Source organism: Dysgonomonas sp. ZJ709, from assembly GCF_011039195.1.
Lineage (GTDB): Bacteria > Bacteroidota > Bacteroidia > Bacteroidales > Dysgonomonadaceae > Dysgonomonas.
Window position 1 is genome coordinate 57,672 of sequence record NZ_JAAKEM010000016.1, and the last position, 45,864, is coordinate 103,535.

Below are 45,864 nucleotides of genomic sequence, written 5' to 3' on the forward strand. Positions count from 1 at the left end.
ATAGCGGCTGGTACGACCCCTCCATTTGCTATTGCAACTATTATATCAAAATCTTCATGAAAAGGAATAGTTCTGAATCGCTCCAGAACCTCCTCAAATGTTTTCCCTTGCATATTAATATTTTCAGAGTTTAGCGATAGCTTTCAACAGTGCAAATCCACCAAATAACTGAATCAACATTCCGGGTACTCCAATACGGAAGTCTTGTAATGCAACAAATAAATCTTTTACCATTACCCATTCAACGAGTGTACCTATTACCTGATAGCTTATCACAACTCCTAATATAGCCCAAAATGATACTTTTTCGAAATAACGTGCTGCAGATGCTGCTGCTATTGCCAGCAAGCTTGATTTAGTCAGAATGATATGTAGAACATCTACGGGAGGCATTCCGAATAAAAGATTATTGATTAACGGAGATAGGATAGCTGTAAGTAATCCAACACGTAAACCGTACTTGTAAGACGCGATTAAAGTAAAAAAATAAATAGGTAGCCACATTAATCCTCCACCGGGTATTAAATGGCTCAATTGTGGCAATACGATATTGCCGACAATAAATAATAGTGCAAAAAGATACGTTTTAGATTCCTTGTAAGTCAAAGAATAAAGTCTTGCTGTTGTTTCCATGTTAGATAGTTGTTAATTGAGAAACAATATTAGATATTTAATTTTAACATTCAAAATATCGTTAGTTAAAAACTAAAAAAAGAGCCAATATATTTTATTCAGCAATTTTACTGAACACTATTTATCAGATACTTAATTCTCGTGAAAATGGAATATTAACAAATAGCTCTATCTGCTTTTAAAATTGGTGATATAGTCGAAACACTTTGTATCATTCATTTGTTATTAATTTTAATCTAATCTTAAATAGTATAAATTTTTGTATTCGATTTACAATAACAGGTTTTTGTCTATGCGTTTTACTCTGAAATTCGGTATCGTACTTTTAATAATATACAATTTGTTTTATCTGAGTAGCTCAGCTAAAGACATTTCTGATAAAATTAAGGAAGATACAGTACCTATATACTCTGATAGTTTAATAAAAAAATCTATCTATCTACCCGATTCGCATAAACGGAGTGGAATTTATAATCGTATAGTCGGCAAACATTATAGAGAATTATATTCTACCCCTATCTCTGTGAAATCAACGAGGCTTTATGACCTTTATGGAGGACTCAAATTTGTAGGTCAACTTCCTCGATTGCATGCACTATTTCTCGAAGATAAAGAAGGGCACCAATACTTAGTGAGGCCCCTTGGTGGAGCTACAACATTTATAGAATCGGACTTTTTTAAAAACACATATAATAGAGAAGATTTCAAAGACACATATTTAGATAAATTTATAGGTGATGCTTATACAATTACCCATCCTTATGCTTTCCTTGTTGCTAATAAATTAGCCGAAGGAGTTGGTTTGAGTTCATTTGATTCAGAAATATTTTATATTCCGGAAAATGTAACTACCGATACCATTGCAGATGGTACAGGTATCGCCGATAGATTGGTAAGTATTTACGATCTGAAAACATTTACAACTCAATCTAAGGTGATAGAAACAGACGAATTATTAACCAAAATACAAGAATCAAAATCCTTTCATGTCAATCAGCACGAATACATTAGAGAGCGACTCTTAGACATATTAATCGGCGATTGGAATAAAACAAAAGAAAACTGGCAATGGTATGGAATTCCACAAAGCGACAGTATTGTATATATGCCTTTGGTTGCAGATCGCAGCCATACTTTTACACGAGTAGATGGAATATTATTCAAATTGATGCTGAATGTATTTGGTTTAAACAGTATAACCAATTATGACGGTAATTATAACAATCTTAAGAAAGCAAATGGTATTGGTATTCCTCTCGATGTAGCGTTGGTGGCAAGGAGCGGACGTGAAGTTTGGGAAGAGGAGGCTAAATATCTCGGGTATCTTTTAACAGATTCTGTTATTGATAGCGCTTTCAAAGAACTACCTGAAGAAATATATGAGACAAATAGCACCGAAACCATTAAAGCGAATCTCAAAAAACGCAGAGATGCTATTGAAGACATCGCTCACAAATATTATAACATATTGCAAGAAACTCCTGTGATAACCGGTACTAACGGTAATGACTTATTCGTAATAGAACAAAGTAACAGGAATACTACTAATATATGTATTTACGATCTAAACACCAATACCCTACTATTTGATAAGGAATACGACAAAAGTACAAAGGAGATTTGGCTATATGGACTAAGTGGGGATGATATTTTTAGAATATCGGGGAAATCAAGAAGTGGCACTCCACTTACTTTAGTTGGCGGAAAAGGTACTAATATATATAATATAGAGAGAAGCCGAAACACAACAATTTATGACTATAAGAATCATAATGTTGTCAACGACACGCTCGGCGATGCTAATATCATCAGGACTAATGTGGAAAAAGTGCATACTTATGATTACACCAAGCTAAAATATCACACTGTAAACTTTACACCTTGGGGTGTCTACGACTCCGATTTGGGCTTTTATTTGGGAGCATATTTAAGTAAAACAATGTATGGATTCAAAAGATCTCCTTATAGCTATCGACATAGAATTGGTTTTAGTTATCTGGACGGATTAATGTATCAGGGATTTTTTCCTTCGCTCGACGAGAAAAATGGCTTTAGTATAGAAGCTATATTTGGTGTTGCAAACGATTTTCATAACTTCTTTGGTTATGGAAACCAAACAAATGGCCATAGGGACGCCGAAATCGAATATAATCGGGTGGATATAGGTAGATATAGCATCCAACCCTCCTACTATTGGAGATTAAGTCCTATGTACAAAATAACAGCTCAATCAACATTAGAAGTATATACTCTGAGCGAACCTACAGACCGATTCATAAATCAGGTATATGGTGATAACAGCAAAGTATTCGATACTAAGGTTTTTGCAGACGTGAATCTGACTTACGATATACATAAAGAAATAGATGCAACCATATCTGCTATTGATTTATCGGTTACCTCTGGGCTAACTTGGAGTTTGAGCGATCTAAGACGTAATTTCCCTTATGTAAGATCTAAATTATCAGCGGAGATAAACTGCACCGATCGATTTTCGATAGCAACGGCGCTTATTGGAGAGGCATTATTTACTAATCGATACGAGTTTTATCAAGCAGCATCAGTGGAGCTTAGAGGCTTTCGGGATAATCGCTTTATTGGCAGACAATCATTTTATCAGCATACTGATTTTAGATATGATTTGGGGCGATTGAAAAATCCTTTTACCCCTATTAATTATGGTGTATTTACAGGCTTTGACCATGGTAGAGTCTGGCTTCCAAATGAGCATTCCCGAACATGGCATATATCCTATGGTGGCGGTTTTTGGCTGACATTACTTAAAAAATATACGGGTAAATTTTCTTATTTTTCATCAGACGATGGTAATCGTTTTTATATTGGAATAGGTTTAGGGCTTTGATTTTGAAAATAATGAAAATGCCCGAAATATGATCTATTATAGGTTTTCTCGTTACATATGTTTAAATACTAACGCTGCCGAACCTAGAAATCCCGCTTTGTTTCCTAACGAAGCCCGTTCTATTGTAGTAAAACAAGAAGTTTCTTTCATAACCAATTCTTTTACCAATTTTTGAATATTGTCTATATAGAAATCGCCCGATTCTGATATCCCCCCTCCTATTATTATTTTCTGCGGTGCGAAAATATTTATCAGGCTAACAACACCCATCGCTATATAATAGAAATGATTATTCATAGCAATAATGGCTGCCTCTTCGTTTGCTTCATATCGGGAAACAATATATTTGCCATCTATTTCTACATCCGTCTGGATGTCATCTATTAGCAACTTTTTATATTCTTCGATAAGGACAATTACAGCAGCGTGTGCTTCGAAGCACCCTCTTGCTCCGCACGAGCAAGGATTTCCATCGCAATTGACGATGATATGACCTAGTTCTGTACCACGGTTTCTGTATCCTCCATAAAGTTGCCCATTCAAAATCAAAGTTCCGCCAATACCTGTTCCTATGGTTAGAAAAACGGCATCTGATATCCCTTTGGCTCCACCATAGACCACTTCGCCTAACCCCATCAGATTAGCATCGTTATCGACAAATACGGGTAAGTCACTATAATCAGCTATTATCTGCTGTAAATTCTGATTATCTAACTCCGGTAGGTTATTTGCAAAGAGTACAACGCCATCATCAATAACCGAAGGGACACCGATACCAATCCCCACAATTGAAAAATTAAAAGAAGATGCGACAACCCGAATTTCAGTAACAATCGCTTTAAGAAGATCTATAAGACTAGTTTCATTATCATTCGATTTAGCTGATCTGAGCGATTCATATAATATATTCCCACCATTATCTACAAGAGCATATTTTATATTAGTACCACCAATATCTATTGCGATAGCATGTTTCATAGTATTATTATTTTAAATCTCCAATTGCTTCTTTATCCAAAAGACAAATAACATTAGGATGAAGCCATAAAAGAGAAGCCGGTAAACTAGTTGTTATTTTTGTAGATAGAAAAGATTGCGTGATTTCGCGTTTATTTACACCATTTATAAGAAGAATTATCAATTTAGACCCCATTATATCAGCCATGCCCAGTGTAAGTCCATATTGAGGTTTATTATCCTCTCCTGCTACCATAGAATGTTGAAGCGATTGAGGTGAAAGGCGTGCAATATGACAATTAGGCTGCAAAAAATCAGCAGGTTCATTAAATGCTATGTGACCATTCATACCCAATCCTAAAATGCAAATATCAATCGGCCCTCTCTTCTCTAATTCTGATTGAACCCTCTCACATTCTTTTTCCGGTTGTAACGCATTACTTTGAAACGAAACATAGCGATCTTCAGTTATCTTCAAGGGTTTAATAACATATTCTTGCAAATAAGTCTCACATGTCCCCGAATGGTTCTGTGGCAATCCTCCCCATTCATCCAATTTAATTACTTGGATTTGAGAAAATAATTCCGAACGATTTGAATACTCCTTACTTAGCATCTCATACATTCGTGTTGGAGAATTGCCTGTTGCAGCACAAAACAATAAAGATTTGTGCTGCAACAGATTTTCAATAATAATATCATTAGCCTTACGACTCAATTGATCATAAGAATCGCACAATTCTATTTTCATTAAGTTAGAGTTCTTTTATGCGAATATTACGGAAGCAAACACCATATCCATGATCCTGAAATCCGATATAGCCCGGTTTTTTGCCACAGTCTAACATTAGTTCATAAGCATCAACACAGCTTTCAGGATCTTTACTGAATTTACTGAACTTACTTTTATCGACTAATGCTTTCCAAACAGGTGTACCGAATTTAAAATCCAGAATAAGAGTATCATTCATATAGTGATAAACATGTCCTTTATGCAAAACAATTTTGGTCTTATTCCAGTTACCATAAGGTTTTACAGGTTGTGGAACAGGAGGAATCATATCATATACAGCTCCTGCCTGACGATTTCCACCAACACCTTCCCAAGCATCGGGCATATTTTCGTTATCAAGCAATTGATATTCAGGACTTGAGTAGTAAATAGGTTTCCCTTCAATTTCTTGTGCTGTATAAAAAATACCGCTATTTCCGGCTTTATCTATTTTCCATTCCACTTCAAATACGAAGTTTTCGAATTGTTTGTCATACATCAGATCACCACCTTCAGGATCAATTGTGTTTCCACTTCCTTTAAAAGTTATAAAGCCATCTTCTACAACCCATCCATCGGGTACATCTTTACGGCAATAGCCACGCCATCCGTCAAGTGTCTTTCCATCAAACATAGTTATCCATTCTCCGCCCTCGGGTATAGCTTCTTCAGCACAATCAGAGTCTTTTACAGCAAGTTCCTGATTACTCTCTTTTGGTGTGCATGAAACAACTAATAGTGTTGCCAGTACAATGAGAATGCCACAATATTTTATTTTCATATTTTTTGTTTTATAAGTTATTTACAATTTTAATTCTTCCCAACCTTTACGGTATTCTCTTTTCACAAATTGATTGGCAGCTTCGAAATTGGTAATTCTCATATTCGCTCCATCCCATTGATATGTGATATTACGACCGGGATAAAGAAAAGCTTCCATTTCACCATAAACCGAATCATTGCGTTTCACCTCTTCGCGAATATTATAACTTCTGAGAATCAGATTACCCATCAGTACAGCTTCTGTAAGTGGCCCTGCATAACCTTCGAATGGTGATTCGACATTCGCTTTATCATAACCGGCAATACACGAGTCGATCCAAGCCCAGTAATGTCCATTAGTACCGCCTTCTATCCTCTCATATTTCTGAGGAAGGTTTACATCTTTAGCAAAAAGTGGTTTTTTACTACCATCATTTACCCATAATCGGGGATCAGATCCACCCCAGCCACAAGATATCTTACCTTTAGTTCCTACGAACACTGTCGCTCCTTCAACATCAAGGGGATCTAGGTCTCCCATTGCAGTAGTCATATCTGCATTAGGATCTATTTCGTCGAAACGTTCGGGCATAATACCTCCGTCCATCCAATATAAATCGAGATTCTTACCATTTTGCTGTTTAAACTTAAAGCGAATAGAACTTGCAACCGGAGCACTTTCAGGATAATATGCTTCTTTAAAAATATCAGTAAACTGATTGGTTACACTGCAACTAACTTCACTTGGATATCCCAGACCGAGTAATTTGAACGGAGGTCCGATAATGTGACATCCCATATCACCTAGAGCACCTGTACCAAATTCCCACCAGCCACGCCAGTTGAAAGGGATCAGATTTTCAATATAGTCGACATGCCGAGCTGTACCAAGCCATAAATCCCAATTCAATTCTTTTGGCACAGAAGCTTTTGCGGTAGGCCATGGGATTCCCTGAGGCCATACAGGACGATTTGTCCAACAATAAACTTTTTGTATATCACCTATTAAATCTGCATCGAGCCATTCGCGCATAGTTTTCATTCCATCGCACGAATTACCCTGATCTCCCATTTGAGTAACAACCTTATATTTTTTTGCGGCATCGGTCAATATACGTGCCTCATAAATATCGTGCGACAATGGCTTTTGCAGATAAACATGTTTCCCCATCCGCATTGCTCCAAATGCCTGAATAGCATGATTATGATCCGGTGTAGAAATACATACAGCATCAAAATTCTTATGCTCCTTTTCATACAATTCGCGCCAGTCTTCATAGAGAGGAGCTTTAGGGAATTTCTTTTGCGCACCGGCAGCCATGCGTCCATCAACATCGCAGAGATAGGCTATTACCGCATTCTTTCTCGGTGTATTTACCAAACACTCGAGATCGGCTGCTCCCATACCACCACATCCCAATTTGGCAATGTATAGTTTATCGCTCGGAGCCATGTGTCCTAATCCTGAGACAGTAAAACTCGGAAGAATAGTTAAGCCTGCAACTCCAGTGGCCGCAACACTAAGAAACTTCCTGCGAGACATTTCTGCCGCTTTTAAGTTTTGTTTTTCATTTATTTCTTTCATTAATAATGTTTTACAAGTTAACAATATAATTGATTGATTAAATTTAATTTAAATACTGGAATAACCAATATTTTGTGAAAGTTTATTATTTAGCTTATCTTAAATGAAGGAATAAAATACGTATACATAGTTTAATCCTTGATCATAAAATCGAAATTCATCTCATTTGATCACCCTATTACCGGCCATTTAAAAGAGGATTGTAAATTAATTCTTTTGCCTTGCGCCTGAGACTGGCGTGCTGCTTCAATAATCTCCAGAACGTGCAAAGCATGCTCAGGATTAATAAGGGTTTCTTTGCCTGTTGCCAGATATTCACAGATAATGGAGGCACCCTCTTCCCAAAGAAAAGTACCCTGATCGGTGGCAAATCGCTGTGTTTTCTCGTTTGCGACTGTAGCCACATCCACACCCGATGGTTTCCAATCATATCCTATCATATGCATATTTCCAGTTGAGCCTGTAACGGAGATAGTCGGTCGTTCTTGTCCTGTCCCTTCATGTCCATAGGGATCGAAATAGTTGAATCCACATTGGATATGTGATAACACATTATTCTGATGTTCCATTATCACCATTGCATTGTCTTCCGCAACCACTTGTATATGACCTTTATCTCCTGTGTTTCTAGTCGGGTCTACAATATTTGTCATTGCTATAATCGATTTTGCAGGTCCAAATAGTCCTGTCAGGGTAGAGATATTATAGACACCTAAATCTGGTAAACTGCCACCTCCTTCTTCGAAGAAAAACGCAGACCAATTGGGCCCTTGATGTCCGTAATGAGCATGTGCAGCCGCAACACGTCCGAGATTTCCTTCATTTATTTGCTTAGCCATAAATGCGAATTGCGGACTATTTACAACTGCAGGAGCACCCCATATACGAACTCCCTGACTGTTGGCAAGATTATATAATTCACGCCCTTCGGCATAAGTATTTGCCATAGGTTTCTCGCTCCATACATTTACTTTAGCCATTAATGCCTGACGGTTCAACCTTCCATGCTCTTGCATATTGGTAAGATTCACTAATAAATCGAATGGAACTCCAGCCAGCATCTTATCAATATGGGGATACCAATTCTTTACACCATATTTTTGTGCGGCATTTTTCGCCCTATCAGGTAATATATCACAGACACTTACTATTTCGGCATAAGGACATTTTGACAAATGAGGTAAATACATACCCGATACACTTCCACAGCCAATGATACCTACACGGGTCTTTTTATTATTCGTAGCACCAAAAGCCGGCGAAGATAGTGAAGCTTCTAAAGAAGAGGTTCCGATTATAGGTGATGCAATTGCTGCGACTCCTATTGTTCCTAAGCGTTGAATAAACTGTTTTCGGTTCATATCTTATTAATTAGTTAATAAACAAATTTACGTAATAGCCATGATGAAAAAATAGATAAATCTTGCCCAAGCAATGGATTATTATTGCTAATTTTATTACAATTAAAATGCTAAACCTAAATGACACAGATTAAACATGGATTTCATGGACAATGGAGTATTATACTTCCATTTTTCATTGTAGAAGAAATGGATAAAAATTACATGATGAATGATTTATATTTCCATTCTTTAGGTTATTTTCCAAGTGCAAAATATCATTACATTAGTCGCCCGTCCGGTTGTCCTGAAAATATTCTTATTTACTGCACAAAAGGAAGCGGTTGGTTCGAATTTAATGGAAAAGTTCATGGGGTAAAAGAAAACCAATACATAATATTACCTGCATGTATTGCACATCGTTACGGAGCCAATAATTCTGACCCATGGACAATCTTTTGGATACATTTCAAAGGATACAAATCTGATTTATTTAAAAATGAATTCGGAAAAATAATTTCTATTGATCCGGAGAATAATTCACGGATTGATGAACGCTTGAAACTATTCGAAGAAATATACAATGTATTATCAGTATCGCATGATAATAATGCACTGCAATATGCAAATTTTGGACTTTCTTATTTTTTAGGTTCGCTATTATATGTTAAGACTCATAGAAGTTCAAAATCTGAAGACAAATATGGAACTTCATTAATTCATCTTGCAACGCATTATATGAACGAAAATATCGGAAACAAACTAAAATTAGCCGATATAGCAAACTATTTCGGGTATTCGACATCATATTTTTACAGACTATTTTATAAAAATATGGGAATACCACCAATGGAATATTTCAATCAACTCAAAATTCAGCGATCTTGCTACCATTTACTCAGTAGCACAATGAAAGTTAACCAAATATCTATGCGGGTTGGCTTTGAAGACCCATATTATTACTCTCGGTTATTCAAAAAGACAATGGGTATTTCTCCCGCAAGATATAGGGTATTAAATAAGCTTTCCGATAAGTTTACCGGAGAGTGAAAGTACTAAGTACAGCTCTGTGATCCGAAGGATAATTATCAAACATAATATCACTCTTTGAACTAGACTCCCCTACTATTTGGGTGTTTGCAAGTTTAAATCCATTTCCCGAAAAGAAAACAAAGTCGATACGATCTAAAACTTCTCTATATGTCTGGCTTTCCGGTAATGGAGTCCATGTATGTCCCGGCTTCTTAACTTCATCGGGATAAAAGAATCTGTACGAATCTGTCATTCCGCCTTTATCAATAAACGCTTTTGTTGATGGCCATTGAACAGAAATCTTACATAATCCGGCTTCTACTGCTCTGGCAGTCCAGTCTAGGCAAGAAGGTTCGTTAAAATCGCCGGTAAGAAAAATGGGGTAGCCTTCTTTACGAACTTCGAGTATATCAGCTATATTAGAATTAACATCGGCTTCTCTTGTGGCCAAAGCTGAACTAATAGCTTCTTCGGCAGTATTGAGTATAGGACCGCCGCAATACTCTATTCCATTTAACTGATATGGTTCGTAAGGGCAATAAATCAGATGAATATTAAACATCCACACAAAATGATTTTTATCTATCTGAATTTTCACACCATGCCTGTTGGCAGAAGTATCTACAATCGGGTATTTACTTATGATAGTCTGACTATCGGCATATATGTATGAGTGCCATCCCAGACTATCGGCAAGGTGAGCGGCAGTATTTTTACCATCGCGACTTGATTCTTGCACTCCGATTATATCAGCACCGCTATTAACGAAAACTTCTGCTGTAGCATCAATAGACTTCCCACCACCAAGCCAGATATTGAAGCTCATTACTTTCAGTTGCATCATAGAAACATCCTGTTTTTTATTGCAAGACGATAGCGTAATTATAAAAGAAATACCTAATAGATATTTTAAAATAGTATACATAACTTTTGTTTTTAATTGTGTAAGAATAAAGAGGCTATTCCCAATGTCTAGAATAGCCTCTCCTTTCATTTGGTTACTTAGTCAGCCAAATAGGCGTGTTTGTATTATCTTCTCCTTGCAGGCTTATAGCTTGTTTATAGTTATTTCCGTTATAATTTTGCTCTGTATCAGGATATTTCCAGCGTACAGGTATTTTCCCTCCATTCAGATTACCTGTCCCTGGGAAGAGATAAGGCATACCTGTACGGCGAATATCGAAAAAGACCTCATAACCTGTATTGAAATAGAATGATATCCATTTTTGAACAGCAATTTGTAATAAACCTTTACTTGGTTTGAAAACAACATTTTCTCCTATCAGATAATTATCTACTTTACCTGATAGTCCGTAATATTCGAATGATCCCCGTATTCCATTTTCATAATAGGTTTTAGCACTACCGCTTATCCAGTTTTTCTGTGCGGCCTCTGCTAATATAAACTGTAGCTCTGCATAAGACATGTAAATACCTTTTTCGCCAACAGGATCGTGGCTATATCGCTTGTTTATGAGCGATTGATTTTCACGTCCTCCATTATATGCCACAGCATCTTCTTTACTCATTGCACACGGTACGCCTACAAATTCGGGAGTGCCGTTATTTACAGAAGACAAAGTTGGTTGAGCCATTGCATCAATTCGCGGATCTTTATACATCAAAAGAGTATCAGCGAGGGCTTTACCTAGAACAACTTCTCCGGCGTCGAATCCAGGTGCATTATAACTTAGGAAACGATTTGGAGAATCTTGTAAATAAGTTAGAGCTGCCATGTCATCGTTACTCTCAAAAATAGGATATTTCGCAGGATTATCGACAATTGTTTTTATTTTAGTTTTGGCATCGGGCATTTTATCGGAAACTCTCATTAATAAACGTAAATGAAGAGAATTTGCAAATTTTTTCCATTTCAATATATCTCCATTATAAAGAATATCTCCCGAAATAGGCACTCCATCAACATCCAATAAATCATTTGCTTGCTCCAGAAATGCCAATAGACCAACATAAACATCTTCTTGTTTGTCGTAAGTTGCCATATACACCCCTTCTTTGCCTTTGAGCGCATCGCTAAAAGGAATGTCGCCTACACAATCAGTAGTTCTGGCAAATAAATAACATTTAAAAATAAGCCCTATACCTTTAAAATTATCATTACCTACATTTTCGGCTTCCAATATAAGATTGTTGGCATTGCGCAATATCGAATAATCCCAGTAAGGAGTACTATACCAGTCGTATCGTCCGAGAGAAACAACCCAGTCACGAGCTGCCAGATGTTGGGTAACCACACTACCTCCTACTCCGGCATCTACTACTGTATAAGTAAGATAGGGCAAGAGTAGATTAGGCACAATTGTTTCAGGTTTGTTTTTATTGGTATTTGTATCCTCAAAGTCTTTGGTACAAGAAGAGGATGCCAACAATATCAAAGCGAATATAAATATATATTTTTTCATGACGTTTTGTTTTTGAATAATGAATATTTATCAGAAAGAAACGCTTAAGTTGAACCCAATACTTTTAGGTGTAGGTATTTGAGCATCTTCGTTTCCATAACCACCCGACTCGGGATCTATATGCTTGGCCTTCGACCACATCCATAAGTTTCGTCCTGTTATTCCCACCGAAACATTACGTAATGAATAATTTTCAGATATTTTTATTTGTGGGAAAGTATAAAGAAAAGCTATTTCACGTAGTTTCAGATAAGAAGCGTCATAGCTGTTTGTTTCGAAAGAATCACGACTATGGTAGCGTCCGATCCAATCGCGCAAACTAACTTTTACATCATTCTTTTCATATCCTGTAACATTTCCTTTTGAATCTGTAATTTCCATGACGCCTTCACCGATCAGACCTTCTTCACGCTGGTTTCCTATGGCTGACTCCGCCAATACTCCACCTTCCATACCTTTTGCCAAAGTACCCGAGTATATACGGCCGCCTTTTCTATAATCAAGCAATGCCGATAATTTAAAGTTTTTGTATGTAAATGTATTTTTCAAGCCGGCCATCCAATCCGGATTATAGTTGCCATAACATTTCACTTCGTCCTCCCATACAGGTAAGCCGTCTCTGTAAATAATTTGTCCGTCCGGAGCATGTTTGAATCCCCAACCATACAAATCCCCCATACGTCCGTCTACTCGTGCTTGCGCATAGCCCGACATATTATAGTTAGTTATCCCCTCTGCCAACTCCCGAACATAAGCGCGATTAGTAGACCAGTTTAGTATTACTCCCCATTCAAAATCTTTTAATTTTAGAGGTATGGCATTTAATACAACTTCGAATCCTCGGCTTTCTATTTTACCCGCATTTGTCATTCTTGAAGTGTAACCTGATGTAGGTGCAACAGCCATTGATAATATCTGATTGGTTGCAACGGTATTATAATATGAAAAATCCACCCCCAATCTATCGCCTAAAAAGCGAATATCCAAACCAACCTCTGCACTGTTAATTTTTTCAGGTTTCAGTTCACTATTATATAATGCGCCATCTTCGCGGGCAGCACTCGTACTTCCCCATTTATCAGCAAACTGGTATACAGGAATTAGCTGATACGGATCTGTATCGTTACCGACCTGAGCCCATGATCCACGCACTTTGAAAAAAGAAATGGATTTTGGTAATTTAACCATTTCAGAGATCAAAGCACTCATCGATACTGAAGGATAAAAATAAGAGTTATTATCAACAGGCAAAGTACTAGACCAGTCGTTACGGGCTGTAATATCAAGATACAACATATTTTTGTACACGAGTTGCCCCATTCCATAGATACTGTTAACTGCTTTCTCCGTGTTTTCTTCCCTGACAACAGGAGCCGATCTTGCATTTTCGAGGTTATAAACCCCGGGTATTTCTAACTCTGAAGCTCTTGAACTGGTTTTTCGTATAGAACGGTGCATTCTATTACCACCTAAGGATACTTTATATTGGAAATCGGATCGGAGAGGTTTATCCCAAGAAAGTAAAAAATCAGAGTTGCGTTCCTCAAAAATAAAATCATTTACCGTATACATCCCATTCGGATAGTTTCTTGAACTATAAGCACGTTTGATGCGAATATTATCATCATACCAGTCTGTACCTGTTCGTCCCATAAGCGAAAGCCCATCTATAATATCAAGATTGAAAGACAGGTTGCCGTAAAGGTGATTTTTCAATTGAGATTGGGTATTTTCATATAATGTGAAATAAGGATTGTCCATCCATGAATTATTAAAGTTCGATTGTTCCAATCCTTCCCTATTGGGAGCCCAATAATTTTTTAAAGCTTTCACATCTTCATTCATTCCCCACCACGTGAAACTATACATTATGGGTTTATCCCAATAATTAATCTGTGGCATATTATCGCTTTTATTCTGCACATAGTTTACATTGGCATTTACACGTAAAAATTTAGTTAGCTTATAGCCTGCATTAAGAGAAACAGTATTACGCTTCAGGTCTGTGTTTGGGATAATTCCTTTCTGATTCATATTCGTATAAGAGAGTCTATAGTCTCCATGTTCATTACCATTGCTTATAGATACATTGTTGGTAAATACAGTTCCCGTATCAAAAAAATCTTCGAGGAAATTCGGATGAGCGACCCAAGGCGTAGCAATACGTTTTCCGGTAACCGGATCAATAGGACTTGCATATTGTGGTATCTCTACAAAACCACTGGCTGTAGTTGGATCCGGCTGATTTAACTTGGGCCCCCACGAATAACCTGCGCCATCATTTTTCCCTCCTCCTTTACCATCTACATATTCATACTCAAAGTTTTCTCCTCCTCCGTATTTGTACTGATAATCAGGTGTTCTCAACAACCATGGTTGGATAATCAAATTTGTATTGTAAGTAATACCCATACCCTTACTTTTCTTTCCACTCTTTGTTGTAATTACTACAGCACCATTTGCAGCACGACTTCCATACAAAGCTGCAGCTGTAGGTCCTTTCAATACACTTATTGATTCTACATCATCCGGATTAATATCACCGGCTCCACCACCAAAATCCATTCCATCAGTATTGAAGTTGCTAGGATTGTTATTAATGGGTATCCCATCCACAACAAAAAGAGGGCTATTATTAGTCAGTGAAGTTTCACCTCTAATAGATATTCTCGGTGATCCACCAATACCTCCCGACGATACATTTGTGATCTGAACTCCGGCTATTTGTCCGGCTAAGGAATTAAGCATGTTAGGATCCCGCACCTCTGTCAGCACATCTCCTTTGATATCCTGCACAGCATACCCTAAAGCTTTCTTCTCTCTTTTGATACCTAAGGCCGTCACAACAACTTCATCTAAAGTTCTGCTGGAATCTTGCAATGTAACATTTACAACTTTGTTTTTCTGAACGGTTATTTCCCTAGTGACAAATCCAATATAAGAGAATACTAGTACATCTCCTTCTTTTGTATTGATTTGATACTTACCATTATCATCAGATATGGTACCAATTCGAGTGTTTTTTACTACAACACTTACGCCTATCAACGGGTTTCCCTCAACATCTATCACATTTCCGGACACTTTATCAGCATCCTGATTTGGAGAGTTAGTTTGAGCAAAAACTGTAGCTGATAGGGAAAACATCACTATAAAGACAGTGAGCTTTTTAAATAAAAAAGTTTTCATAATAGTCAGTTTTAGATTAGGTTAACATGACGAATTTAGGGGATATTAAATCTAACTGAAATGGATAAAAACTGTTTAAAAAATGGATTATTATTGCTGATTTAGGTATTAAAAGCATTTTAATGAAAAGGATGAGTATAGTTGCTTTAAAAAGCATCTGCCTTCAATGATAATATGTGTTAAATTGTGTTTAATGTATTGAAATAAATTACCCTAAACCCCACCATTATGAGAAATATAATCTCATTAGATCGGATTTCTTTTTCCATTTCAAATATAGTGACTCGACAAACAAAATACTATATTTGTAAAAAAGATATGTTATGGATTTTGGACGCAACGAATCATTGACATTTAGTTATTCCGATGTCTTTTTCAGTTATTACTTCAATGATAACAGAACATGCACATCAATGGTTAAGAACCACATGCTTGTATATATCTATTCTGGGGAACTGCTTGTTGAACAAAAGAAAAAGAAAACAGTAATTAGCGCAGGAGAATGTATTTTCTTGCGTAGAGATAACCGGGTAGATTTAATAAAACAGGCTGAAAATGGAGAACAGTTCAAAGGTATTTTTATGATCTTTAAGCGCAATTTTTTACGTGAATTTTATCAGACAATTGATAAAAAACAACCGAAGATAGAATCTCATGAGGAATTCCCAAGCGTGTTAAAGCTGCCACAAACACCCGATATCACAAGCCTGTTTCAGTCTATGACGCCTTATTTCGATTCATCAATAGAGCCAGCTGACGAACTTATGAAGTTGAAATTGCATGAAGGTGTATATTCCTTATTAAATATAGATCAAATGTTTTATCCTGTTCTCTTTGATTTCACTGAACCATGGAAAATAGACATACTTGATTTCATGAGAGATAACTACATGTATGATCTATCTATTGAAGACATTGCACATTTTACAGGTCGGAGTCTTGCCACATTCAAGAGGGATTTCAAAAAAATAAGTGAATCCTCTCCTCAAAAATGGCTCATGGAAAAAAGACTGGAAATTGCTTATGATAAAATTCGCAATGAGAATAAAAAAGTGTCCGATGTATATCTCGAAGTCGGGTTTAAAAACCTCTCGCATTTTTCATCAGCATTCAAAAAACAATTTGGATATTCTCCGACAAAGTAGAATATTGAGCTGCATAACAAATAATGTTTGAGCCACAGGGAAAACAACCACTGTGGCTCTTTTGTTATCTTTGTATTACAACTAAAATATATATGATGAAAAAGCGCATATTAGGAAATACTAATCTGGAAGTTTCTGCTATTGGATTAGGGTGTATGGGAATGAGTTACGGTTATGGTCCGGCTTCCGATAAAAACGAAATGATCTCGCTGATTCGTAAAGCATTTGATCTTGGTGTTACACTCTTCGACACAGCCGAGATTTACGGACCATACGCCAATGAAGAACTAGTAGGAGAAGCCTTGTCTCCCATTCGCGACAAGGTAGTGATAGCAACCAAATTCGGCTTCAATATCGAGAACGGAAAAGAGACAGGGACCAATAGCCGCCCCGAACATATAAAACAAGTAATAGAAGGATCGCTTAAACGTCTTAAGACAGATATTATCGACTTATATTACCAGCATCGCGTAGATCCCAATGTGCCTATAGAGGATGTGGCCGGAGCAGTAAAAGACCTGATACAGGAAGGTAAAGTAAAACACTGGGGTCTATCGGAGGCAGGGGTAAAAACAATTTGTCGTGCTCATGCCATTCAGCCGGTTACCGCTGTACAAAGCGAATACTCTTTATGGTGGAGACGTCCCGAAGATGAATTATTACCTATGCTCGAAGAACTTGGTATCGGTTTTGTTCCGTTCAGCCCATTGGGTAAAGGTTATCTAACAGGGAGGTTTGATGCCAATACAAAATTTGCCGGAAATGATTTTCGCAGCATACTTCCACGTTTCACACAGGAAGCACTTGAGGCTAATCAGGCTATTGTTAATCTGGTAAAAAAAATAGCAGAAGAGAAAAATGCAACACCTGCTCAAATAGCATTGGGATGGCTGCTTGCACAAAAGCCCTGGATCGTACCGATACCAGGTACTACAAAAACCCATCGCCTGCAAGAAAATATCGGAGGAGCAGATGTGAAACTGACAGTGGAAGATATAAGCAACATGAATGAAGCCAGCTCAAAAATCGATTTGATGGGTGACCGCTATCCGGAAGAACTTGAAAAAAGGACAGGACTTTAAGGAGTGTAATTACACAATTAATCCCCTTATTTGGGATATCCAAGGGCATTGAATGCGATAAATTATTTAAATGAAATATTACCAAAAAAAAAGAATATGAAAACATTCTCACTATTAATTATGCTACTGGTATCCACAACTATTTTTGGACAGAAGCCAGATTCAGATATGCAACCATCTTCAATAAACAATAAAGTAAGACTTTCAAAAATCATTGTCGACCCTCTGCATTTGGATGAATACAATATTTACCTGAGAGAAGAAATTGAGGCGTCTATGCGATTGGAACCTGGAGTACTTACATTGTACGCTGTATCTGAAAAGGAACATCCTAATCGGATAACAATACTTGAAATTTATAGCAACGAAGAAGCTTATCAGAGCCATATCAAAACTTCGCATTTTCTTAAATACAAAGAGGGAACATTGGATATGGTGCAGTCTCTTGAACTGATCGATACTATTCCACTTATTCCAGAACTAAAGATAAAATAAATAGAACTTAAAAATTAAATAATTATGGGAGCAGAAAAAACGAAAGCATTTGGTACTATAGCAGCAGATGCACCTTTAAACGAAATGAATATTCAACGTCGGGAAGTAACATCAAAAGATATTGAAATTGAAATTTTGTACTGCGGTGTATGCCATTCAGACTTACATACAGCACGCAACGATTGGGGAGGTACTATTTATCCTGTGGTTCCGGGACACGAGATTGTAGGAAGAGTAACCAAGATAGGAAATGAAGTTACTAAGTTGAAAGTAGGCGATTTAGCTGGAGTTGGATGTCTTGTCGATTCGTGCAGGGAATGTAATAGTTGCGAACATGACTTGGAACAATACTGTCTAAATGGATTTACAGGAACATACAATGGTGCTGACAAACACTGGGGAATACAAACTTACGGCGGTTACTCAGAAAAAGTAGTTGTCGATGAACACTTTGTATTAAAGGTCCCTGCGAATCTTGACTTGTCTGCTGTTGCGCCATTGTTGTGCGCAGGAATTACAACATGGTCACCTCTTCGACACTGGAATGTAGGAAAAGACAGTAAGGTTGCTGTTGTAGGTTTAGGAGGTTTAGGACATATGGCTATTAAACTTGCTAAAGGTCTTGGTGCAGAAGTTACTTTGTTTTCAAGAACACCGGGAAAAACTAAGGATGCCAAAGAACTTGGTGCAGATGAAGTTGTAATCTCTACCGATGCAGAACAGATGAAATCTGTACAAGGCAAATTTGATTTGATTATAGATACCGTTCCTTACGTTCATGATATCAATCCTTATGTTTCGACATTAAATATCAGTGGAACGCTGGTTTTAGTCGGATATTTAGGCGAGTTAGACCCTATGTTAAACACTGTTCCAATGATTATGGGGAGAAAAACGGTAGCAGGTTCTGTAATCGGAGGTATTGCTGAAACACAGGAAATGCTTGATTTCTGTGGAAAACATAATATCGTTTCCGAAGTAGAAATCATCAAAATGCAGGATATTAATACAGCTTATGAAAGAATGCTTAAGAGTGATGTGCGATACCGCTTCGTTATTGATATGGCTTCTTTGAAAAAGTAATCACTATAATCGCTATATTAGTATTTCAAAGACTTAGTAAAGCCTTTGGTGGTATCAAAGAAATACAGAGGATATATAAATAAGAAAATTCCGTAAATTTTGACATTACAGCTGATGAAAGTAAGATTCTCATCAGCTGTAATTTTTAATAAATAATATTATTTCCCTTCAGGTTTAAATGAAAATGAAAGAGCAGGCTGATCTTGTGGTAAACCATTAGGAACAACAACTTCAATACTTCCATCCGAAAGTTGTTTCCAGTTAACAGCCTTTCCTGTTTCGACAAAAATAACCTTCGACCCTTTTATCGGATTATTGCCTTTCCATACAATCTTCTTTGGTAAAGGTTGCCCTTCCTCAAGACAGGTGATAGCATAAATAGTTTCAGCATCTTTACTTTGTGTGAACCATGTCTTATCTGAATTATAGTTCGGTGTTATTCGAGTTCCGTAAATAGCCTTTTTATTTTTACTAGTCCATGTACCTATTTTTTCTAAACGTTCCTTAATATCTTCAGGTAAAGTACCATCTGGATGTGGACCTATACCTAAGAGAAGATTACCTCCTTTTGCAACAATCTCTACCAAAATATGAATGACTTGGGACGGTGATTTATATTTATCGCGGGGAGTCCAAGACCAAGCGTATCCCAAAGTAATACAGCTTTCCCATGGATTAGACAATTGTGTATCGGGTATTCCTCTTTCGGGAGTTTGGTAGTTCTCATATTCACCCGGAACAGTACGATCTACAACTAATAGTCCCGGCTGATGGCTGCGGGCCATAGCGGCTATGCGAGGCATATCTATATCTTGTTCTCCCATATATGCTTCTCCATATTTCTCGGCATCACCTGGTCTGGCCGGACGTACCCAACCTCCATCAAGCCATAAAATATCCATCGAACCGTAATCGCCATTCATCAGTTCTTCTATCTGGTTATAGGTATACTGTTTAAACTTGTTCCATCTATCGGGATTAGTTTTTATATTATAATTATTATTTCTATTTGGAGTCGCATATTTGTCCCACCAATAGTTTTGTGAGTGCCAATCGGGTTTTGAATAATAAGCTCCAATCATATATCCTTCGTTTCTGAATGCATTAAATACCTCCTTTGCTATGTTTTTGCGAGGATGGTTTTTGAAGGCACCTTTTGTTATCGAAAAATCGGAATATTTGGTATCGAACATATTGAACCCATCATGATGTTTAGTTGTAAATACAACATATTTCATTCCCGCCTTTTTTCCCGATTCTGCCCACGATTCTGGATCTAGTTTTGTCGGATTAAACTCATCTATAGTCCCCCAATACTTTCTTTTATCTTGATCATAAGTTAAAATGGTATCGCGCGTAATCCAATCTTCGGAGCAAATAGACCATGATTCCACGATTCCTAACTGCGCATATAAACCATAGTGAATAAGCATCCCAAATTTTTGATCTTGCCACTGATCCAATTTTTCCAATACAGCCGGATCTTTCGGCAGTATATATGTTTCAGATCGTCCATGCGTATAGGTTTGTGCATAAATAATACTGGAGAAACACCAAATAAAAACGCTTCCTAAGATTAACAGTTTATTTTTCATAATATTACATTTATTTATTAAAGGAGTTAAGGTACTGATAATATTTTAATTGATTATCCTCATTAGTCAGAATTTTAACACATACAAGCAATAGAGTTATCCTAAGTTCCCTATTTACTTTATACACCCACTTTTCACAAAGTATCCCCTTATTTTGATACCAATCTAGTTTATTATAAATTTTGACAAAGGTAAGAATAGAACTTCTTTGACTATCTTTGAAAATAAATATATCATTATATAAAACTCTATGAAGTCTATAAAAACAAATATATCCATCAAAATATGTAGGCTGTTGAGAGTGAGTTTCAATGAAAATAATATGGAGTAATGAATGAATCTATTCAAATTAGATACCTGATTGCAAATGAACAGGATGCTACTTGGGGGTTAACCGTAAATACGGTTGGATATCAGCAGATTGAACCTAACTCTATCTATCCCCCTCAGATTCATCCCGAACAATATTTTTTCTCAACACAAAAAGGCAGAATACTTGATGAATGTATACTATTATATATAACTCAAGGGAAAGGTACATTTGTTTCATCAAGCCAAAAAGCAATAGAACTAAAATCTGGAGATATGGTACTTTTATTCCCAGGTGAATGGCATTCATACAGTCCCGATAAATCGACCGGATGGCGTGAATATTGGATAGGATTCAAAGGTATAGACATGGAATCCCGCATCGAAAATGGCTTCTTCTGTAAGCTAAAACCAATTTTCAATGTTGGATCTAGTGAAGAAATTGTCCAGCTTTACATGCGTGCTATCAGTAGTGCAAAAAAACAGGAAATCGGATTTCAGCAAATATTGGCAGGAATAGTCACTTATCTACTAGGAATTGCTTACTCCCGAAACAAGCTCTCTGGTTTTGAAGACGTGAAAGTAACCAATCAAATAGATAAGGCTAAAATGATTATGTTCGAGAATTCGCATACAAACATTACACCTGAAGATATAGCGAATCAAATATGTGTCAGCTACTCTTCATTCAGACGCATTTTCAAACAATATACAGGTCTGTCACCACTTCAATACATACAGGAGATACGAATTCAAAAAGGCAAAGAACTATTGGCTAATACACTCTTAACAAGTCAGGAAATAGCTTTTCAGATTGTATAATTGCAAAAACGATTTGCGCCCCCTAGAAAAACGATTTGCGCCAAAAATATACATTTTTACGTGAAAAGGGAGATAGTGCAGCAGGCGCAAAATAAAGTGCATTTTGGTGCAAATTAGAGGGTAATACGTTTGCGTATTTCGGCTTAATTTCGTATCTTTATTGTATGGGAATGATATCTAAAGGCACGAACTATTAATTAGTTAGCTTTTGGGGTGAACCATATATCAACAATTTATATGACAGATAATAATATTCTTTCAGATAAGGTATCTTTTGCGGTATTTAAAGAGTCATTAAAGGATAGAATTCTATCTATAGACGAATGTGCGTGCATCGTAGAGGAAGAATATGAGAATGCATTTAGGAAGTCTCAAGCGTCTGAACATCTAAAAGAGTGGGCTTATTATTATTTCCCATTGAAAAATCACCCAATTTAAACCTCATTTAAATACAGTTTAAAGCCCCTTTATTGGGGCTTTCTTTTTTTTAATTATTATTTGTTAGCTTTGTGTTAAATAAATAATCACATTATTATGAAAAATATAAATATTGATTCCGAAGAAAGTTTAATTTCATCAAATAAGTATATACTTATAGTGGGTATAGTATTATCTATCATATTGGGTTGTTCCATTTCATATATGGGAGGGGTCTATATCGCTTTAGGTATAGTATTATCGATTTGTATTTTTGTTTTTAGTTTATTTATTAGTAGATTAGCTTCTGTTTTAGTCGAAATATCGTTAACCCTAAAAAAAATAGAGTATAAAAATAATCAACAATAATGAAAAAAATAATGAAAAAACTATTAATACTATTATTAATACCTTTATTTGCTGCTTGCAGTTCGGATGATAAAGAAGGGGAATCAACTTTGGTAGATTCTACATTTGCCACATATCTTTATGAAGGTGGCGGGTCTGTTGGAGTACCTACATATAATGTATATTTGGTTTACAAGTTTATAACCATAAATACCGTTGAAATAACATTAAGAAGGGATAATGCACAAGGTTCTATAATAGGAAATACAATAAATGGCTCATATAATCTAAAATATCCTATTATTAATATTAAAATTGGGGATGATATAGAAACAAATGGAACTTTTAAAGACAAAAATACATTTATAGTCGAAACCAATTTAGGAGTTGAAGAATATACTAAACAATAGCAAATAAAAATTCCTTAATTGAGATTTATATCTTTAAATAATAATTTTCAAATCCTCACCATTTCTCCAAATTTCACCTAGTTGTAAGCCTGATGGACTTGTTGGTACATTTCCAAGTCTAATAATTAATTTTTCGCCAACTGTAGAAACTAAAAATCCATTACCATTTTCTTGATTGGTTAGATTTAACGCTACAGATGATAATAATGCTTGTGCTATGTTATTAAGTGTATTAGTGTAAATTGATCTAAGCATTAATTGAGAATCAAGAATATTGCTTGACCCTGATGAGTATAATGATATTAATTGTTGATTGCTTTTTACAATACTAAAACCTTTATTTGGGGATAAGCTAGAGCTTGACCCATCTGTATTATTAGCTGTAAATTTACCTGTTATTGAAAGTCCATTTATTGAATCATACAATAAATTCCCACTTGCCAAAGATAAAGAGCCATCAGGATTAAATACATGCGCACCCTTTCCAAACATCGCTTTACCCGTTGCACCGTCGAGGTCTATTACTTTTTCGCCTGCGGTGTTGTACATCGTTATAGAGGCATTGTATATAGAAAGCAGATTGTTTTTCGTCACATTCCAATCGATGCCGCTCGATTCATTACCGAATTTAAACTGGTTTAAAAGGAACTTTAAAAAGCTTTTACCGTCGGCACTTAGGAATGTATCAGCGGTGATCTGTCCGGGCAATATCTCGGTGAAGCCGTAAACGGTACGAAACGAACGGTCGCCATCCATATTTTCGGAGCTGAGCAAACCAACCCATAGCGTTGTGCGTCCGGCTACATCATTGATCTTTATCTTTTCGGTAGATACAAAGAAATTAGCTGTACCTACATTTCGACCGTTAACAAGGCTGAAAGTTGTGGAACAGTTCAAATACAAGTAATAGGGTTTATTTACTTCTGAGAAGTCATCGAAGGTAAATGCCGGGGCAGTCCAAAATTTAAACCCCAACAGATCACGATCGGGCTGAACATTATCTATACCCAGTGTCATGTGCTGAAATCGAACAGCATCACATCTAAATGTTTTAGTAGCGGGGTCAAAATACATGTACGGCTCTATAACCGTTGTCATATTTGTGGCAAGGAACTGATACTGCAAACTTTTCACCCCGGCACGGTATGTAAGCGATTCAAAGGCGGCGGCACTAATAAAATCGGTTTCGAAGTCGTCGACCATCCCTTTTACCGCCTCCGCAAATTCCAATACATCGCGATACCTACGGCGTGCGTATTCCCTAATCGCACCGTCCTTACGATCGACCGCTGTCTCTTGTGTCGGTATTTCATTCAGAACACTGCCTAGTGATTTGCCCGAAACGTTGTTAGCAATGGTGAGCTTTGGCGACTTTGGTTTATTTACATATTCCTCGACCGCAATAATGCGAATATTGACAGGCTCAACCTGATATTGTGGCGATGAGAACCGAATAAAATAGCCACAGTTCAAGAAACCGCCTATTGCTCCCCATTCGCGCTTTGCATAGATGCCATCGAGCGGCAGAACGTAAGTATATTGTGCCTGCTCGCCCTCCCATAGATACTTGACCACTTCGTTAAGTGCTTTTGTTTCGGCTTCTGTAATATAGGTAGCGGGCATTCGCATGTGGAAAACGGCATACTTGTCACCAATAGCCGGGATAATGTTTCCCTGCGGTAAAATTTGCCCGCTATCGGTGAAAGGGGCAAGCTCAAAGCGTCGGGATGCATGGATATAGTTTGAATCAAATTCCTTTCCGGCTAGTTGCCCAGTCTGAAATATAACGGTCATTGTTTCGCTTGCGATAATAGACTTAGAAAAGTCTAAAGAGTCAGGTATTGAACTATCTATGATATTATACAAGCCTTGTGCATCGTTTATCTTTTCAACCGCGGAAACCGTTCCGACTCGTTGTGGGAATATCTTTGTAATATCAAGGCTGTCCTCCGAGCCGGGCAAGGGTGTCACTCTTTCGACATAAGAGCCGGATGAATCGGTACGGTAACTGATACCCTCATAAACTATTGTTTTGTTTTTTGGTAACAATAGCGTGTTATTGCCGTATGTACTACGGTCAATGTTCTGATCGCTGCCCTCGATAAAGACGCGGTTTATAATTTTACTGTCGTCAAACTGTGTGCGGGTAATTCCTCCAAGTATGCCGTTATCATAACCGTATGAAAGATCGACGGCTGATTCTCTCATTTTTTCGACCCTTCGGAAATGCAGCTTGTAATTTTCGACTTCCCACTCAGTATTAAAGGCATCCGCGGTTTTGGAAAGCACGTTAAAACAAAGATCGTGATTATAATCGATGGTAATGGGTAAGCTGTCAATACATTCGCCAACCGTCCAATTATCACCCGGATACTTCAAATTGAGGTTATCCACTAATAGTTGTGCATGTGCTGCAGGAGTACCGTTTAGTGAAAACTTAAGATTGAAAGAACTGCCCGCCTTGATCGGTTGTCCGGGGTTCTTGATAGGTGTGAAGAATTTAAACTTTGTTGCCTTGAGTTTCATTATCGACGATTCCATCACAAGGGTATAGTCGAAATGCTCATCGTGTTGCTGTACAAAGTCCTGCGATTTTGGCAGAAAATAAAGTTCCGCCTTAAATTCGCACCACGAACCTTCGGGTATTTCGATGAAATTAGGCAACGAAAACATAAGCGTAAGTATGTTTTCGCCCATGATCTCTTTGTATCGCGAGCTGCTATCGTCGACATCGATGTCGATGAGTAGTATATTATTGGGAGAGTATATTTTCATAATTCTTTAAATCAAGTCATTAAAATCAGTATTTCCGGTAAATTGGCTAGGCGTGAAGGTCGTACCTTCCATAAAAATGTTTCCATCTACTATCATATCTATCTGATTGTTTGACGAAATTATTAACCCCTTTGGATTTCGTTTAGTAATATTGTCTTTTAAAGCTAAGCCCGTTGTAGGAATTTTAACGTTGATTCCCGAAACAGGATTATCATATATTGTGTTACCTTTAATTGTTACATCTGCAAAAGGTCTAATTTCACCACTTATTTCAATTCCGTTAGTCGTGTTGTTATATATCAAATTATTATCGAGATCAAGTTTTTTAATATCAGCCGTATATCCGTTATAGGTAGTAGTGTCTATCAGAATCCCCGAACCGACATTATCAGATATAATACAATTCGACAATTTAACACCGTCTATTTTCCATTTCAGTTCGACTCCATTGTTTAAATTTCCATAAACTACGCAACCATCAATAAGTACTTTTCGTCCCGTCCTGACTCCTATACCTGTGTTTTTGTTGTTCCGGCTGATACAATTATGTATTATCATACCTCTTGCATTTTTGTCCGCCACTGATTCAAATGGCCTTTGACTCTCTATAAAAATGCCATAATTGCCACATCCAATTGTGGTACAGTTGGATATTATGAAGTTTTCTTCATCGAAAAAATCTAGACCTATCCCAATACCAGACCCACCTAGCCTCCTTTCATCTGACAGTCGACCACCTTCTACTACTAATACATTATCTATTATAACATTAACTAAAAAATCAATTCCCACAGACGTGGATGGTGTACCTTTTATGATTAAGTCTCTGAATATTCCGTTAACTACATTTTGGAAATAAAAGGCTTTACCTACAGTAGTGTAAGTGGTGGTCGGGTGTACATCATAAGCGTCAACTGTGAAATTGCTAAATTTGCATCCTACTAAAGGGTTAACTTTCGTTTCGTCTTGTCGGTTAAACAGCGCATAATAACCCTGTGCTGTCATTTTCAAAACTGTGCCTGTTATACTTTCGCCTACAAAAGACACATTGCTGTGGGGTACAATTGCAGCACGTGAATTACCAGAACCCGATATAGCTCGAAAATTATAAGTACCAACTGGGAAAAATATAGTACCACCGCCATTAACTGCCACTAAATCAACTAACGCTTGTACAGCTGTGCTGTTATCATAGTTGAAAGTAGACACTCCATAGTCTAATACATTATATACATTCTCACGTGATAAATTAACCAACTTTTCACCTTTAGTTCTAGTATTAACCTTAAAACTAGTTACGTCTGAAGGTATTGTAGGTGCTTCTGGATTTCGGCGTATGATCGTTTGAATGTACACCGCTGATACTTGGCTGAAAGTTCCACCACCTGTCGTCCAGGCTGGATCGGAATAAATAACCGTACCAGATGCGTTAAAATACCTAGTTAAAAATTGAAAACCTTCTCCTAGCAATATATCAAAAGGGAGTTTATTTACATACACTTTTTCCGAGTAAACACGATTAAGGTCAGATACTTCTTCACCTGCTGTCCCAAGTGACCCCTGCAATAATATAGGGCTATATATATTAGGTAAGTAACTAGACGGAGTTACAATTATCAAATCGGATAGACTACTACTTACAAAGTCTGAATAGGGAGATAGTAAGATATTTTGTGATCGAATAATACTCAAACCTAAATCCTCTATTATCTGTTTACTGTCTGTTAAATTACGAATAACCAGACGCATATTAGACGCTCCTCGCGCATTAGAGTCTGTTGACCCACTATTACTCCAAGTTGATTGCTCGGGTAACATTGGTGTTCCTAAATCGTCAAAATATGATACTCTAAATTGATAGTTTGGACCTATATTCACCGTGAAAGGTTTCTTGGATACATTTAGATATGATGTACGTAAACGCGTGTCGTTTGCATTCTCTACACCGCTAGTTAACGTTCCCGATCTTAACATGCTTGTAGTTACGATAGTCGTTATAGTAGTTTCGGTGTTAGCGGGTAAAAGGTTTGAATCAATACCGCCAACAGATACCCAATTAGTATCAGCCGTCCACCCTGTTCCTGTTAAAATAGTTCCCTTGAATGCCTCAAATATCAATTCCCCTGTAGCTAATTTATAGCCGATTATTTGTCCTAACGCTCGATAAGTAGCTAAAACAGCAGTGCGAGCTGCAATTTTACTTGTAAACGCAAAATTATTTGTACCCTGCGAGACGTTATAGAAGTTCTTTTTATCGGTCTTTTCAGCAAGAGCCAGCCCAACGATGTAACTAGATGGGCTATTTGACACTGAAGAATCAATCACTTGAGATATATTAGCCTTGGCGGCTAGTGCATCGGTAACAGCCTTTTGACTCATTACCGATAATATGCTTGTGCCTGTTGTTTGAACAACACCAAATAAAGGCGTCATAGAAGCAAACGCAACTCTGCATGTTTGCTCTGCCCCGGCAGCACCACTATAGCCTATAAATGTAGCTCCCGACGGATTTGATATAATCGGTAAGGTTCTTGGGTCGACTGCTTCTAATTTTTGATTTTGTGCCATTGTCTTATATTTTTATTGCCTGTCCGGCTATTGTTAATAATATTCTGTTGTCGGTCGTACCTAAAACATACACCCTCATGCCCGGAGCGATAGCCGTTAATACAAGGCTGAACTCTACGATTATGCGAGAGCCGAAAGGGCGTAATTTCTTAAACCCCTGCATTGCCGTATAATAGCAATCTTCCGTGCCTTCGTAAGTACGTAGCGAAACGGCTGCCGTTGTCAAAGTCAAGTTATTGAACAGAGCCTCATAATTAGTGTAGAACTCGGCACGCGTATTGGCGGTCATTGTACAGTTTATTACGATCTGTTTAGTCTCATAGGCTATATCGGCAGGCGTATGTACCAATAAACCCGATCGTCTTTCAAAGCTTCGGATAAGCGGCGGTTTCACTGCCGGGAGATTAAGCACGGTATTGTAAGCCTCGTTTACTATAATGCCGAACGCGGCAAGATCATAGCCGTTTATCTGCACATGGGTAATCGAAGCACGACCGCCTACGGGCTGCAAGAGTGTAGGGCGGGTAAATAGTTGAATCGGTGCATCCATCGAAAACTCAACCGTTAGCTCACCACGCTTTCGCCCATACTTATATAAGCCGCCTTTATGTGAGTAGTCGGGGCATGAGACATAGCGTAATGAGAATGTTTTATCAAAGTCACGGCTGTATAACTGCCTGTATCCGGGCTTACTGATAAGGGTATAAAAGGCATTTAAATTGGATAAGAAATCCTGTGTCGTATCGTTAGCGATATAGAAGCGGACAATAACCCGCTTCTCCTTGAAGTAAATTTCCGAAAGATCGACATCGACCCCGTTATAGTCGTGCCAGTTGTTTTGTTCCGGCTCTTTACGATCGGGAAAAGGCAAGAAATCATAATCGCCACCTTTGAGAATAAACATCCCGAAAGTAGAAATATCAACACCGTCTATTGTTACACTTCCTGTCATACCATTTTTACATTTACGTATCGTTTCATTACCTTGAGGCTCTCGTCTATATCTTTCAGATAGCGGCAGAACTCGGTATTTTCAATCAGCCTTATCATTTGATTACTTATCGTTTGTTTGATCAGCAGCTCCTCCGCCTGCATATTACGGATATCGCCGAGCGTTTGGCGAACGGCATAAATACCGCCTGTGAGTTCGGATATAGATTCCTGTGAAGCAGTCGCCAATCCCGGAGCGGATGCACCTGTACGGTTACTGTTTGAAAACAAGTCTATACCTTCTTTTGCCGCAGCATCCTTAGCCGCTTGCAATGCTTCGTTAAACTTGCTCACATCAGTACCGTATGTTTTATAGAACCATGCGATGTCGTCGGTTAGGTCTTGATCGCCTCCCGGAGAATACGATTCTTTCATCCGATCTTCCAGTTCTTTAAGTTTCTCACCGAAAACAGCAGAGAACACCATTTGAGACACTAAGTCTTCTAATATTTTAGATACAGCCTTGCCAAATGTCTCGGCTTCGCTTGTTCCATTGCGGAAAGCATCGGTGAGAGCGTTGCGCAGATCGTCGCCGATAGAACCCGCCACACTTTCGAGCATCGAATTAACTTGCTCCATTGCCGCTTCGGCAGCATCGGCGGCTTTGATAATATTGTTTACAAGGTTGGTAGCCTCTTTTGAGAGGTTGCCACTTTGCAGTAATGTATCGGCTAGTTCGCGGTTCAGTTCGCCGTCGGCTTTGATCAGATCGGGATAAGTCTTCAGGAGCGAGGAATAAATATCTTTTGTCCCGGTAGTAATGCCTAAGAACTTTTTCTTTTTAACCCCGGTCTTAATGGTGACATTTCCGAGTTGGGACATTAGTTCGCCCTGCTTGGCAATAGCGGCATTATATCCTTCCATCCCCCGTGTTAGGGTATTGGATATATCCTTATTGAATAAGCTGTCGTTGACACCCTCAATATCCTTGAGCGCATTGATCAGTGTGATACTGTACTCAACCGCCATGTTCGCGAGGTTGTCGCGAAACTCTTTTATTTCTTTATTGGCTTGCTTGTTAGCCGCGATGACCGACTTAACAACATTAGCCGTTTTCAACACACCGCTAATAATACCTTGAGGAGTACCCGTTGCTATATCAGCGGCGGCACTTCCCAGATCGGATATCCATCCGGCGGCTTTACCAAGTGAGCTGTCTTCTCCGAACAGATCACCTAAACCGCCCGCAATGTTGGAAACCATCCCCGCTATTTCACCGAACTTCTGAGCGGGTAGTTTTTTCATGGCTGCCCCCATTTCGTCGACCTCGACAGTTGCCAGTTTTATCTCGTTGGCTAGTTCGTCAGTAGGTGTTTTTGCATACTGTTTTTTTAGGAGGTCGAGCCGTTTTTGCGCGGCTTCGCGTTGCATGGTTAATTGTTCCTTGAGCTTGTCAGCCTCGAACACATAAAATTTATTAGACATAGCCATTCGACGCTCGGCGATCTCAGCCTCAAACTGAATACTTTCTATTTTACTTTCATTCTTAGCCAGTTCTATTTCTTTGTCACGCGCAGCATTCAACTCATTTATATCGGCGATTGTCGCCCCGGCTTTACGTGCCTCTTTTATAGTCTGATCATAATAATTGTTGATCGTATCGAGGTTATTATCAAGTTCGCTTTTGAACTTGGAATTTACATCGGCGAAAATATCATCCAGTACTTTCTTTGCAACTGTATTTATTTTATCCGTGTCGGATTCAAACTGAGCCGTAGCGGCGGTATCTAACTCTATCAAGCGGGTACGCTCCACAGTTGCGGGCTTCCCGGTGATTGCTTCCAGTTCGGAAATATCTTTCAATTCCTGCTCAATATATGCCTTCGTCTGATCGTATTCGGCTTTCACGGCAGCGCGTTGTTGGTCTGCCCCATCTTGCATGGCGGCAACGCGGGCGGCATCGATACGCTTTTGGTAATCGTATGCTTTTTTCTCAAGTTTGTCGTTTGCCGCTTTTTCTTTCTTGGCTTTCTTTTGCGCCTCAGTTTCGGCTTTAGCGTCGGCTTTGTGCTGTCCTTTTATATCCCATGTTTTGAGTTTGGTAGTGGCAAGATCGTACGCATCTTGAGCAGTATTCCATTTCTTAGAGCCTTTATCTTCGGGAGTCATCAGGGACAATGCTGTAGATGCTTGTTGTTGTTTCAACTCCCAATAGGCTTTTGTATTTTCTACTATTTCATCAATATTATCTTTAGTAAATCCTTCTACTTTTTTAGCCCACAGTTTTACATCGGCTTCTTCTTTTTCAAGTTGAGAGTGGAAAAGTGCCCATAAGAAGCGGTCTTCATCCGTGAATTTCTTATTATTGAATATCTCTTCCCCCTTTATATCGTACAGTTTTAATTGATCAGGCGTCATTATTGAGGTTTTACGCTCCTCTAAAGTATTTTCCGCAGTTACAAGTTTATCCATAGCAGCTTTAGCCCTAGCTGTATTTTTTAATTGTTCCACGTAACGCGCCAATGCCCCTGTATTATCATTGATTAATACACCTTCCTTACTTAGCATAGCATTGTATTCAGGCATGATACTTTTAAGTTCATTGAGAGCCTTGTTACGTTGATCGTAAGTATTGTTTGAGTCTTTAAGTATTTTTTCAAGCATCTCAACCCTTGTAGCCTGTTCACGAGTAGTGGCATTTACCTCTGCTTGAAACTTCCTTTGTTCTTGCATTAACCTTGTAGCCTCCTCTTGCTTGGCATTCCATTCTTTATATACAAAGACAATGGCTGCAATGGCTGCCATTAGTAGCCCTATACCGCCCAGAGCAAGACCTTTACTTAGACCGATGGATAAGCCAAGTTGTGTATTGAGTATCCCTATGGCAGATGCCCATAGCTGTTTTGCTTTAGTAACACCGACCACATAAAAAGCCCCCTGCTTATTAGCTAAATTAGATACTTGCTGCAAACCGATCGTAATAGACATAAGCGATTGCAAACGAGTCTGTATTTTTTGTAAATCCTCCGACTTCTGATTAAATAAACCAAGAACACCCGACCCGGCAGTTAAAACGCCTGAAAGTCCTGTTATTCCTTCCAAAGTTCCTTTTATTCCGCTACCGATCTTGTTGTCAATCTTAACCGAATTTATATCTTGAGAGAGAGAAATATATGTATCTCTCAATTTGGTATAGTCCGCGCTTGTCTCCTTACCTTCGCTACGCAACCGAGCCATTTCCTCCTGTATCTTGCGCAGTTTTGTTACATAGGTATCAGAGCTATTAGATACGCCGCTTTGCGCTTTCTCTATTTCGGTAAGGGCTGCAAACTCTTGTTTGATCTCTTTATTTACGTCAGTAAGAAGTTGCTTAAGTGTCTTATAGCTAGCCTCAAATTGAGGGTCAATGGCAGCACTATTTTTGGTGAAATCGACAGACGACGATAACTCCTTATATAAATTACGAAGCTCATCTATGTATTTCTTATAAGCCTGTGTCTTATTTTCCAGACCGTCATCGCCCAGTGCCTGGCTGAATGTATTGGCGGCTGAACTATATTTACTCTTGAGGTCGTCGATAGTTTTTTCAACATCTTTGATAGATGTTTTTATAGCGTCACTGCCCAGACCCTTACTTAAAGAACTTTCGACCGATTGTACTGTTGATTGAGTACTATCGGCAATAGCCTTTAGAGTTCCTTCGTATTCAGTTTCGAGGCTCTTAAGTACGGCTCTCTGATCTTTTAAGGTTTGTGTAAGTGTATTAAATTCGTTCTCTAATTGGGGGCGGGATGCATCATTATCCGGCGCACTCTCAAGAGTATTGAATGCGCTTGTTTGTTCTTCTGCCAGTTCCCTAAGCTTTTGTTTTTGCAGATCGATCTCTGCCCGTAGGTCTTTAGACCGGGAGATAGATGCTTCGAATACCTTTTCTGTGGTATTGCCCGCCTCACTCATTTCATTCTGCATGGAGTCGATCGCCCCGGCTTGATCTTGTATGTCTTTTTTTGATTGGGTAAAAAACCCGTGAGTTACAGAACCGACTTCACCGACTTTAGAAATAGCCTTGTCACTTTCAATCCCGATTGAGCCTATTGAGTCAATAAGGAGGCTTTGTTCCATTTTAAGAGCGCGGATAGAATCAGCTCCCGATTTGCCGTCGGCTGCCATTTTCTGAATAGCTTCGCCTATACTTTCATATTGTCCGACTAACGTACTGACGGTAGAACTCAATGAGCCTGTGTCGGTCTGCATCTGCGATAATTCTTCGCGCGCTTCTGCAAGTAGCTTTTTGAGGTTTTGGATATGCCCTAATGTGGCATCCATCAGAGCAGGGTCAAGACTAGGAGAATCGATCGACGACTTTTTCTCAAGCTCCTCAAGGGATTTGCTCATTTTGTATATAACAGCCATTTGCTGCTCAATCTGAGCCTGTATCTCTTTTGTAGCTTTTGCCGCAGCTTCACCAATAGCCACAATGCCCTGCGAAGCCTTGTCGGACTCCTCAGATACATTCTGCCGCATGTTTATGTCAATTTCTATAGGGTCTAAATCTGCCATTGTCTTATAAAATTATCGCCTTGTTACCTAATACCTTAACCGCTTCGTCTGCCGATTCTATGACAGGGGCGGAGCGCCTGCCGGTTACATATCGCGGAGCGTCTGCCATTTCAATTAGAAATAATATCCAAGGCTGCCCCCACAAAACATAATCGTGCGTATATCCAAACTTTTCTTTTATCTGTCCTATTATCCCAAAGGGGCTATGCAGACCATCGGTATAGCCTTTTAACTCCCCTTTATTTATTGCCCCATATTCCTCGGACTCATCATCATCTGTGCCTGATGAGCGAAGTATATGGTAATACTCATAAAATCCGATACTCTATTTAGTCCGGCTATGAGTTGGTATATTTGAATGAGAATATGTGCCGGGACTTTCCAAAGGAAGAACGCGGCTTTTTTCTCTGCATATTTTTCTATTTTATATTTATCATTAAGCACTGCCACCGCAATAATCAAGGATATCGCTTCCAACTTCGCATGTATCTCTTTGGGTAATACTACGTCGGAAAGCTCATGGATTTCTATTAGCCGGGTGATCTCGGCAATAGTGCCTGCCCTTAAGGGGCGAATGAATATCTTATTTAGCCCAAACAATCGCCAAAAGAAAGGGGCGTCGGGTATGTTGAACCGCACGCCCCTGTCAAGCAATAAGTCTGCGGCTTGTAGTCGTGTTTTGACTTTAGCCATAATGTTATTTATTTACTCGCTTTTGCGGGTTCGGGAGCTGATGCTGCAGCAATACCTTGTACAACAGGGTCACCTTGCAGTTTTAAAATTATGTCAGCATCAAATCCTGTTTGAGCTAATGATTTGAAGCTAAAAGGATGTTTTAACACACCGTCAAAGCCTGCGTTCAGATTAAAAAGTACATATCCCTTTGCGTTTGGAATGATAGCATAACCACCATTCTTGAAACGAAAGCGAACCGCCTTGTTGATCACTAACTTTTTGGAGCTTCTTACAAACATTGCCGTATCGCCCGTTCCCGATACTTTACCGCCATAATGCGCAAGCATTTGCTCATACGTCGATTTGATAAACGAACCGACCGCCGTTAAGCCTGCGCCTGCTATGTCGTAGTCTTCGGGTGCATCGTTTTCGTGCGAATAGATTTCTTGCTCTTCGGGATCACCTTCTACGATCGACACTTCGTCATCACGAAGCGTAAGGGGTTGTGGTTCCCATTCGGCAGTAGCAAGAGCTGCCTCCGATGTTATAACGGGAGCGAAGTCAACGCCATCGACGCGGAACTTTGCAGATAAATTTTCTAGTGCCATTATTTTTTGATTTTTGATTTGATAAACTTTATTCCTATATAAATTGCGGAGACTGATAAGAGTATTCGTCCGCACCATATCTGAAACCACTGCCAACCGCTAAGCCGATTTACCTCGGTTATTTTTTGTTCGTTTAAATGCGTTTTAAGCTCCGTTTTTTCTTTGTTTAAACGGTTCACTTCTATGTACAAATCTGTAACTAGAAGCAGTAGGCTGTCGCAATTGGCTGTAATTTCATATCCTGTATCTGTTTTCTTGACAGTGGCGGTTGCCTGTCCGTCCTGTGCTTGATAAGTCGCCCCGATGGGGAGGGCTTCCAAGTCAGCGGGTGTAAGGCTCAACTTCGCTGTCGTCTGTGGTATCTTCGTCATCCGTGTCGTCTCTCGGACGATTTGGTTCACGCTGTCTGTTCGTTGCAGGCTTTCGCTTTGTTCCCTTAGCGTTAATTCCTTCTGACTTTTGCAGCTCGTGCTTAATAGGGCAATTACTAGCGGCAGGGCAATAATGCATTTTATTAATCGCATTTCGTAATATTATTATGGTTTTGCGTAACGATTCATAATCCTCAAGGAGTAACCTCTGATTTTCGCGCAACGGCAATACGACATCTTTGTTTATAACTTGTATAGCTTTTTCCAATACTTGCACTTCGATAAGCTTTGTATCGACTTTGTTCTTTTTTCGGTTCGGTAGCCACCCCAATACCGCACCAAGTATTAGCATGAGAGCCTCGTTTACGTATGGTTGCTCGAAAATCATAATGTTACTTTATATTATAGTCCGATAGATTTCAGCCATTTTTGAACATCGAAAGATGGACAGGCTTTTGCCGCTACTTCATTATGCCCGATGATCTTTACAGGTGGAAAGCGTTTATGAAAATCTTTTACATAATCTTCAAGTGCTTTTTTCTGTGCATCGGTGCGGGTGTCACCGCCTTTGCCTCCAACATATACAATGTGCCGGGATACGCTGTTAATCCCTTTTGCACCGTTAGTAATCTCCCACGGGTCGACGGTATTATCTTCATTATTATCGACAAGCCTTTCGACTTCGCCATCTAAATGAATCATATCGGTATAACCGACCTGCGACCAACCGTTCCCGATGGGTGCGGGTGAAGTGTGCCAACGCTTAATGTCGTCGGCTGATACTTTACGCCCCGCAGGGGTGTCGGTACAGTGAATAACTAAATATTGCAGATTCTTTGACATCGGTTAATTGATAATTGGGAGGTTGGTTGTAATTACTTGAGTATTTATATAAATAGGTATATCCCTGCCTGTACCGCTGTTTTCCTAAATAATGCACCGGGCATAAGGGTATTAGCCTATAACTATAAAAAAGGGTTGCATCTGCTTTGATAGCGGCTTCACGAAATGCCTGCTTAAAATGATACTTATCAGCCGGGTCGACCGCCTGTCGTACATCTATGGTATTGTCAGAGACTGCCCCATCGAAATAAACGACTTCGGTTATAGTTTGCTTAACCGTGACTTGTGCCTGTATATCTACGGTGACCGCCATAAGCAGAAAGCCGATACAGAATAAAAAACCTAGTATTTTTTTCATCTTAAAAGTGATTTATAGAAAGGGTGTAAGGTTTTACACCCTTTGGGTTATTGATTTAGTTTATTGTTCGGGAGCGTTGTTTTCGTCTCCTGTTAGAGCGGATTGATCTTCTATCGTTTCAGTTTTTTCGACCGCAGGCACCACTTTAGCTTTTGCAACTGTTTTTACAGGAGTAGCCTTTTTTGTTTGAGTAGCTACTTTCTCTGTTTGTTGCGTGGCGACAGGGGTTTCTTTTGACCCTTTCAAAAATTCAGCTAACATGTTCATCATAGACTCATTAGCGTACAGCCCCTCAAAGCCTTCTATCGGTTGCAATCCGTATAAAGAGTTATCGCTTTCGAGAACATCTGTAAGCATCGCATTCGCTGCCATAAACCCGGCAGGCTCAATAGCCGGAGCAGGAATACCGCGACCGTCCCAAAGAACGATATCTTCACCATACACGGTGTTAGTGTCGGCTTTCATCAACATTTTGAAGAAAAACAGCTCTCCATTAGGCGCAACGCGATCTATTTTAATTACGTTGGCGGAGTCTTCCGCGTAATCCACACCCACCCATAGATTAGAATCGATTCCCGATGTACCTTCCGCAACGAAAATCACATCTTTTGGCATATCGGCAAGGGCAACGATAGGGTAACCTTTGTATCTTCCCGAGTTCATATTTGCATAATCTACACCCTTGAAAGGTTTATCGGTAAGAATAGCATCGTATATGTCAAAATCTTCGATCGACATAAAGATTTTTAACTTCCTACTGTTACGCAAGGCTTTAGGAATACTGGTTTTGATAGTGCGCAATGCAGGGAGCATTGTTTCCATCGTAAGCTCAGTAGCTGCGGGTTTAATAACTGCGCTGTCAGCAACTATACGGGTAAGAATACCGTCGAAGAAATCTTTAGCACCTGCACCTTTCACACCATTTAAATAAAGGTCGCCAAGTTCAAACTGAATAACTTTAGCCATTTCAGCTAATAGCTGGTCTTGAACGTCAGAAGGCAGTTCACGGAATACCAATTCACCATCGGGTTGAAACGGTTTCCAAATATTTTCAAATACACGAGGGTTGAACTCGGTGTATGCCATTAGGTCTTGCGGCTCAAGGTACTTCTCGTCGTATTCAAAATTCCCTTTAGAGTCTGTCCTTCCGGGCATTTCAACTCTGCGCTGTAACATTTCACCTGTGCGCAAACGTGGAAGGGTGAACTTTTTCTTAATGCCCGGTTGTACGCGGACATGCCCGCCATCAACTAACTCGTTACCCGTGGTCGCCCTAACGAGTAATCGTTCCAGTACTTCGCCCGAATAGGCGGTATTGTTAACTATTAATGCCATATTGGTATAAATTATTTATGTTTGTTTTTTTCCTCGATCTCTTTTTGACGCTCCGCCCAAGCATCGCCACCGGTGCCTTTGTCCGACAGTTTTGTCGAAATAGATTCTTTCTTCGGTAAGCCCGCAAGCATATCACTTGCCGTCTTGAAATCGTTATCAAACAATTTTAGCCAAGCAGTGCTAACCGTTTTCTTTTCATCATCATTGAGTCTGCCATCTTTTAGGGCAACATCAATAATTTCTTTAGCTTCGGCTTGTTCAGCCTCTTTGTCCGCTTTCTCGCGCTTTTCCTTTGCATCTTTTAGGTCTGTATTTTCATCAATAACAGCCTTTACTGCCGCTGCAACCTGCGAGTCATCCGCTGTGTCAGACAGCTTTAAAATCTTTAGTAATTCGACATTCATATTCTTTTTAATATTTAGGGGTTTAATAAAATCGGATAGTTTCAATTCATCAGACAGGTCAACTAGATCACCATTACTGTCCGATAATCTTAATGCGTTATTACAGCCGCCTATCGGAACGATAGAAGCTTCACGGAATCTTGATTTTAAAATAGTGGGAAGTACTTGTCCCGGTAACATATCATCGGGTGAACTTGACAATTCAAGATCGACAAGATGAGCGGAAGCCATGCGGAGAAATTCGCGCTCAATTTTACCTATAACTCGTTGTACCTCCTCATTTGTATCTTGGTAATCTAAGTCGGCATCTGCTAAAATTTGATTATTCTCTTTTCGGATATTAACCCATTTACCCATAGGCAATGATTCATCTTCATGGATGTAGAACATTACCGGGTTACGCTTAAATTGCTCTAAGTCTACGCCACCTACCTTAACACGAAATCCATTTGTTAAAATGCTTTCGTCCAATAGTACAAATGTGATTGGTTGCTTCTCGTCTGCCATCTCTTTTTCGGTTGATTTTTGAACAAAGAAATGCACTGAATCGAGGCAAAGCAAGCGAAGTTATAAGCCTTGTAATCTTTATTATAACCCTTGTAATTATTCTTTTTTCGCCCTCTCTTATATGGTAGTTTCGCATAAAAAAGATATGGCAAAAGGCGGATTATCAATGGAGCAAAAAAAGGAATATGCAAAAATGCTGTTCCTCGACAGAAACCAAAATCTCTCACAAAAAGAGATAGCTGAAAAAGCCACGGTTAGTGCTGTTACTATGAATAAGTGGGCTAAAGAATGGGAACATTTAAAGCTCAACCTTTTGCAGACAAGAGAGGAGCGTATGTCTTCGACCCTTATACAACTATCTAACCTCGATGCCAAAATTGCCGAGATCGGATATCCCGACACGAAGCAGGCAGACATACGGCGAAAGCTAACGGCAGACCTTGAAGCCCTAGAACAGGAAGCATCGATAAGGGATGTAACCGAAGTGAGCAAAAGAGTACTTAGTTGGCTGCGCCTTACCAGTCCCGAATTAGCGGCGACAGTAGGCTCAGTGTTGAATGATTTTGTAAAATATCTGTTAAGCAAGAAATAAGATGGCATTGAAGGTTACAGATAGGCAGGCGGCTAGAGATTGGGATGCGTATTACAGCAACTTTGTGGCAGAGGTAAATGCCGACGAAAACGAAACGCTACAAGAACAAAAAGCCCGGATAAAAAGGTTAGAGTCAAATTTTGAGGAGTGGAAAAAATACTACTTCCCAAAATATTGCTTCGCTCCTCCTGCTCCCTTTCATATCAAATCTTCCAAAATAGTACTTGCTAAGCCCGAACTGGTACTGGTAAGAAGGTGGACGCGTGAAGCGGCTAAGGATGTTGTCACCATGATGGAAACACTTTATCAGACCCTTACAGGGGTAAAGAAATGTATAGTGCTGATATCAAACAGCAAGGATAAGGCGGATGACTTCTTAGAGCCTTACAAGATCAACCTCGAAAAAAACGAGCGTATCATTAACGATTACGGCGTACAGCAATTGCCCGGCAGTTGGAGTACAGGCGGATTTATTACTACTCAAGGTGTGGCGTTCTATGGTTTTGGTGCGGGACAGTCACCACGCGGACTCAGAAATGAAGAGGTACGCCCGGACAAAGTAATATTTACAGATATGGATACGGACGAAGATGTCCGTAACCCCGACATTATAGATAAGCGTTGGAAATGGTCGGAGAAGGCTGTATATGCGACACGCTCAATATCAAAAGACTTTCAAGTTATATGGCTCAACAATACCATCGCCACCGATTGCTGTGTAGTACGCGCCTCGGAAAAAGCGGACTATGTAGAAATTGTAAACATAGTCGATGAGAACGGCAATAGTACATGGGCGGAAAAGAATACACCCGAAAATATTCAACGTATCAGGGACACGCTAAGCACTGCGGCATTCGAGGCTGAGTATATGAATAACCCGCTAACCGAAGGCGCTGTGTTTAAGGAGTTGGTATGGGATAAAGTGCCGTCGCTAAGTAAGTTTAGGTTTATTGTGGTCTATGGTGACCCTTCGCCATCGAACAGCAAGAACAAAAAGGGTTCGATGAAGGCATTATTTGCCATTGGCTTTTGCGAGGGCAAATTTTATGTGTTAAAAGGTTTCTTAGGTCATGCAACAAATGACGAGTTTGTACAATGGTATTACGATCTCAAAAACTATGTAGGTGATAGGACTCAAGTGTATAGCTACGTCGAAAACAATTCGCTGCAAGACCCTTTTTACGAACAGGTTTTAATTCCTCTTTTTGCTGAACACGCCAAAACTAAAGGATTTATAGGGATAATTACCGATACAAGGTCGAAGCCCGACAAGTTCTCCCGGATAGAGGGAAACCTTGAGCCTCTTAACCGTATGGGTAACCTCGTATTGAATGTAGCCGAAAAGGAAAACCCCAATATGAAGCGGTTATCCGAACAATTTCTCCTAGTGAGTCCACAACTGAAAGCCCCGGCAGATGGTCCCGACGACATTGAGGGCGGTGTATGGATAATTAATCAAAAGATAAGTGAAACGGCAGCCGACGCAATGGTAGCCGGAAAACGACATACCAACTCAAAAAGACAATAAATTATGTTTGTAGAACCAAGCGAATTATATACTCACCTCTACCCGGAAAGCATTGCAGCTATATCGGGCGATGACGAACGGCTTCTTATCGATGCCCTGTCAGCAGGCACAAGTGAAGTTAAAGGCTATTTGCATGCCTTCGATTTAGATAAGCTATTCAGCGCACAGGGAACGGATAGGGATTCATTACTCGTTATGCGGGTGAAAGATGTGGCTATATGGCATTACATCAATATTGCCAATCCGAATATAAATTATGCCGACAGAGAAAAACGGTACAGGTATTCTATCGAGTGGCTTAAGGGTGTGCAAAAAGGAGATATAGTTCCCGACTTCCCCAAACAGCTAGACCCCAACGGTGACAAGATCAACACCTCTCAATTTGCGACAGGCAGTAACCCCAAACGAGATAACCACGTATAATCATGGCAAAGGAATTAATAAAGGGCAAGGAAGCCCGCGAAATGAAGAAAACGACAAGCGTTTCACAGAACATAGTTGTGCGTCCATCACGGATTGAGACTACCGATATATCGACATGGCGCAATGCCGTGAATAACGCCAAGACAGGTAATCGAAGGGCGTTGTATAATCTATATGGAAATATCCTTGCCGACCCATTTTTAAGATCGGCAGTAGGGAAATTTGTCGGGGCGGTTACTAATGCAGAGATAGCGTTCCAAAAAGACGGCGAAAGCGTAGAAGCTATCGACGATCTGATAGACACACCCGAATTTGAAATGTTTCTAAAAGAAATAGTATTGTCATTCATATGGGGCAAATCGGTTATAGAATGTTCATTCTTCCCCGACTTTAGTGTTTTTTCAGTACCCCGCAAAAATATACTTATAAAAGGTTTCGATAAGCCTCTGAGCCAACGGCAGAAATATATTATAGACAAAGAGGGCGACCAATCGGGGTATGACTTTACTAAGAATGAATTTATACTTGAGTGTGGCGACGACGACGATCTGGGATTACTATATATAGCAGCTCCTTATGTTATTTATAAGCGTGGCGGCTTTGGCGATTGGGCGCAATTTGTCGAACTGTTCGGCATGCCATTTAGACTGGCTAAGTACAACAGTTTTGACACAGGCACACGTGATAAGCTGATAGAGTTCTTGTCATCGATGGGAGGCGCACCTTATGCCGCCGTACCTAAAGAGGCGGACTTTGAAGTGTTGGATAACAAAAGCTCCGGCAGCAATGATATTTATAAGGGTTTTAGGGATGCCTGTAATGAGGAGATTCTTATCGGTATTCTTAGAAATACAATGACTACCATTAACGGAAGTTCAAAATCGCAAGCCGAAGTTCATCAACTCACCGAGGAAGGGGTTTACAAGGAATTGCGGCGATTTGTTCAGCGGAAACTTAACCGTTGGTTTGTTCCGCTATTGGTAAAAAGAGGTTATGATGTTGCAGGGGGCTTTTTCTCGTTCCCGGAAGCAGGCGAAAGTATTTCGACTAAAGAGCGTGTTGAGATAGCTCTGAAATTAAAAGAGGCAGGCATAAAGGTGGACGACGATTATTTGTATGAGATAACCGGGATACCTAAATCGGACACGAAAGACACCACGAAAGAAAAAGAAGAAACCGCCCCGGAGCAAACCGAAGAAAAGCCCAAAGAGGAAAAGCCCAAAGAACCCGACAAAACAGAGGAAAAGTTAAGCGATGAACGCAACTTCGTACTAAAACTCTTTGATCGTTTTTTCGTTCACGCCCCGACAACGTGGAGCGGGGCATTTCAGAACTTGAGCGGGAAATTGAAAAGGAGTATTACGGGAAAGATCACCTTAGCCGATGACGGTTTTTCTATCAATATCGACAAACTTATAAATGAAGCGTTACGTGATGTGTATGGGAACAAGGGACAGGAGCTTGTCAATCAGTCACTATTCGATATTACCAATAACGCACTGCAACAGGGTATAGACAATTCGCTGACGGTACAGGATGCCGACGAAGATTTTGTAAGGCAGTTCAAAGAGAATGCCGCTGTATTCTCCGCATTCAAAAACCATCTACAGACGAAAGAGATAGCTGCTCTTTTGCACGACGAAAACGGTAAGCTCCGCTCATTCTACAAGTTTAAGAAACTAGCCTTGCAGATCAGCGAAAAGTACAACGTGCAATGGTTACTTACTGAATACAACATGGCTGTTCGTTCTGCCCTAATGGCTGCCGACATGAAGCAATAAGAACGCACAAAGCACTTGTATCCTAACCTTGAATATGTTGAGACAGGGGCATCCCATCCGCGCGATACGCACCTGATGTATGTTGGTACTATTCTACCAATCGGTCACGAATGGTGGGACGATCATCTGCCTCCTAGCGATTGGGGGTGTAATTGCTCGGTAAGACCAACTGACAAGGAAGCAACCGAAGTACCGCAGGATTATGGAGGGATAAATCCGATTTTCGCCAACAACCCGGCAAAAAGTGCCGAATTTGTTAAGACAGAAGAAACGCCATATTTCAAGCATACCGACAAAGCTTTGCGTGACGAAGTAGCACAAGAGGGCAAGCGACTGCAAAAAGAGGCAGAAAACAATGCAAAAGAAACCTACAAAGGCAAGCGGGGTGGTTTTGTCGATATAGTAAGGCAGCAAGGCAACGAAAGGGAAAAGAACCTCACCACGTACAAAGCTTTAGCCGATCGTGGGGGGAAATACACATTACTCAGACCATCAATAGTAGAAGGTGTTAAGAATCCTGACGCATTCAATAATCGTACAGGTATATTCTCGGATGCCAAACACCCGACAACGGCATACGGCAAGAACGCAATGCAGGCTTCAATAAAAGAAGCTGGAAAACAAGGAGTTGAAGAGGTGGTTATCAGACTAGAAAAAGATTATCCATCTACCGAATTATACGAGGGAATTAAGGCTGCTTTGCAAGGAAATAGAGCCAAAAGTTTAGAGGTAATAATACTGATTAGAAAAGGCAGAGAGCCAATATACTTGGATGTACAGGCATTACGGAAACGATTTAGTAAAAAATAAGCAAGGGAAAACACTTGTAATGCTTTCCCTTGCTGGGGGGGCGAGCCCCGATTTTACGAAGTCTCTCCCCATTTGATTACAAATATAAGGTTTAAATATGATTTAAAGATCATTTAAAGAGGCTTTTTTATGGATATACAAGAATATGCGAGGCTCTTTCCTCAAAAAATGAAAGAGATCAACGATTTTGTGCAAGGTAATGATATTAAGGACATTCTTGGCAGGGAAGCACTGAGCCATTTTAAAGAATCATTTACAAATGAAGGCTTCACCGATGAGACACTTGAGCCGTGGCAAGATGTAAAGCGTAGGGACGAAGATAGTGATTGGTATGGACACTCTTCGACAGGTCGATTTTCTGATGCACGCACATCAGCAAATATATTGACGGGTGAAACAAGCGTGTTACAAAAGGGGTTGTCATACAAACTCACGGATACAGGAGCTAGAATAACAAGTGTAACAGGCTATGGGCGTGTGCATCAATTCGGACTATATGCGAAAATATATGGCAAAACAACATTTCAGATGCCTACCCGTCCATTTATGGGTTATTCGGCGGTTTTGGAAGCAAATATTAAGGACAAGATTAAACGTGAAATTATTAATATAATGACAAGATGAAAACAATTTACAATGCTGTGATCGGGCAGTTAAGCGGTTTGCTTCCAACAACGGTGCGCTGGATAGATTGGGACAAAGGACAACTTAAGAAAATAGGCAAGGACGACCGCCCGGATGTGTCGCTGCCCTGTCTTCTGATCGGTATATCAATACCCCAGTCGAAAGATATCACTTATACATCGCAGTCCTGTAAGGCGACTATAACAATCAAGTTGGCATTCGATGTAAACCTCACTAACAGGACATCGGGAAATGCACCGCAAGAGGCACGTGATAAAGCCCTTGAGCCTTACGATCTGATTGCAGAGGTATATAAGAGATTGCAGGGATTTGGCACGGTGAACTTCACACCTTTCAGCCGGACATCGCAAGGTGAGGAACAACACAACACGTTGTTTGTATATCGGCAGAGTTTTACTTGTGAATTTGAAGATTTAACAGCGGAGGAGTAAAAAAGAAAAAGCCCCTGTGATGGGGCTTTCTTTATGTTATATCAAACACATCAAATTTAACTGTATTATAATCTTATCTCCAATTTACTATTGGATAAATCTGCCATCCATTTATCAACATCTGATATTCCTTTAGAATTTATTAGAATGGCATCAAACGATATATAAGTAATGCAATCGTTGTCTGTCGGATTATTTCTACCAATAGTAAGCGTATCTACTAGTATTTTAAATTTGTTTTTACGATAATCAATTAGTAAAATAGGGTCATTAAGGAGTAAATCAGTTAGTTCTTTTATTGTATAATATAATTGAAAAGTAGTCCACTTAGTAATTGAAAAGTATACCACTAAGTGTCTCGGATGAGATTGGCTAAAGATATTTATTCTTCATCAGGTTGTAACATTTTTTTAGTTTCTTTAACTCTGTACGACTGTCCATTCATGTTGATAAGGTAT

General features: G+C 39.3%; 38 protein-coding genes and 1 pseudogene (1 of these 39 cut by a window edge). 15 read left to right on the forward strand and 24 right to left on the reverse strand.

Annotated elements, in window-relative coordinates; all coding sequences use genetic code 11:
* Together G7Y56_RS11855 and G7Y56_RS11860 are read right to left on the reverse strand one after the other, a co-directional pair.
* Positions 1-113: the 5' portion of a phosphoribosyltransferase gene (locus G7Y56_RS11855; RefSeq protein WP_165043685.1), read on the reverse strand. Its footprint begins 286 nt before the window's first position; only the first 113 of its 399 coding nucleotides appear in the window; the start codon lies at positions 111-113; its stop codon lies beyond the left edge, outside the window.
* 10 nt (positions 114-123) lie between these two features.
* Entirely contained in the window at positions 124-633 is a 510-nt protein-coding gene (locus G7Y56_RS11860) for an ECF transporter S component (protein ID WP_165043687.1), read from the reverse strand.
* 292 nt (positions 634-925) lie between these two features.
* Here G7Y56_RS11860 and G7Y56_RS11865 point away from each other — a divergent pair, with 292 nt between their 5' ends.
* Entirely contained in the window at positions 926-3,496 is a 2,571-nt protein-coding gene (locus tag G7Y56_RS11865) for a hypothetical protein (RefSeq protein WP_165043689.1), read from the forward strand.
* Between the two features lie 51 nt (positions 3,497-3,547).
* Here G7Y56_RS11865 and G7Y56_RS11870 read toward each other — a convergent pair whose 3' ends face one another.
* The 5 genes from G7Y56_RS11870 to G7Y56_RS11890 form a co-directional block, all read right to left on the reverse strand.
* Positions 3,548-4,474 carry an ROK family protein gene (locus tag G7Y56_RS11870; RefSeq protein WP_165043691.1) on the reverse strand — a complete coding sequence of 309 codons (927 nt, stop codon included), beginning with the start codon at positions 4,472-4,474 and terminating at the stop codon, positions 3,548-3,550.
* A gap of 7 nt (positions 4,475-4,481) precedes the next feature.
* On the reverse strand, positions 4,482-5,204 hold the full coding sequence (locus G7Y56_RS11875; RefSeq protein ID WP_165043692.1) for a galactosamine-6-phosphate isomerase: 723 nt from the start codon (positions 5,202-5,204) through the stop codon (positions 4,482-4,484).
* 4 nt (positions 5,205-5,208) lie between these two features.
* A complete protein-coding gene (locus tag G7Y56_RS11880) occupies positions 5,209-6,006 on the reverse strand; it encodes a DUF1080 domain-containing protein (RefSeq protein ID WP_165043694.1) in 798 nt (265 codons plus the stop codon).
* Between the two features lie 21 nt (positions 6,007-6,027).
* Positions 6,028-7,572, reverse strand: a complete 1,545-nt coding sequence (locus G7Y56_RS11885; protein WP_165043696.1) for a Gfo/Idh/MocA family protein — start codon at positions 7,570-7,572, stop codon at positions 6,028-6,030.
* A 170-nt stretch (positions 7,573-7,742) separates the two neighbouring features.
* On the reverse strand, positions 7,743-8,933 hold the full coding sequence (locus tag G7Y56_RS11890) for a Gfo/Idh/MocA family protein (protein ID WP_165043697.1): 1,191 nt from the start codon (positions 8,931-8,933) through the stop codon (positions 7,743-7,745).
* A 120-nt stretch (positions 8,934-9,053) separates the two neighbouring features.
* On the opposite strand from G7Y56_RS11890, the gene G7Y56_RS11895 reads away from it, so the two are divergent.
* The gene (locus G7Y56_RS11895; RefSeq protein WP_165043699.1) at positions 9,054-9,962 is read left to right on the forward strand and encodes an AraC family transcriptional regulator; all 909 of its coding nucleotides are present in this window, start codon (positions 9,054-9,056) and stop codon (positions 9,960-9,962) included.
* Here G7Y56_RS11895 and G7Y56_RS11900 read toward each other — a convergent pair.
* The 3 genes from G7Y56_RS11900 to G7Y56_RS11910 form a co-directional block, all read right to left on the reverse strand.
* Positions 9,949-10,869, reverse strand: a complete 921-nt coding sequence (locus tag G7Y56_RS11900) for an endonuclease/exonuclease/phosphatase family protein (protein WP_165043701.1) — start codon at positions 10,867-10,869, stop codon at positions 9,949-9,951. The two genes, G7Y56_RS11895 and G7Y56_RS11900, sit on opposite strands and share 14 nt — an antisense overlap.
* Positions 10,870-10,942: 73 nt before the next feature.
* Positions 10,943-12,367 (reverse strand): SusD/RagB family nutrient-binding outer membrane lipoprotein, encoded by a 1,425-nt coding sequence (locus tag G7Y56_RS11905; protein WP_165043703.1) that lies wholly within the window; start codon positions 12,365-12,367, stop codon positions 10,943-10,945.
* Between the two features lie 30 nt (positions 12,368-12,397).
* The gene (locus G7Y56_RS11910; protein ID WP_165043704.1) at positions 12,398-15,556 is read right to left on the reverse strand and encodes a SusC/RagA family TonB-linked outer membrane protein; all 3,159 of its coding nucleotides are present in this window, start codon (positions 15,554-15,556) and stop codon (positions 12,398-12,400) included.
* 323 nt (positions 15,557-15,879) lie between these two features.
* Between G7Y56_RS11910 and G7Y56_RS11915 the strand changes: the two genes are divergently transcribed.
* The 4 genes and pseudogenes from G7Y56_RS11915 (at position 15,880) to G7Y56_RS11930 (ending at position 19,361) form a co-directional block, all read left to right on the forward strand.
* Positions 15,880-16,701, forward strand: a complete 822-nt coding sequence (locus G7Y56_RS11915) for a helix-turn-helix domain-containing protein (protein WP_165043706.1) — start codon at positions 15,880-15,882, stop codon at positions 16,699-16,701.
* Positions 16,702-16,796: 95 nt separating this feature from the next.
* Positions 16,797-17,783 carry an aldo/keto reductase gene (locus tag G7Y56_RS11920; RefSeq protein ID WP_165043708.1) on the forward strand — a complete coding sequence of 329 codons (987 nt, stop codon included), beginning with the start codon at positions 16,797-16,799 and terminating at the stop codon, positions 17,781-17,783.
* Positions 17,784-17,972: 189 nt separating this feature from the next.
* A pseudogene (locus G7Y56_RS11925) lies at positions 17,973-18,278 on the forward strand (putative quinol monooxygenase); the annotation flags it as partial.
* Between the two features lie 24 nt (positions 18,279-18,302).
* Complete coding sequence (locus G7Y56_RS11930) at positions 18,303-19,361, forward strand: NAD(P)-dependent alcohol dehydrogenase (RefSeq protein ID WP_165043711.1); 1,059 nt, start codon at positions 18,303-18,305, stop codon at positions 19,359-19,361.
* A gap of 158 nt (positions 19,362-19,519) precedes the next feature.
* Here the strand turns inward: G7Y56_RS11930 and G7Y56_RS11935 are convergent, their stop codons facing one another.
* Entirely contained in the window at positions 19,520-20,956 is a 1,437-nt protein-coding gene (locus tag G7Y56_RS11935) for an alpha-L-fucosidase (protein ID WP_165043713.1), read from the reverse strand.
* A gap of 330 nt (positions 20,957-21,286) precedes the next feature.
* Between G7Y56_RS11935 and G7Y56_RS11940 the strand changes: the two genes are divergently transcribed.
* Complete coding sequence (locus G7Y56_RS11940) at positions 21,287-22,087, forward strand: AraC family transcriptional regulator (RefSeq protein WP_165043715.1); 801 nt, start codon at positions 21,287-21,289, stop codon at positions 22,085-22,087.
* Positions 22,088-22,872: 785 nt separating this feature from the next.
* Entirely contained in the window at positions 22,873-23,262 is a 390-nt protein-coding gene (locus G7Y56_RS11945; RefSeq protein WP_165043716.1) for a hypothetical protein, read from the forward strand.
* Between the two features lie 33 nt (positions 23,263-23,295).
* Here the strand turns inward: G7Y56_RS11945 and G7Y56_RS11950 are convergent, their stop codons facing one another.
* The 12 genes from G7Y56_RS11950 to G7Y56_RS12005 form a co-directional block, all read right to left on the reverse strand.
* Positions 23,296-26,037 (reverse strand): hypothetical protein, encoded by a 2,742-nt coding sequence (locus G7Y56_RS11950; protein WP_165043718.1) that lies wholly within the window; start codon positions 26,035-26,037, stop codon positions 23,296-23,298.
* Between the two features lie 6 nt (positions 26,038-26,043).
* Positions 26,044-28,605, reverse strand: a complete 2,562-nt coding sequence (locus G7Y56_RS11955) for a right-handed parallel beta-helix repeat-containing protein (protein WP_165043720.1) — start codon at positions 28,603-28,605, stop codon at positions 26,044-26,046.
* Between the two features lie 4 nt (positions 28,606-28,609).
* On the reverse strand, positions 28,610-29,557 hold the full coding sequence (locus G7Y56_RS11960; RefSeq protein ID WP_165043721.1) for a hypothetical protein: 948 nt from the start codon (positions 29,555-29,557) through the stop codon (positions 28,610-28,612).
* Positions 29,554-34,095 carry a hypothetical protein gene (locus tag G7Y56_RS11965; protein WP_165043723.1) on the reverse strand — a complete coding sequence of 1,514 codons (4,542 nt, stop codon included), beginning with the start codon at positions 34,093-34,095 and terminating at the stop codon, positions 29,554-29,556. Before G7Y56_RS11965 ends, G7Y56_RS11960 begins: the two co-directional genes overlap by 4 nt.
* A gap of 243 nt (positions 34,096-34,338) precedes the next feature.
* Entirely contained in the window at positions 34,339-34,788 is a 450-nt protein-coding gene (locus tag G7Y56_RS11970; RefSeq protein ID WP_165043725.1) for a hypothetical protein, read from the reverse strand.
* 8 nt (positions 34,789-34,796) lie between these two features.
* Complete coding sequence (locus tag G7Y56_RS11975) at positions 34,797-35,378, reverse strand: hypothetical protein (protein WP_165043726.1); 582 nt, start codon at positions 35,376-35,378, stop codon at positions 34,797-34,799.
* Complete coding sequence (locus G7Y56_RS11980; protein ID WP_165043728.1) at positions 35,378-35,749, reverse strand: hypothetical protein; 372 nt, start codon at positions 35,747-35,749, stop codon at positions 35,378-35,380. Before G7Y56_RS11980 ends, G7Y56_RS11975 begins: the two co-directional genes overlap by 1 nt.
* The gene (locus tag G7Y56_RS11985; RefSeq protein ID WP_165043730.1) at positions 35,700-36,137 is read right to left on the reverse strand and encodes a hypothetical protein; all 438 of its coding nucleotides are present in this window, start codon (positions 36,135-36,137) and stop codon (positions 35,700-35,702) included. Before G7Y56_RS11985 ends, G7Y56_RS11980 begins: the two co-directional genes overlap by 50 nt.
* A gap of 14 nt (positions 36,138-36,151) precedes the next feature.
* Positions 36,152-36,592, reverse strand: coding sequence for an N-acetylmuramoyl-L-alanine amidase (locus G7Y56_RS11990; protein ID WP_165043732.1), 441 nt, complete (start codon positions 36,590-36,592; stop codon positions 36,152-36,154).
* The gene (locus G7Y56_RS11995; RefSeq protein ID WP_165043734.1) at positions 36,534-36,950 is read right to left on the reverse strand and encodes a hypothetical protein; all 417 of its coding nucleotides are present in this window, start codon (positions 36,948-36,950) and stop codon (positions 36,534-36,536) included. The genes G7Y56_RS11990 and G7Y56_RS11995 overlap by 59 nt, the downstream gene beginning before the upstream one ends.
* Before the next feature lie 60 nt (positions 36,951-37,010).
* Positions 37,011-38,285 (reverse strand): hypothetical protein, encoded by a 1,275-nt coding sequence (locus tag G7Y56_RS12000; protein ID WP_165043735.1) that lies wholly within the window; start codon positions 38,283-38,285, stop codon positions 37,011-37,013.
* A gap of 11 nt (positions 38,286-38,296) precedes the next feature.
* On the reverse strand, positions 38,297-39,196 hold the full coding sequence (locus tag G7Y56_RS12005) for a hypothetical protein (RefSeq protein WP_165043737.1): 900 nt from the start codon (positions 39,194-39,196) through the stop codon (positions 38,297-38,299).
* Between the two features lie 145 nt (positions 39,197-39,341).
* Here G7Y56_RS12005 and G7Y56_RS12010 point away from each other — a divergent pair, with 145 nt between their 5' ends.
* The 7 genes from G7Y56_RS12010 (at position 39,342) to G7Y56_RS12040 (ending at position 45,406) form a co-directional block, all read left to right on the forward strand.
* Positions 39,342-39,788, forward strand: a complete 447-nt coding sequence (locus G7Y56_RS12010; protein ID WP_165043739.1) for a DDE transposase family protein — start codon at positions 39,342-39,344, stop codon at positions 39,786-39,788.
* A 1-nt stretch (position 39,789) separates the two neighbouring features.
* Positions 39,790-41,316, forward strand: a complete 1,527-nt coding sequence (locus G7Y56_RS12015) for a hypothetical protein (RefSeq protein ID WP_165043740.1) — start codon at positions 39,790-39,792, stop codon at positions 41,314-41,316.
* 3 nt (positions 41,317-41,319) lie between these two features.
* Complete coding sequence (locus G7Y56_RS12020) at positions 41,320-41,739, forward strand: DUF1320 domain-containing protein (RefSeq protein WP_165043742.1); 420 nt, start codon at positions 41,320-41,322, stop codon at positions 41,737-41,739.
* A gap of 2 nt (positions 41,740-41,741) precedes the next feature.
* Positions 41,742-43,520, forward strand: a complete 1,779-nt coding sequence (locus G7Y56_RS12025) for a DUF935 family protein (protein ID WP_165043744.1) — start codon at positions 41,742-41,744, stop codon at positions 43,518-43,520.
* 15 nt (positions 43,521-43,535) lie between these two features.
* Complete coding sequence (locus tag G7Y56_RS12030; RefSeq protein ID WP_165043745.1) at positions 43,536-44,330, forward strand: hypothetical protein; 795 nt, start codon at positions 43,536-43,538, stop codon at positions 44,328-44,330.
* Positions 44,331-44,459: 129 nt separating this feature from the next.
* Positions 44,460-44,954 carry a phage virion morphogenesis protein gene (locus tag G7Y56_RS12035; protein ID WP_165043747.1) on the forward strand — a complete coding sequence of 165 codons (495 nt, stop codon included), beginning with the start codon at positions 44,460-44,462 and terminating at the stop codon, positions 44,952-44,954.
* Positions 44,951-45,406: a hypothetical protein gene (locus G7Y56_RS12040; protein ID WP_165043749.1), complete on the forward strand. Its 456-nt coding sequence runs from the start codon at positions 44,951-44,953 to the stop codon at positions 45,404-45,406. The genes G7Y56_RS12035 and G7Y56_RS12040 overlap by 4 nt, the downstream gene beginning before the upstream one ends.
* 65 nt (positions 45,407-45,471) lie before the next feature.
* Here G7Y56_RS12040 and G7Y56_RS12045 read toward each other — a convergent pair whose 3' ends face one another.
* Positions 45,472-45,756 carry a hypothetical protein gene (locus G7Y56_RS12045; RefSeq protein ID WP_165043751.1) on the reverse strand — a complete coding sequence of 95 codons (285 nt, stop codon included), beginning with the start codon at positions 45,754-45,756 and terminating at the stop codon, positions 45,472-45,474.
* Positions 45,757-45,864 lie beyond the last annotated feature (108 nt).

What these genes read in the sequence shown, in the direction of transcription:
- G7Y56_RS12015 (WP_165043740.1), top strand. Translation starts at nt 39,790, where the DNA reads ATGGCATTGAAGGTTACAGATAGGCAGGCGGCTAGAGATTGGGATGCG.
- G7Y56_RS11950 (WP_165043718.1), bottom strand. Translation starts at nt 26,037, where the DNA reads ATGAAAATATACTCTCCCAATAATATACTACTCATCGACATCGATGTC.
- G7Y56_RS12000 (WP_165043735.1), bottom strand. Translation starts at nt 38,285, where the DNA reads ATGGCATTAATAGTTAACAATACCGCCTATTCGGGCGAAGTACTGGAA.
- G7Y56_RS11865 (WP_165043689.1), top strand. Translation starts at nt 926, where the DNA reads ATGCGTTTTACTCTGAAATTCGGTATCGTACTTTTAATAATATACAAT.
- G7Y56_RS11995 (WP_165043734.1), bottom strand. Translation starts at nt 36,950, where the DNA reads ATGAAAAAAATACTAGGTTTTTTATTCTGTATCGGCTTTCTGCTTATG.
- G7Y56_RS11955 (WP_165043720.1), bottom strand. Translation starts at nt 28,605, where the DNA reads ATGGCACAAAATCAAAAATTAGAAGCAGTCGACCCAAGAACCTTACCG.
- G7Y56_RS11895 (WP_165043699.1), top strand. Translation starts at nt 9,054, where the DNA reads ATGACACAGATTAAACATGGATTTCATGGACAATGGAGTATTATACTT.
- G7Y56_RS11980 (WP_165043728.1), bottom strand. Translation starts at nt 35,749, where the DNA reads ATGACGAAGATACCACAGACGACAGCGAAGTTGAGCCTTACACCCGCT.
- G7Y56_RS12025 (WP_165043744.1), top strand. Translation starts at nt 41,742, where the DNA reads ATGGCAAAGGAATTAATAAAGGGCAAGGAAGCCCGCGAAATGAAGAAA.
- G7Y56_RS11860 (WP_165043687.1), bottom strand. Translation starts at nt 633, where the DNA reads ATGGAAACAACAGCAAGACTTTATTCTTTGACTTACAAGGAATCTAAA.
- G7Y56_RS11880 (WP_165043694.1), bottom strand. Translation starts at nt 6,006, where the DNA reads ATGAAAATAAAATATTGTGGCATTCTCATTGTACTGGCAACACTATTA.
- G7Y56_RS11990 (WP_165043732.1), bottom strand. Translation starts at nt 36,592, where the DNA reads ATGTCAAAGAATCTGCAATATTTAGTTATTCACTGTACCGACACCCCT.
- G7Y56_RS11930 (WP_165043711.1), top strand. Translation starts at nt 18,303, where the DNA reads ATGGGAGCAGAAAAAACGAAAGCATTTGGTACTATAGCAGCAGATGCA.
- G7Y56_RS11870 (WP_165043691.1), bottom strand. Translation starts at nt 4,474, where the DNA reads ATGAAACATGCTATCGCAATAGATATTGGTGGTACTAATATAAAATAT.
- G7Y56_RS11890 (WP_165043697.1), bottom strand. Translation starts at nt 8,933, where the DNA reads ATGAACCGAAAACAGTTTATTCAACGCTTAGGAACAATAGGAGTCGCA.
- G7Y56_RS11985 (WP_165043730.1), bottom strand. Translation starts at nt 36,137, where the DNA reads ATGATTTTCGAGCAACCATACGTAAACGAGGCTCTCATGCTAATACTT.
- G7Y56_RS12035 (WP_165043747.1), top strand. Translation starts at nt 44,460, where the DNA reads ATGGATATACAAGAATATGCGAGGCTCTTTCCTCAAAAAATGAAAGAG.
- G7Y56_RS11915 (WP_165043706.1), top strand. Translation starts at nt 15,880, where the DNA reads ATGGATTTTGGACGCAACGAATCATTGACATTTAGTTATTCCGATGTC.
- G7Y56_RS11975 (WP_165043726.1), bottom strand. Translation starts at nt 35,378, where the DNA reads ATGGCACTAGAAAATTTATCTGCAAAGTTCCGCGTCGATGGCGTTGAC.
- G7Y56_RS11970 (WP_165043725.1), bottom strand. Translation starts at nt 34,788, where the DNA reads ATGGCTAAAGTCAAAACACGACTACAAGCCGCAGACTTATTGCTTGAC.
- G7Y56_RS11920 (WP_165043708.1), top strand. Translation starts at nt 16,797, where the DNA reads ATGAAAAAGCGCATATTAGGAAATACTAATCTGGAAGTTTCTGCTATT.
- G7Y56_RS11875 (WP_165043692.1), bottom strand. Translation starts at nt 5,204, where the DNA reads ATGAAAATAGAATTGTGCGATTCTTATGATCAATTGAGTCGTAAGGCT.
- G7Y56_RS11945 (WP_165043716.1), top strand. Translation starts at nt 22,873, where the DNA reads ATGAAAAAAATAATGAAAAAACTATTAATACTATTATTAATACCTTTA.
- G7Y56_RS11935 (WP_165043713.1), bottom strand. Translation starts at nt 20,956, where the DNA reads ATGAAAAATAAACTGTTAATCTTAGGAAGCGTTTTTATTTGGTGTTTC.
- G7Y56_RS12040 (WP_165043749.1), top strand. Translation starts at nt 44,951, where the DNA reads ATGAAAACAATTTACAATGCTGTGATCGGGCAGTTAAGCGGTTTGCTT.
- G7Y56_RS12010 (WP_165043739.1), top strand. Translation starts at nt 39,342, where the DNA reads ATGGCAAAAGGCGGATTATCAATGGAGCAAAAAAAGGAATATGCAAAA.
- G7Y56_RS11965 (WP_165043723.1), bottom strand. Translation starts at nt 34,095, where the DNA reads ATGGCAGATTTAGACCCTATAGAAATTGACATAAACATGCGGCAGAAT.
- G7Y56_RS11900 (WP_165043701.1), bottom strand. Translation starts at nt 10,869, where the DNA reads ATGTATACTATTTTAAAATATCTATTAGGTATTTCTTTTATAATTACG.
- G7Y56_RS11940 (WP_165043715.1), top strand. Translation starts at nt 21,287, where the DNA reads ATGAATGAATCTATTCAAATTAGATACCTGATTGCAAATGAACAGGAT.
- G7Y56_RS11910 (WP_165043704.1), bottom strand. Translation starts at nt 15,556, where the DNA reads ATGAAAACTTTTTTATTTAAAAAGCTCACTGTCTTTATAGTGATGTTT.
- G7Y56_RS11960 (WP_165043721.1), bottom strand. Translation starts at nt 29,557, where the DNA reads ATGACAGGAAGTGTAACAATAGACGGTGTTGATATTTCTACTTTCGGG.
- G7Y56_RS11905 (WP_165043703.1), bottom strand. Translation starts at nt 12,367, where the DNA reads ATGAAAAAATATATATTTATATTCGCTTTGATATTGTTGGCATCCTCT.
- G7Y56_RS11885 (WP_165043696.1), bottom strand. Translation starts at nt 7,572, where the DNA reads ATGAAAGAAATAAATGAAAAACAAAACTTAAAAGCGGCAGAAATGTCT.
- G7Y56_RS12020 (WP_165043742.1), top strand. Translation starts at nt 41,320, where the DNA reads ATGTTTGTAGAACCAAGCGAATTATATACTCACCTCTACCCGGAAAGC.
- G7Y56_RS12005 (WP_165043737.1), bottom strand. Translation starts at nt 39,196, where the DNA reads ATGGCAGACGAGAAGCAACCAATCACATTTGTACTATTGGACGAAAGC.